The sequence below is a fragment of the Corynebacterium glucuronolyticum DSM 44120 genome (genome assembly GCF_030440595.1).
In the GTDB taxonomy this organism is placed as follows: domain Bacteria; phylum Actinomycetota; class Actinomycetes; order Mycobacteriales; family Mycobacteriaceae; genus Corynebacterium; species Corynebacterium glucuronolyticum.
Genome location: NZ_CP047452.1, coordinates 1,557,131 through 1,614,801, shown reverse-complemented (window position 1 = coordinate 1,614,801; position 57,671 = coordinate 1,557,131). Strand labels below are relative to the sequence as shown.

45 protein-coding genes and 5 tRNA genes (1 of these 50 cut by a window edge) are annotated in these 57,671 nt (G+C 56.8%); 37 read left to right on the top strand and 13 right to left on the bottom strand.

Features of this window, described 5'->3' with window-relative positions; genetic code table 11:
- Positions 1-64: 64 nt before the first annotated feature.
- Together CGLUCO_RS07180 and CGLUCO_RS07175 are read right to left on the bottom strand one after the other, a co-directional pair.
- Positions 65-1,225, bottom strand: coding sequence for an HRDC domain-containing protein (locus CGLUCO_RS07180; protein ID WP_005389847.1), 1,161 nt, complete (start codon positions 1,223-1,225; stop codon positions 65-67).
- A 139-nt stretch (positions 1,226-1,364) separates the two neighbouring features.
- Positions 1,365-2,030 carry a DUF3000 domain-containing protein gene (locus CGLUCO_RS07175; RefSeq protein ID WP_005389849.1) on the bottom strand — a complete coding sequence of 222 codons (666 nt, stop codon included), beginning with the start codon at positions 2,028-2,030 and terminating at the stop codon, positions 1,365-1,367.
- Positions 2,031-2,133: 103 nt separating this feature from the next.
- Between CGLUCO_RS07175 and hemQ the strand changes: the two genes are divergently transcribed.
- Positions 2,134-2,841 (top strand): hydrogen peroxide-dependent heme synthase, encoded by a 708-nt coding sequence (gene hemQ, locus CGLUCO_RS07170; RefSeq protein ID WP_005389850.1) that lies wholly within the window; start codon positions 2,134-2,136, stop codon positions 2,839-2,841.
- Positions 2,842-3,006: 165 nt separating this feature from the next.
- Here hemQ and msrB read toward each other — a convergent pair whose 3' ends face one another.
- A complete protein-coding gene (gene msrB / locus CGLUCO_RS07165; protein WP_005389852.1) occupies positions 3,007-3,420 on the bottom strand; it encodes a peptide-methionine (R)-S-oxide reductase MsrB in 414 nt (137 codons plus the stop codon).
- 133 nt (positions 3,421-3,553) lie between these two features.
- Positions 3,554-4,813 (bottom strand): glycosyltransferase family 87 protein, encoded by a 1,260-nt coding sequence (locus tag CGLUCO_RS07160; RefSeq protein WP_196793930.1) that lies wholly within the window; start codon positions 4,811-4,813, stop codon positions 3,554-3,556.
- Positions 4,814-5,233: 420 nt separating this feature from the next.
- Between CGLUCO_RS07160 and CGLUCO_RS07155 the strand changes: the two genes are divergently transcribed.
- From CGLUCO_RS07155 to CGLUCO_RS07020, 28 genes are all read left to right on the top strand, one after another.
- A tRNA-Val gene (locus CGLUCO_RS07155) sits at positions 5,234-5,305 on the top strand.
- An 888-nt stretch (positions 5,306-6,193) separates the two neighbouring features.
- Positions 6,194-6,266, top strand: a tRNA-Gly gene (locus tag CGLUCO_RS07150).
- Positions 6,267-6,290: 24 nt separating this feature from the next.
- Positions 6,291-6,362 (top strand) — tRNA-Val (locus CGLUCO_RS07145).
- A gap of 20 nt (positions 6,363-6,382) precedes the next feature.
- Positions 6,383-6,455: transfer RNA gene (locus tag CGLUCO_RS07140), tRNA-Gly, on the top strand.
- Between the two features lie 56 nt (positions 6,456-6,511).
- A tRNA-Cys gene (locus CGLUCO_RS07135) sits at positions 6,512-6,585 on the top strand.
- A gap of 563 nt (positions 6,586-7,148) precedes the next feature.
- Positions 7,149-7,715: a copper resistance CopC family protein gene (locus CGLUCO_RS07130; protein WP_232621837.1), complete on the top strand. Its 567-nt coding sequence runs from the start codon at positions 7,149-7,151 to the stop codon at positions 7,713-7,715.
- Between the two features lie 139 nt (positions 7,716-7,854).
- Positions 7,855-8,511, top strand: a complete 657-nt coding sequence (locus CGLUCO_RS07125) for a copper chaperone PCu(A)C (protein ID WP_005389858.1) — start codon at positions 7,855-7,857, stop codon at positions 8,509-8,511.
- Positions 8,512-8,595: 84 nt separating this feature from the next.
- Positions 8,596-9,858 (top strand): Dyp-type peroxidase, encoded by a 1,263-nt coding sequence (locus CGLUCO_RS07120; RefSeq protein WP_005389860.1) that lies wholly within the window; start codon positions 8,596-8,598, stop codon positions 9,856-9,858.
- A 529-nt stretch (positions 9,859-10,387) separates the two neighbouring features.
- Positions 10,388-12,457, top strand: coding sequence for a threonine--tRNA ligase (gene thrS, locus CGLUCO_RS07115; protein ID WP_005389862.1), 2,070 nt, complete (start codon positions 10,388-10,390; stop codon positions 12,455-12,457).
- Positions 12,450-13,007, top strand: coding sequence for an HIT family protein (locus CGLUCO_RS07110; protein WP_198481412.1), 558 nt, complete (start codon positions 12,450-12,452; stop codon positions 13,005-13,007). The genes thrS and CGLUCO_RS07110 overlap by 8 nt, the downstream gene beginning before the upstream one ends.
- A 2-nt stretch (positions 13,008-13,009) precedes the next feature.
- Complete coding sequence (gene pgsA, locus CGLUCO_RS07105; protein WP_005389865.1) at positions 13,010-13,654, top strand: phosphatidylinositol phosphate synthase; 645 nt, start codon at positions 13,010-13,012, stop codon at positions 13,652-13,654.
- A 430-nt stretch (positions 13,655-14,084) separates the two neighbouring features.
- Positions 14,085-14,894 (top strand): phosphatidylinositol mannoside acyltransferase, encoded by an 810-nt coding sequence (locus CGLUCO_RS07100; protein ID WP_005394128.1) that lies wholly within the window; start codon positions 14,085-14,087, stop codon positions 14,892-14,894.
- A gap of 212 nt (positions 14,895-15,106) precedes the next feature.
- A complete protein-coding gene (locus tag CGLUCO_RS07095) occupies positions 15,107-16,258 on the top strand; it encodes a glycosyltransferase family 4 protein (RefSeq protein WP_005394127.1) in 1,152 nt (383 codons plus the stop codon).
- Complete coding sequence (locus tag CGLUCO_RS07090; RefSeq protein WP_005394126.1) at positions 16,255-16,953, top strand: hypothetical protein; 699 nt, start codon at positions 16,255-16,257, stop codon at positions 16,951-16,953. Before CGLUCO_RS07095 ends, CGLUCO_RS07090 begins: the two co-directional genes overlap by 4 nt.
- A gap of 259 nt (positions 16,954-17,212) precedes the next feature.
- Positions 17,213-18,139 carry a pyridoxal 5'-phosphate synthase lyase subunit PdxS gene (gene pdxS / locus CGLUCO_RS07085; protein ID WP_005389870.1) on the top strand — a complete coding sequence of 309 codons (927 nt, stop codon included), beginning with the start codon at positions 17,213-17,215 and terminating at the stop codon, positions 18,137-18,139.
- A 585-nt stretch (positions 18,140-18,724) separates the two neighbouring features.
- Complete coding sequence (locus tag CGLUCO_RS07080) at positions 18,725-19,444, top strand: pyroglutamyl-peptidase I family protein (RefSeq protein WP_231286052.1); 720 nt, start codon at positions 18,725-18,727, stop codon at positions 19,442-19,444.
- Positions 19,428-20,291: an acyl-CoA thioesterase gene (locus CGLUCO_RS07075; protein WP_005389875.1), complete on the top strand. Its 864-nt coding sequence runs from the start codon at positions 19,428-19,430 to the stop codon at positions 20,289-20,291. Before CGLUCO_RS07080 ends, CGLUCO_RS07075 begins: the two co-directional genes overlap by 17 nt.
- A gap of 4 nt (positions 20,292-20,295) precedes the next feature.
- Positions 20,296-20,931: a pyridoxal 5'-phosphate synthase glutaminase subunit PdxT gene (pdxT, locus tag CGLUCO_RS07070; RefSeq protein WP_005389876.1), complete on the top strand. Its 636-nt coding sequence runs from the start codon at positions 20,296-20,298 to the stop codon at positions 20,929-20,931.
- A 340-nt stretch (positions 20,932-21,271) separates the two neighbouring features.
- Positions 21,272-22,030, top strand: coding sequence for a YebC/PmpR family DNA-binding transcriptional regulator (locus CGLUCO_RS07065; RefSeq protein WP_005389877.1), 759 nt, complete (start codon positions 21,272-21,274; stop codon positions 22,028-22,030).
- A 480-nt stretch (positions 22,031-22,510) separates the two neighbouring features.
- Positions 22,511-23,179, top strand: coding sequence for a crossover junction endodeoxyribonuclease RuvC (ruvC, locus tag CGLUCO_RS07060; RefSeq protein ID WP_005394121.1), 669 nt, complete (start codon positions 22,511-22,513; stop codon positions 23,177-23,179).
- Positions 23,180-23,493: 314 nt separating this feature from the next.
- Positions 23,494-24,096: a Holliday junction branch migration protein RuvA gene (ruvA, locus tag CGLUCO_RS07055; RefSeq protein WP_084036301.1), complete on the top strand. Its 603-nt coding sequence runs from the start codon at positions 23,494-23,496 to the stop codon at positions 24,094-24,096.
- A 156-nt stretch (positions 24,097-24,252) separates the two neighbouring features.
- Positions 24,253-25,350, top strand: coding sequence for a Holliday junction branch migration DNA helicase RuvB (gene ruvB, locus CGLUCO_RS07050; RefSeq protein WP_005389880.1), 1,098 nt, complete (start codon positions 24,253-24,255; stop codon positions 25,348-25,350).
- A gap of 579 nt (positions 25,351-25,929) precedes the next feature.
- Entirely contained in the window at positions 25,930-26,334 is a 405-nt protein-coding gene (gene yajC / locus CGLUCO_RS07045) for a preprotein translocase subunit YajC (RefSeq protein WP_005394116.1), read from the top strand.
- Between the two features lie 589 nt (positions 26,335-26,923).
- Positions 26,924-29,041, top strand: coding sequence for a protein translocase subunit SecD (secD, locus tag CGLUCO_RS07040; protein WP_005389882.1), 2,118 nt, complete (start codon positions 26,924-26,926; stop codon positions 29,039-29,041).
- A gap of 2 nt (positions 29,042-29,043) precedes the next feature.
- Positions 29,044-30,282: a protein translocase subunit SecF gene (gene secF / locus CGLUCO_RS07035; RefSeq protein WP_084036302.1), complete on the top strand. Its 1,239-nt coding sequence runs from the start codon at positions 29,044-29,046 to the stop codon at positions 30,280-30,282.
- Positions 30,283-30,846: 564 nt separating this feature from the next.
- Positions 30,847-32,529, top strand: a complete 1,683-nt coding sequence (locus CGLUCO_RS07030; protein WP_084036303.1) for an ABC transporter substrate-binding protein — start codon at positions 30,847-30,849, stop codon at positions 32,527-32,529.
- Between the two features lie 7 nt (positions 32,530-32,536).
- The gene (locus tag CGLUCO_RS07025; protein WP_005389885.1) at positions 32,537-33,079 is read left to right on the top strand and encodes an adenine phosphoribosyltransferase; all 543 of its coding nucleotides are present in this window, start codon (positions 32,537-32,539) and stop codon (positions 33,077-33,079) included.
- 10 nt (positions 33,080-33,089) lie between these two features.
- Entirely contained in the window at positions 33,090-35,381 is a 2,292-nt protein-coding gene (locus tag CGLUCO_RS07020) for a RelA/SpoT family protein (RefSeq protein WP_005394105.1), read from the top strand.
- A gap of 292 nt (positions 35,382-35,673) precedes the next feature.
- On the opposite strand, the gene CGLUCO_RS07015 is transcribed toward CGLUCO_RS07020, so the two are convergent.
- From CGLUCO_RS07015 to CGLUCO_RS07005, 3 genes are all read right to left on the bottom strand, one after another.
- Complete coding sequence (locus CGLUCO_RS07015; RefSeq protein WP_084036304.1) at positions 35,674-36,081, bottom strand: hypothetical protein; 408 nt, start codon at positions 36,079-36,081, stop codon at positions 35,674-35,676.
- Between the two features lie 282 nt (positions 36,082-36,363).
- Positions 36,364-36,747, bottom strand: coding sequence for a hypothetical protein (locus CGLUCO_RS07010; protein ID WP_232621838.1), 384 nt, complete (start codon positions 36,745-36,747; stop codon positions 36,364-36,366).
- Between the two features lie 312 nt (positions 36,748-37,059).
- On the bottom strand, positions 37,060-37,947 hold the full coding sequence (locus CGLUCO_RS07005) for a peptidylprolyl isomerase (protein ID WP_084036305.1): 888 nt from the start codon (positions 37,945-37,947) through the stop codon (positions 37,060-37,062).
- A gap of 452 nt (positions 37,948-38,399) precedes the next feature.
- On the opposite strand from CGLUCO_RS07005, the gene CGLUCO_RS07000 reads away from it, so the two are divergent.
- Together CGLUCO_RS07000 and hisS are read left to right on the top strand one after the other, a co-directional pair.
- The gene (locus CGLUCO_RS07000) at positions 38,400-39,038 is read left to right on the top strand and encodes an MBL fold metallo-hydrolase (RefSeq protein ID WP_084036306.1); all 639 of its coding nucleotides are present in this window, start codon (positions 38,400-38,402) and stop codon (positions 39,036-39,038) included.
- 545 nt (positions 39,039-39,583) lie between these two features.
- Entirely contained in the window at positions 39,584-40,846 is a 1,263-nt protein-coding gene (hisS, locus tag CGLUCO_RS06995) for a histidine--tRNA ligase (RefSeq protein ID WP_084036307.1), read from the top strand.
- Between the two features lie 171 nt (positions 40,847-41,017).
- Here the strand turns inward: hisS and CGLUCO_RS06990 are convergent, their stop codons facing one another.
- From CGLUCO_RS06990 to CGLUCO_RS06965, 6 genes are all read right to left on the bottom strand, one after another.
- The gene (locus tag CGLUCO_RS06990; protein ID WP_005389892.1) at positions 41,018-42,418 is read right to left on the bottom strand and encodes an L-serine ammonia-lyase; all 1,401 of its coding nucleotides are present in this window, start codon (positions 42,416-42,418) and stop codon (positions 41,018-41,020) included.
- A gap of 536 nt (positions 42,419-42,954) precedes the next feature.
- Positions 42,955-43,605: an FMN reductase gene (locus CGLUCO_RS06985; RefSeq protein WP_005389893.1), complete on the bottom strand. Its 651-nt coding sequence runs from the start codon at positions 43,603-43,605 to the stop codon at positions 42,955-42,957.
- A gap of 3 nt (positions 43,606-43,608) precedes the next feature.
- On the bottom strand, positions 43,609-44,721 hold the full coding sequence (locus CGLUCO_RS06980) for an LLM class flavin-dependent oxidoreductase (RefSeq protein ID WP_084036308.1): 1,113 nt from the start codon (positions 44,719-44,721) through the stop codon (positions 43,609-43,611).
- A 298-nt stretch (positions 44,722-45,019) separates the two neighbouring features.
- Positions 45,020-45,754 carry a CBS domain-containing protein gene (locus CGLUCO_RS06975; RefSeq protein WP_084036309.1) on the bottom strand — a complete coding sequence of 245 codons (735 nt, stop codon included), beginning with the start codon at positions 45,752-45,754 and terminating at the stop codon, positions 45,020-45,022.
- Positions 45,755-46,445: 691 nt separating this feature from the next.
- The gene (gene ypfJ, locus CGLUCO_RS06970) at positions 46,446-47,342 is read right to left on the bottom strand and encodes a KPN_02809 family neutral zinc metallopeptidase (protein ID WP_005389897.1); all 897 of its coding nucleotides are present in this window, start codon (positions 47,340-47,342) and stop codon (positions 46,446-46,448) included.
- Between the two features lie 75 nt (positions 47,343-47,417).
- Entirely contained in the window at positions 47,418-47,678 is a 261-nt protein-coding gene (locus CGLUCO_RS06965) for a hypothetical protein (RefSeq protein WP_141759610.1), read from the bottom strand.
- 318 nt (positions 47,679-47,996) lie between these two features.
- Between CGLUCO_RS06965 and aspS the strand changes: the two genes are divergently transcribed.
- The 6 genes from aspS to CGLUCO_RS06935 form a co-directional block, all read left to right on the top strand.
- Positions 47,997-49,805 carry an aspartate--tRNA ligase gene (aspS, locus tag CGLUCO_RS06960; RefSeq protein ID WP_040428819.1) on the top strand — a complete coding sequence of 603 codons (1,809 nt, stop codon included), beginning with the start codon at positions 47,997-47,999 and terminating at the stop codon, positions 49,803-49,805.
- A 375-nt stretch (positions 49,806-50,180) separates the two neighbouring features.
- Positions 50,181-51,416 (top strand): aminoglycoside phosphotransferase/choline kinase family protein, encoded by a 1,236-nt coding sequence (locus CGLUCO_RS06955; protein ID WP_005389900.1) that lies wholly within the window; start codon positions 50,181-50,183, stop codon positions 51,414-51,416.
- Between the two features lie 4 nt (positions 51,417-51,420).
- On the top strand, positions 51,421-53,145 hold the full coding sequence (locus CGLUCO_RS06950; protein WP_005394088.1) for an AAA family ATPase: 1,725 nt from the start codon (positions 51,421-51,423) through the stop codon (positions 53,143-53,145).
- A 136-nt stretch (positions 53,146-53,281) separates the two neighbouring features.
- Positions 53,282-55,951 carry an alanine--tRNA ligase gene (alaS, locus tag CGLUCO_RS06945; RefSeq protein ID WP_005389902.1) on the top strand — a complete coding sequence of 890 codons (2,670 nt, stop codon included), beginning with the start codon at positions 53,282-53,284 and terminating at the stop codon, positions 55,949-55,951.
- 192 nt (positions 55,952-56,143) lie between these two features.
- The gene (gene ruvX / locus CGLUCO_RS06940; RefSeq protein WP_005389904.1) at positions 56,144-56,713 is read left to right on the top strand and encodes a Holliday junction resolvase RuvX; all 570 of its coding nucleotides are present in this window, start codon (positions 56,144-56,146) and stop codon (positions 56,711-56,713) included.
- 754 nt (positions 56,714-57,467) lie between these two features.
- Positions 57,468-57,671: the beginning of an endolytic transglycosylase MltG gene (locus CGLUCO_RS06935; protein ID WP_005389906.1), read on the top strand. Its footprint extends 891 nt past the window's final position; the window shows 204 of its 1,095 coding nt (coding positions 1-204); the start codon lies at positions 57,468-57,470; its stop codon lies off the right edge, out of view.

Sequence of the window (57,671 nt, the reverse complement as noted above, 5' to 3'; positions counted from 1 at the left end):
CCGAGGGGGAGCATGACGGGGTGCGCAGGTCTCGGAACCCAGGTCGTGCGGATAGCTGACGCCGTTACGGCAGGAAATCTTCTATGATCTCGCCCACCTGGTCAATCTGCCAGTCGCGGGCACCACGATCGCGGAGGATTTCTGCCACAGGGGTCGAGTCTCCGTCAAAGACACGCTGCCAAACCGCATCTCGAACAAGGGCGGGGGAGACGAGGACGATAGGGTCCATCTGCAGATCTTGTGCGTGGTCTGCGATTGCTGCGGTCACATTGTGGAGAGCGTCCCACGCCTCAGGGGAGAGCCTTTTCCATGCGCTTTTTGCCGGAGTCCCATCCTCATGGGGAAGCGTTGTCCACTTCTCCCTCGGCAACGCAAGAGACCGACGGATAACATCGGCCCACATCGAGGGGTCGGAGCGGTGATGAAGAATGGTGTCAACGTCTTCCGCAGTTGTTGGGTATTTCTCGGCAAGGAGGCTGAGAAGCTTGTTGCTCAGTACCCGTCCGGGGGCAATCCCTTTACGGTATGCGATGAGCTCTCGCTTGTTAAACAGCGCGCGGGCGGCCTGTACCTGCGGGCCATGCATGCGACGGATCCCTTTGACATCGAGCCATGTCTTTTCGTGGTGGTGAGGCGGGCAGTCGATGATGTGTTGGAACTCGGCCTCAGCCCATGCAAGCTTTCCCTCGCGTTCGAGGAGTGCAGTGAGAGTGTCGGCCAGCTCAATGAGCAGTTCGACATCGAGGGCAGCATAAATGAGCCACGAGCGCGGAATGGGTCGTTTCGACCAGTTTTCAGCTGCGTGGCCTTTTTTGAGGTCGATACCGAGGATTCGGTTTGTCATCGCAGCGAGGTTGACCTTGTCAAAACCCAGGAAGCGACCGGCGACCTCGGTGTCGAATAGCGTAGGCGCGGTCATTCCTACGTCAGCTAAGCACGGGATGTCGCTGACGGCGGCGTGCAAGACCCACGGGCATGCGTTGACTGCTGGAGCGAGGACAGGGGGAAGATCATCGCGGAGTGCTTCGGCATCAATGAGAAACGTACCGATGCCCTCCTGTCGGAGTTGGATCAGGTAGGCACGATCGTCGTAGGTGTACCCAGAGGCTCGTTCGGTGTCGATAGCGATAGGAGCACCTGGAGAGAGTGTGGCTGCACAGTCAGCTAACTGAGAGGGATTGTCAACCAGTGGAGTTTTGCCGTCTCGTGGAGCTGTGAGAAGCATTGGTTACGTTCTACTCTTTCTAGCTATGACTACTGTCGCAGCAGGTTTCCTTTCCGACTCCATCAGTCGAAATTTTCGTGCAGCACCACAAAATTGACGCAGTTTAGTGGCGCGTGCGGAAATGATGCGTGCGTACGCCTTAGGAGCCAATGTTCGTTACGCCAACAGGTGGCAGCCCAGCGACGGCTGCGAGTACGTGCGCAAAACCTTCGACATGGGCGGCAAGATTGGCATCGGCTGCGGTCCAGGATGCTCGCAACTCCACTTGGTAGGCTCGTGGAGGACCACCGATCTCCCCGTAGCGGACGGAGGCGGTAGATGTGACTGTCCCACCCAGATTCGTGTACGTTGCGGAGGTTTTCCCCAATCCCTCTTTCAACCATTCCCATGCGACTTCTGGCAGAAGCGGGTCGCCTGCGACGGAACTATCTAAATCGGCCTGGATATAGGCAACGAGTCGCATGGGGGAATCCCATGCTTCTTCGGAACGGGGGTCGTAGAGAAGGATAAGCCGACCAAATGCGTCACCTTCAGAGTCGAGCGCGCTTACTTCCTCGTCTTCCGACTCGCGGTCAACCTCAAGCCCGATTGCGTGACTGAACTTGGCGATCTTTTGCGGGGGGCGAATCGTCCCCAAGACGATTTCTTTGCGCAGTTGTGCTGCATGCATGGATTCTACTGCGGCGGTGAACTCCTGTGGAGTCTCCGCTTCCTGGGCGCGAGCGTGGGAAAGCTCGTGCACGGCTCCGCTTGGCCGCTGTGAAGATAGCTGTTGGTCAGTCACGTTGTTCACGGTAACGCACATACCCCCGATAACTGTAGGAGCCACGCCGGTATTCCTAGTGGGGGACGCAAACAAGTATGATGTCCTAAGTGAAACTAAAGGTTGATGTAGAAAGGCATCAGTAATGGGTAAATTCAGTCATCCTGATTTCGCGGCTCTCAATGACGTTAAGCAGTATTCGCAGTTCCTCGTCTTCGATGTCATCCCCGGAGTTCTTCCCGATGACCGTTCCGAGGTCATCGAACAGCTCAAAAGCTTCCTCGCAGGGGTGAAGGACAAGGGCATTACCGTACGCGGTGTCTATAACGTCTCCGGAGTTCGTGCCGAAGGCGATTACATGATTTGGTGGCATGGCGAAAATCTGGAGGACCTCCAGGACGCCTACAATGCCTTCCGTCGCACGACCCTTATCGGTGCTGCCAGTGAGATCAACTGGATCGGAACGAGCATTCACCGCCCGGCGGAATTCAACAAGTCCCACCTTCCTGCCTTCATTATGGGGATGGAACCGGAGCGCTGGATCACCGTCTATCCGTTCGTTCGCTCGTACGATTGGTATCTTCTCGATCCTTCCGAACGTCGCAAGATTCTTGCTGATCACGGTCAGGCTGGGCGCAAGTTCGGAAATGTTCTGGCGAATACCATGAGCGCTTTTGCACTGGGGGACTACGAATGGATCCTGGCGTTCGAGGCTCCCGATATGGAGACTATTAACGAGCTCATGCACGCCATGCGGTACACCAAGGCACGTGAGCACGTGCGGGTGGAGATCCCGTTCTACTCCGGTCGCCGCGTAGATGACGTAGCCGAGATCATTAACGTTCTCCCCTAAGCACGTGCGGGAGTGGCTCCCAGGCGATTTCCCCGCTGGCACGCGCTTCGCACATGCGTGACCGTGCACGGGGCTATCGCGAAGGGCCCTGATAAATGAACATAAAGAGCCGTAGTGGGCAGGCAGCTCACTACGGCTCTTTCGGTATCGGTAAAAGTGGGTTGGCTACGCCTCAGTCTCGGTGGGCTCCAGAGTGAGGCACACGGAGTTTATGCAGTACCGCAGATCAGTCGGGGTGTCGTAGCCCTCGCCTTCAAAAACGTGCCCTAGGTGAGATTTACACCGTGCACAGAGTACTTCTACACGACGCATCCCGTGGGATAGATCCTCGCGCTCGATGATCCGGTCGCCAGCCAGCGGGGAGAAAAACGATGGCCAACCACAGTGCGAGTGAAACTTCTCCTGAGACCGGAAGAGCTCCGCACCGCACGCTTTGCAGGAATACACGCCCTCCGTTTCAGTGTCAGTGTATTCGCCCGAAAATGGTGGCTCTGTACCCCGTAGCCTAAGTACAGCAAATGATTGCGGATCGAGGCGTTCGCGCCACTGTTTCTCGGTGAAGTCTTCGAAATTCGTCATGCGTCAAGCCTACCGGGTTGGGGAGGCAGTGAGGCTGCGCTCGAGCCGTCGATTACGCGACCAGGTCCCGGTTATGAGCTGACGATAATTCGTGGGAAATGGCAGCGACAAGACACCTGCACGTCGTGTACACCTACACTGCGTGTGCTTCACTGCCCGCAGACGAGTTGGTAGTGGGGAGCGCCGGCCGGAATGATGCGGAATGCGCTCGAGCCACCGCGCCGACGGCGATGACAATGATCAGGATCGCCCAGCCAGTAGTGGGGAGGAAGTACTGTGCCCACATTCCCTCGGGCGGGAAGGTCGCGGACTTCCAACTGTCTGGGGTGAAGGTGCAGTAGGCGGCCAGCCACGCGAAGGGGTTACGGGCGAGGGAGCCGTTCTGAATCACAGCGATGAAGAAGGGGAAGAGGAACATCGAATAGTACATCTGGCCGAGCGAAGAGAGGAAGAAAACTCCCGCGAGGAGAAGCGTCGAGGAGGTGACGACCCACCACGTCCGATCTGAGTAGCGGAATTTCAGCGCTGCGAAGAATCCCACAGCAACAATGATGGCGAAGGTTATCCAAAGGGTTGCGGTAAGCCAGCCGGGAGCTCCGGACCACAGTGCCATCCCGCGCAAGGATGAGTTGGAGAAGTCACGGATTTGTGTGATGTACGGCATGGTTCGGGTGATGTAGTCGGTTGCTCCAGGAACCAACGGCCAGGCGATAAGGTTCATTGCAACGGGAACGCCAATTCCAACGGCCACAGTTTTCCAGTTGAGTTTGATCAAAGGCAAAACTAAAAGCGGGAGGAAAATCGGCTTGAATACGATAGCGAACCCGATCACGATACCCGCAAGCCACTGCCGCTCCTGCAAAAGGAAAAAGTAGAACAGTACAAGAAGGAGCAGCAGGATACCGTTGATGTTGGAGAAAATCAGGGTGTTCCTTACAGATTCCGTCAGCAAGGCTACAGCCGTAAACATGGGGAATAGGAAGCTCGTCGGTTTCTTCCTCAGAAGTGTGAGGAAAATCGCGATCGCCGCGACGACTGAGCCGGCGTTGAGGAGAATGAATCCCAACCGAGCGATGACGAGGCGGGCAAGGGAAAACGGGTACAACAGGATAGTTGCACCTGGTGACCACAGGTAGTGCGGATCGACGTACATGTAGTTTTCGTTATACACGGGGATTCCCTCGCGCATCCGGGCGATGGCCTCATAAACGGTGGTGAAGTCGTCTGTAATCGCTCCATCAATGGACAGGAGTGCGATCCTATGGATGAGGAGCATGACAACGAGTGGCCAGAAAACCCAATTCAACACGGCGTTCCAACCGGGGGTACCGTTCTTGGGTGCTGGCACGTCGGCCACCCATGTGTTTCGGAGCGATTCTGCGAGACTAGACACGCACTAACCCTAACTAATTTGGTTAGTAGGACACCACATCTGGTCCCAGCGTGTTGCTTGCGTCGGTCCTTGCGCGTCTCTAGGTTGTGGCTTTATTCAGGTCTCGAGGGGGCTATGGTTTCACGCTTGTCGACGCCCCTCAGCGCCCCGTTTCCGCGGGCTTTCGAGTTGTTCTCCTGCACCCGGTCGACAGGTCCGCGTTTGGTCTGCTTCTTGGAACGTAAACGTCGCTTTACTCACCCGCGCAGGAAGGAACTCAGTTGTCCGGGGGAATATCACAGAAGCAGTGAGAAGATAGGCGCGCGGTAGTGATGGGGCCAGTGCGAATCCTGTTCATCTGATCCTGTACTCCGCTTCGCAAAGCCATGTGACCAGGCGATTAGTGAGAGTCGGGGGAACCGTGTAACCTAGTCTCTCGTTGGTCCCATGGCTCAGTGGAAGAGCGTTCCGTTCACACCGGAAAGGTCGCTGGTTCGATCCCAGCTGGGACCACTGACAGCCCGCCTAGTGCGGGCTCTTTCATTGTCGGGGGCAGGGAGCGATATCGCCTCCTCTGGGATCAGTGGATCAAAGCGTAAGAGTCGGGCAAAGAGGGCAACAGTAGGTGCATTTTACGTTTGGGGCTTGTGTCGTAGCTTGACGTGCACGTTCTACGGGCTCTAAACGTGCTCATTTGTGTGGATTCAATCGGTACTTAGGGGTCGGGGATATGGTGTCGGTACTGTGCGTCTAGTGCGCTCTCTTTATGGTCGTGGGCTGTGTGATTCGCCTCGACGATCGGTGCCCAACCTAGATCTCCGGAGGCCGCGATGATTGTGGTTGCGGTGACGTTCCCAACGCGATGGCAATCCGTATCGAAGTGTGCGGGAGTAGCCGTATGTGCGGGGTGCTCATCGGATTCAAATCACGCTCTGCAGCCACCTGGGGCTGTGTATCCACGATTTTGTGGATGATGGGACAACTCTGGACGTGTGATGAGAGGGCAGGGGTGGGGAAGAGGAGGCTTGGAAGTAGTGGGAGAGAAGAGAAGAAAAGGGGAGGAAAGAGAAGAAATGTGAGGAAAGAAGAGAGTCGAGGGAAAGGCGGGCGCGCGCGCAGTGGTGGTGCTGGTCCCTATTATCGTTGCCTCACTTCTTTAGGGGAACGGGGAGAGGCCAAGGGGAAAGAGCATCTGGAAAAACAAGGAGGAGAGCCCATGTGGCGGATCAGGGAATTCGCGACGGTTCCAATCGGTCAGCCTCAAGGCCTCCTAATGCCAATCGTGTGATTCAAAAGCGTTTTTCAAAACAGCTTGTTACCAGGGGATTTGTAACATCTTTGAGTTAACGCTATTGTTTTGGGAGCAAGCAACGCACAGCACAAAGCGCAGTTGGTTGTTACGCGGATGTAGCGCAGTTGGTAGCGCATCACCTTGCCAAGGTGAGGGTCGCGAGTTCGAATCTCGTCATCCGCTCGGTGAAACTAGTTTTCACTTTTAGCGCGATTAGCTCAGCGGGAGAGCGCTTCCCTGACACGGAAGAGGTCACTGGTTCAATCCCAGTATCGTGCACTGAGAGTTCAATGCTCTTTGCGGATGTAGCGCAGTTGGTAGCGCATCACCTTGCCAAGGTGAGGGTCGCGAGTTCGAATCTCGTCATCCGCTCTCCAGGCCCCATCTCGTAAGAGTTGGGGCTCATCATTTACAATGGGATATGACTTGGTGGAATGGCCGAGTGGTGAGGCAACGGTCTGCAAAACCGTGCACACGGGTTCGATTCCCGTTTCCACCTCCAACCAGAGGTTCCTGCGCTCCTGCGGGAACCTCTTTTGTTTTCTCGATTGCTAGCGAATGTGGAGCTTAAGGGGTTAAGGGAAAAACGTGCGTCGTTACGACGTGTCGTTGTTAAGGGAAGTTTCGTGTGTCTGGGGGTCTAGCTTCTGCCTGCCCATCCAGATCCTCGGAAGGGTTAGGAATCGGAGTGTGGGGGATCTTGGTGGAATCGATGGCGCGGATCAGGAGTGAGGTCTGGAGCCTTCCTCGTTAGGTGGAGAGGGTAGATGGGGATGGGTAGTGCATCTTCTATACGTTTTGAATTTCAGATATGTTGGGCCTTACTTGTGAAAGGTGAGGCGGGTTCTCTAGGCTGGTGTTTGGTTGGTATAACCAATACATAGGCAAGACTGTTTATCTCGGAATAAGTGATTGGTTGGAGTGAAAAATACGCGGTGCGATTGACCCCAAAAGGGGGTCATTGGAACTTAGCTGGATATTTCTTCGACTAATTGGGGTGACTGGAAAGTGACCCCAATCACTGGATTCGGGCCTTCCGGTCGATGAGAAAGGATGTACATACACGTGGCTTTGGTTCAGGACGCTTTCCTGCGGCTCGGTGCAATTGCAGTGGCGACACCACTGATGCTCGGTGGATTCGCTCCACTCGCGGCAGCTCATGATGTCGTCATGCACGCAACGCCCGAGGATAAGTCTGTAGTCGAAGAGTTCCCACACGAGATCGTGCTGGAATTCTCTGGCATCCCAAAGCCGAACTTCAATACCGTTGCAATTTCGAACTCCGACACAAAGGAAGTACTGTTCACTGGTCAACCTGACCTGGACAAACAATATGTATCTCTGAAGATTCCGGAGGATATTGACCCCGGTCCGGGTAACTATCTCGTTGGCTACCAGATCACCTCGTCGGATGGTCACGCCACCCGTGGCGGTACGACTTTTTCGGTTGGTGATCCCAATGCGGCAGCAAGCGAGACATCCGATGACCCAGCTGGCGGTGCCACAACTGTGGCGACCGCTAACACGGAATCCACTGACAACGGTGGCATCCCCGTGTGGGCGTGGGGACTCGGTGCAGTACTTGTTCTCGTCATCGTGGGAGGTGTGGGCTTCGCCCTCACTCGAAAATAGCGGACTCGCTGTGGACAGCAGGCGGGCAAAAGCAGCGCTTTCTCGTCAGTTGAGTAGCGAATTGATGTTTAACCCACATGTGCGCGTGTGCGTGTGTGTCACGTGTTGATAGGCCTTAAGGCGAAAGGAAAATAATTACATGAAGATTCAGGTTTCTCTCGTTGCAGTGGCTATGGCAGGAGCCATGGCACTCGCAGGTTGCTCCTCCACCGGCGAGAGCGCAAGCACCACCGCAGCTGACAACACGACGGCAGCAACCTCGACGGCTGTGAAGGCTAGCGACGAGAAATCCGCAGATGCTCTTTCATTCGAGGAGGCATTTGTGAAAGCTAAGCCTGAAGGCAAGGATATGACCGGCATCTTCGGTCACCTCGTGAACTCCTCCGACAAGGACATCCACATTGTCAAGGTGTCCGGGTCAGTCGATGCCAAGATGTGGCAGCTGCATGAGATGCAAGGTACCACCATGGTTGAGATGGAAGACGGCTTCGTCGTTCCTGCCGGTGGATCCTACGAGCTGAAGCCCGGTGGCAGCCATGCCATGATCATGGGCTACAGCCCGGAGATTGCCGCTGGCGACTCTCTCGATGTCACCTTCGAGGATGCCGACGGTAACAGCTACGAGTTCAAGGACATCCCGGTGCGTGACATCCAGTCCGGCATCGAGAACTACGGTCCGGATGGACAGGCTCAGGTGGATAACGGCATGGAAGACATGCACATGAATCACGAGGGTGGAGACATGGGCCACGGTGAGCACATGGAGCATGGCGACCACGCCGATTCCGCAAAGTAACGTTCACAATTTTTCCCATCAATCCAAACGGTCTCGCTGTACGAGCGTCGCGTGGCTGTTTATGAAGAGAGTGAGTAAGTAACAATGGCGCATGAGGACACTCATCATTCGCTTAGTCGACGCGGCTTCCTTGTCGGGTCTTCGGCACTCGCTGGTTCAGCACTGGCTGCTCCCGCATTTGCCAAGGATTCCTTGGACAAGAAAGCCAAAGAACAGGACATCACCGGGGACGGCCCAAATTCTGACATGCCTCTGAAGAACACAGAGGTGGAATTCGAAGGCGAGCACCAGGCGGGTATTTCCACCCCGCCCCAAGCGTTTGCCAACGTCTTAGGGTTCAATCTGTACCGTGATGTCAAGCGTGATGATGCTAAGCGTCTCTTGCGTCTGTGGACAGAGGATGCTCGACGGTTGACCACCGGCAAAACGCCGGTGGGTGACCTCGAGCCTGAACTCGCATGGACCCCCGCGAACCTCACGATGACGTGCGGGCTGGGGGAGCCATTCTTTGACAAGCTTGGACTAACAGATCAGAAGCCGAGCTGGCTGCATGACATCGACGCGTTTTCCAAGGATAAGCTGGAAGATGAATGGGGGCAGACCGATATCTGTGTGCAGATTTGTGCAGATGATCCGATTACCCTGGCCCATGCAACCCGACACTTCATCCGCTCTTCCGTTCGCTATGCCGAGGTGAAGTGGCTGCAGCACGGCTTCCTCCACGCCTCCGGAAGCGTCGAGAAGGGGGCAACGGGCCGTAACCTGTTCGGCTTTAAGGACGGTACGGTGAATCCCTCCTCCGATGAGGAATACGCTGACCAGGTCTGGATTGACGAAGGGCCGGATTGGGCGAAGGACGGGACGTGTCTCGTCGTTCGCCGTATTGCCTACAACATGGATGAGTGGGAGAAGCTCGACCGTGCTTCCCGCGAGATGGTCTTCGGGCGCACAATGACTGAAGGCGCTCCGCTGTCCGGCGGCGACGAGTTCACGCCGGCTGACTACAAGAAGACCGATGAGCTTGGACTTCCGGTCATTGATCCGATGAGCCATATGGCGCGGGCGGTCAATCCAGATGACAAGCCGAACCAGAAGTTGAAACGCCGGGCGTACAACTATGATCTGCCACCGGTTCCCGGAGACATTGATCGATCGAATTCCGGTCTTATCTTTATCTGCTTCCAAAAGAACCCTGAGGAGCAGTTCACGGCCATCCAAAAGAGGCTTGACCAGGCTGATCGACTCAATCAGTGGACTACGCATATCGGCTCTTCCGTGTACTTCTGCCCGCCAGGTGTGGGTGAAGGCCGCGACACGTACTGGGCTGAGGGACTACTTGAGTCATAAGCCTTCGAAGGCGATGAGTTGATGAGGTGCATCGATGTGTAAAGCATATCGGTGCACCTCGGTCTGTGTGGGGTCGACCAACGTCCGCTTGCCAGAAGCAACGCGCAGAGGTGGCACGTCGTCGTGCCTCTACGGGACAGTCCATGCTCATGTTGTGTCATGTCTAGGGCATTGACTTATGCTGATCTGTGGGGATCTATGCGGCCCTTTGAGGACCTATGGGGGCGGAGATCCGCTGTGGGGCGGAGCCATTGCGATGCGAGGCGATGCAGTGGGGGGATGCACCGACCGGCGGGCATACTCGTGCGCTGTCGGCCCCGAATAATCATCTCTTTATAAGGCCGGTACAGCGTTGTCCACGGTTGGGGAGTACGATGACACCAGCTCTGCTTTCAAACGTCGACAAGCAACCACGAGGAAAGCGCACGTTGCGTAACTACCGTGCCAGCGTGGCGTCGGAAAGCCTGGGCGACCTTCCTATTACCAGGGGAGGGGAAACAGAAAATGCGGGTGACGTTGCCGGCCAGGTATGTCGGTGCGCACCCCCAACATGAAAGTGGAATCCACTGTGACTGAATTTTTGGTGCCCGCTGGCGTCCCCGCCGGCAAGGCTATGCGCGAACTGGATCTCCCATCCAAGGGACCTGACGCCGTCGTTTGCGTCAAGACCGCGGAGGGTGACCTCAAAGACCTGTCCTTCACCCCGGAGGTAGACACGACGATGACCACAGTCATCGCCGCATCCGATGAGGGGCGCGGAGTCATTCGTCACTCCGCCACACACGTAATGGCGCAAGCCGTCCAGGCCGAATTCCCCGGCACGAAGCTCGGAATCGGCCCGGCTGTAGAGAACGGTTTTTACTACGATTTCGGCACCGAGCGCTCCTTTACCCCTGAAGATCTGAAGAAGATCGAGAAGCGGATGAAGAAGATCATCAAGACCGGCCAGCGTTTCGAGCGCTTCGCCTGGGAATCACTTGATGAGGCACGCACCGCAATGGCGGAGGAGCCGTACAAGCTGGAGCTCATTGAGGATAAGTCCAAGGGGACCGTCCTCGATGAGGCTGCCGATGTGGACGCTCACGGTGAACTCACAGGCTACCGCAACGTCAACCCGCGGACGAACGAAACCGAGTGGTTCGACCTCTGCCGCGGTCCGGCACACGTCCCCACCACCCGCTACATTCCAGCGTTCAAACTTCTGCGTTCGTCCGCTGCATATTGGAAAGGTGACCAGTCCCGCGACGGCATGCAGCGCATCTACGGCACCGCCTGGGAGTCTAAGGAGGCTCTCGACGATTACCTCACCATGCTGGAAGAGGCAGAAAAGCGTGACCACCGCCGTCTTGGCCAGGAGCTGGATCTGTTTAGCTTCCCTGACGAGATCGGCTCAGGTTTCCCGGTATTCCACCCGGACGGAGGAATCATCCGCCTGGAGATGGAGGAACACTCCCGTCGCCGGCACCTGGAGAATGGCTACTCCTTTGTGAACACGCCTCACATCACCAAGGGCGACCTCTTCCAAAAGTCCGGTCACTTGGACTTCTACGCGGACGGAATGTTCCCGCCCATGCAATTGGATGGCGAGTACGACGAGGACGGCAACTGCACCAAGCAGCCGCAGGACTACTACGCCAAGCCGATGAACTGCCCGATGCACAACCTTATTTATGCTTCCCGTGGCCGTTCCTACCGTGAGCTGCCGCTTCGCCTGTTCGAGTTCGGCACCGTGTACCGCTACGAGAAGTCCGGCGTGGTGCACGGCCTCACCCGTGCCCGCGGCTTCACACAGGATGATGCTCACATCTACTGCACCGAGGAGCAGCTCGAGGACGAGCTGACCGGCGTATTGAACTTCATTTTGAGCCTGCTCAAAGACTATGGCCTCAATGACTTCTACCTAGAACTCTCCACGAAGGATCCGAACAAGTTCGTGGGATCTGACGAAATCTGGGAGAAGTCCACGGCGATCCTCGAGCGCGTAGCCAAGGCCTCCGGGCTTGAGCTTGTTCCGGATCCCGCCGGCGCAGCTTTCTATGGACCGAAGATCTCCGTTCAGGCTCGTGACGCCATCGGTCGTACGTGGCAGATGTCCACGGTGCAGTTGGACTTCAACCTGCCCGAGCGTTTCGAGTTGGAGTACACCGCCTCTGACGGCTCCAAGAAGCGCCCGATCATGATCCACCGCGCACTGTTTGGCTCCATTGAGCGTTTCTTCGGTGTGCTTCTCGAGCACTACGCCGGTGCGTTCCCGGCTTGGCTCGCCCCGCACCAGGTCACCGGTATCCCGGTTGCCGACGAGTTTGTCGATTACCTGGAAGGTGTCATCGGCAAGCTGAAGGCGCAGGGAATCCGCGCCGAGGTGGACACCTCGGATGACCGGATGCAGAAGAAGATCCGCAACCACACGACGGGCAAGGTCCCGTTCATGTTGCTGGCTGGTGCTCGCGACCAGGAGGCCGGGGCTGTCAGCTTCCGCTTCCTTGATGGTTCCCAGGTAAACGGTGTTCCTGCGGACAAGGCTGTAGAAATCATCACGTCGTGGGTCCGTTCCCGCAAGAACGAGCAGCCCAGTAAGGACACCATCAACCTTGACTAGTGGTGAAGAAGCGAGTCGTTCTGACCGGTTGGAGCGCCTGTGGGCGCCCTACCGGCAGAGCTACATCGTCAATGATGATCGCAAGAAGGTGAGTGATCCTTTCGTGGTTATCCCGGAGATGGAGGACCGCGAAGGCCTCATCGTCGCTCGTGGCACAACCTGCTACGCGGTGATGAACAAGTTTCCGTACAACGCCGGTCACCTCCTCATCGTCCCTTTCCGCAAGGTGGCGGAATTGGAGGAGCTAACTGAGGATGAGTACCGGGAGATTATGGATTGGGCGCGCGTCGCTGTCCGCGTGATCAAAGAGGTCAGCTCACCCGATGCGATGAACGTTGGTTTCAACCTTGGTCGCGCATCTGGCGGTTCCGTCGGTGAGCATCTCCACCTGCACATCGTGCCACGGTGGTCGGGTGACTCGAACTTCATGACGATCATCGACGCAACCAAGGTTCTTCCGCAAACTCTCCAGCAGACCCGTGATCTGCTCGCGCGCGCGTGGCACGACGCGGAGTGGGCTCCCGGTGACGTGGTGTTGGGGGAGGAGTAGCTGTGCTCAGCGTTCATGGACGAAAGCCTGCGCGCGTCATAGTTGAGCCCGTTGCTGACCTTGCTCTCAGGGCGGGACTGACCCCCAACACGGTGACCGTCGTTGGGGCGGTATTGACCACGTTGGCGGCTGTTGTCCTCATTCCTACTGGGCACCTTGTGGCAGCAGCGGTCGTGTCTGGTTTGTTTTCTGCCTTCGACATGATCGATGGCACCATGGCCAGGCGCAGCGGTGGCGGTACGCGGTTCGGTTCAACGCTTGATGCTTCATGCGATCGGATCACCGACGGCGCACTCTTTTCCGCCATCATCTGGTGGGAGGTGTTCGTCGCCGGGACGGATCGGGCGACTGTTGCCGCCACCTTTGTGGCCCTGATTGGTTCCCAGGTGACGAGCTACGTCAAGGCGCGTGGTGAGGCAAGCGGTTTCCGGATGGTCGGTGGACTCATTGAGCGCCCGGAGCGGCTAATTATCGGCTACCTCGGCATCGCGCTAGCTGGTTTCGGTGTCCCTTGGGGCTTCGAGGTCGCAATGTGGGTCTTGGCTGTTGGCTCTGTGTGGACTGTCATTCAGCGACTCATCATGGCGTCCCGCGATCCGCTGGCCGGCAAGATGAGTGCCCCTCCGGCCGGTGCCGAGGATCAATAATCTCGAACCGCTGGAGACCTCAGGTTGAGCCCTCCCACTCTGCTGAGTGGGAGGGTTTTCGTTTTCTGAGGGTTCAGGCTTGTCGACGATTACGTGATCGGTGGCGTCTGCTTAGTCACGCGCCTTGTAGCTTGTACGCCTGACTCCGATCCACATCACTGTTGCCGTCGGGATAGGAACCCTGTGGGCACCGTCGGGGATAGGAACCCTGTGGGCGCCGTCGGGGATAGGAACCCTGTGGGCGCCGTTGGGGCAGTTGTGCGTATGGGGCCTCGTTCCAGCTTCAGTGCACGCGCTGATTGCAAGGCTCTCAAGGGAAAAGCGATCTCTAATTACCAGAACAGAATCGGGCGGAAACACAAGCTGATAGGTTGGTAGGGTGAACTCCAATGGAAGAAAAACCAGTCTAATTCCGTTGTTTTGGCGGTTAGTGAAAAAACACGAGTGGACGGCGGCTGGTTACGTTCTCGGTTGGTCCGTTGTCTGCCTGCTGCCAGAATCGTGGGGCCGGGCACTCTTTCGGTTCGCTGCGCGCCGCGTGGGCGGTAATGCACAGTTGGAGAAGAACCTGACTCGCGTGCTAGGCCGTCCCGCCTCTAGAGAAGAAGTACGACGCGGACTGGAGTCGTATGCCCGTTACTGGTACGAAGCCTTCGCTCTCCACAAGATCGTTCCAGATACCCTCACCATCGAGGGGATAAACAACCTCGACCGTGATCGCGGTGCCATCATCACGCTTACCCACAGTGGAAATTGGGATTTGGCCGGTGTAGCCCTCGTGCTCGAAGTAGGTGGCTTCTCCACCGTTGCCGAGCATCTTCAGCCCGAAGAGCTCTACCAGGCCTTTGTCTCCTACAGAGAGGAGTTGGGCTTCACGGTGTATCCGCACGATTCTCACCCGCTCACGAATCTTGAAAAGGATGTATCGAGAGGCTCTGTCGTGGCCATGATGGGGGAACGAGATCTCAAAGGCCGCGGTGTAGCCGTTTCATTTTTTGGGGAGGCAGCGACCTTCCCGGCAGGGCCTGCTGTGCTCGCTCAGCGCACAGGGGCACCGCTGCATGTTGCAGATGTCTACTTCACAGGCTCCGGCTGGGGCCTCTCGTTGCGGCCGGCGATTCCTGTGACGACAGTTGAAGAGACCACGCAGCGCATTGCCGATGAATTTGAAGAAACGCTATCCGCTCACCCCACCGATTGGCATATGCTACAACCCGTGTGGCTTGCGGACAGGACATAGCCGGATAGGCACGGGACGGATAGGGGAAGCCCGACGAACCTTGCCGAAGCTCGCTGCAGCCCACTGAAGCTTATCGATTCCAACGAAGCCTACCGAAGCTGGCTGCAGCACACTGAAGCCAGCCGAAGTCCCGCAGGTCAGGTGATAGGTGGTGGTATTACGGATGGTGGCGCGCCGAAACCTCAGGTTTTGTGACTAGAGTTAGTTCAATCATGCGTGTCGGAATTGTCTGCCCCTATTCTTTTGACGAACCAGGTGGCGTCCAAAACCACGTGCTCGAGCTGGCGAACACCCTCATCGCCTCCGGGCACGATGTTCGTGTACTCGGACCGTGTTCTCCCTCCACACCACACGTTCCCTCGTTTGTGACCCGTGGTGGAGCAGCAATCGGGGTTCCCTACAACGGATCAGTAGCCCGCATCGCCATTGGACCCCATGTCACGAGAATAACGAGGCGTTTCATCGAAGATGGGGGGTTCGATGTGCTCCATATTCACGAGCCCAATTCACCCAGCTTCTCGATGGAAGCACTACGGCTTGCCCACGGACCAATCGTCGCCACCTACCACGCATCTGCAGAAAAATCTTTCCTGCTCAAAGTCGCGCAGGCGACTTTCCTCACTCCGATGCTGGAAAAGATCGGGGGCGGAATTGCCGTTTCGGACATGGCCCGGCAATGGCAGGTTCAGCAGCTCGGAGGTGACCCTGTAGCCATCCCCAACGGAATCCATGTCCAAACTTTTGCAGAACAGACGCACCGTACGCAGCCTCGCCGTCTTGCGTTCGTAGGGAGGCTCGATGAGCCTCGGAAAGGCCTCGACATTCTCCTCGGTGCCCTGGAACAGATCAATAATCAGGACGGATGCGAGTATCACCTTGACGTAATCGGGGGCGGAAAACCCCGACAGTCCACTCCTCGGATTACCTATCACGGCCGGGTTACCGATGAGGAGAAGGCGCGACTTTTGGGTGAAGCGAGCATCTTCATCGCACCGAATACTGGTGGCGAGAGTTTTGGTATCATCTTGGTTGAAGCGATGGCCGCTGGGTGCGCCGTCGTTGCCTCGGACATTCCCGCTTTCCGTGCAGTACTCGGAGATGCCGGGCTCACCTTTGCCAATGGGAATAGTGGCGCATTGGCCCGAGTCCTTCAGAGGCTGTTGCACGATCCAGATCTGGTAGCTGACCTTCGTGGACGAGGGGAGAAACAGGCTGTGCAGTACGACTGGTCTGTTGTGGCCAAGAAGGTGCTGCAGGTGTACGAGACGGTGGCGGATGGTCACCCCGTGACATGCAAGCCACTGCGACGTTATCGTCCGAGCTTCCTGCGACAGCTGCAGCCCGGGAAGGGGAACCGAGCATGAGTCACGCAGGTGTTCTTCTTCTCGGAGTCATCCTCACCGCCGTTTTCTTGTGGTGCTACTTCACCGCCCAGCGCCTCAATCGCTTGCATATTCGCATGGATAGAGCCCGCGACTCGCTGGAGGGTGCACTCAACCGGCGGGCAGCTGTCATCGGGGCGCTGTATCCGTCACTGACCGCGCAAGCGACGGCACTCGAGGATATTCCGCTCACGTACGAGAATTTTTCTGATCGTAGAGCCGCTGAAAATGAGCTCCTGCGGCGACTCCCCGCTTCGGTTTCAGGTGACGGGTTCCTCGTAACTGATAGCAACGAGGCATCCATGGTTAAGGAGGAAACAACGACAGGGGAGGAGCCCCCGACTAAGGAGACCGCCCCGCCAAAGGAGACCACCCCGCCTAAAGAGACCACCCCATCGGGGGAGGGCACCTCGATAGGGGAAGAGACAGTCGAAAACGACGTGGCTGCGGTGAGAAAAGTACGCACAGACACAGTGCTCAATGCAGAGTCTGCTGTGACCGCAGAGGCGGACGAGGGGGCGAGAGCACTAGTGGCTCTGTCGGATGCGAACGTTCGCGTTCATCTCGCCACGCGGTTCTATAACCAGGCAGTGACAGATACGCGCCATGTGAGGCACCGCCCGCTGGTTAAACTCCTTCACCTTGCTGGAAATGCACCCAACCCCGCCTATTTCTAACCGTGGCAGCGCGCCTCACCGTTGAGCTCCTCCTTTCCCCAGTCGACTGTGCCGGCTACCGTGCCTAGCTACGTGAAGGTGAGACGGAGCGTCGACAAGCCCCGGTCTTGTCCGCCGGAAACCGTGTGCTTTCGGGCACTTCAACTGGTGAAAAGCCTGCATCCATCTTCAGTTCAATTTTCTCGTCGGAATTGGTTTTCTAAAAGTTAACCTGGGATTCATGCAGCCGCTATGATTGGTGGGGGATTCCGGTCTCAAGATGACTACGAAAGAAGGAGATCTAGTGTCTGATAATCAGGCTCAAACCGAACACGGTACCGCTCGCGTGAAGCGCGGCTTGGCTGAAATGCTCAAGGGCGGCGTCATTATGGACGTTGTCAACCCGGAGCAGGCCAAGATTGCTGAGGATGCCGGCGCTACTGCCGTGATGGCTCTCGAGCGTGTTCCTGCCGATATTCGCGCCGAGGGTGGCGTGTCCCGCATGAGTGACCCGGACATGATCGATGGGATTATTGACGCGGTCTCTATTCCGGTGATGGCGAAGGCTCGTATTGGCCACTTCGTTGAGGCACAGGTTCTCCAGTCCCTGGGCGTTGACTTCATTGATGAGTCTGAGGTGTTGACCCCTGCGGATTACAAGAACCACATCGATAAGTTCCAGTTCACCGTGCCGTTCGTATGCGGTGCAACCAACCTTGGTGAGGCACTGCGTCGCATCAACGAGGGTGCTGCGATGATCCGTTCTAAGGGTGAAGCAGGCACGGGCGATGTGTCCAACGCTGTCACCCACATGCGCACCATCCGCGCGGAGATCAACCGCCTGTCCTCTATGGCTGAAGATGAGCTTTATGTTGCGGCTAAGGAGCTCGGTGCACCGTATGCTCTTGTCCGCGAGGTAGCTGAAAACGGCAAGCTCCCCGTCGTGCTCTTTACGGCTGGCGGTATCGCAACGCCTGCCGATGCTGCGATGATGATGCAGCTGGGCGCCGAGGGCGTATTCGTCGGTTCCGGCATTTTCAAGTCGGGCGATCCGGAGAAGCGCGCAAAGGCTATCGTCCAGGCCACGCAGAACTACGATGATCCGGACACCATCGCTCAGGTGTCCCGCTCGCTGGGTGAGGCCATGGTGGGCATCAACGTCGATGACCTGCCTAAGGATCACCGCCTGGCTGACCGCGGCTGGTAGTGAGCGCCATCTAACAACCAAGCCCATCCGGTTTGATTTTGCCCCTTATGGGGGCAAATCCGGGTGGGCATTTTGCTGGGCAGGGTGCCTCGTTTCGGGCTGATCACATTCTAAAGTACGTAGTTGTTCCCATGCTGTGGGCAGACCAAGGAGCCTGCACAGCTCGTTTCGCGTCGGGGACGAGAAACACAAAGAGGAAACAACAGGTCATAGCCACGTTTACGCTAGTGGCGCCAGGCGCTCTGGTGGTGCCAGCTACGATGCAGACCGCTGTGGCGGTGGCTCAGGTAGCAGTGCGGGCAGACTCAATTGGTGAGAGCAATGGGCGTAGGAATCCAGGCTGGGATTTACATGGGTACACGTAGTGCTGAGGCACAATAGGGGGTAACCGCAGCGGAGAGGGCTACCATCAGATGGGGTGCCCCTGTTCCATTAGTGAAATGGATGGTGCGGGACGCGTGAATCCATAGTATGGAGCGGCGCGGTTAGAGAATCGCTTGAATGAGCACCGCGTAAATTAATTCGGCACCGCTCACAAGCTCGCTGCCGCATCGCAGTCAGATCTGCGGATTAGAAGGATGAAAAGTGGCCATAATTACCGGTTTCGAACCATTTGGTGGACGGACAGAAAACGCCTCGTGGCGCGTGGCGGAACGCGTTGCGGGAACCTTCGCGGAGGAGGGGTTTGACATCCAAGCGAAACAGGTACCCGTGGAGTTTGATGCGATTGGCCCCTTTCTTGCGCATCACAGGCGCGAGACCATCATCAGCATTGGCGAGGCTGCTGTTGCAGATCGTGCCCGCCTGGAGATAGCGGGGCGCCTGTGGCAGCATGGCACAGACAATACCGGAAAGTACTTTAACCGCCCGCTGGCCTCCATCCTCCTTTCGCGGACCCACGAATCTCTAGTTGCTCGTGTGCAGGCAAACACGACGGGGAGTGAAACATCTCTCCCACAGCGTGAAACCAATGACGGAGCTCGGCGCCGATCCGGGGTACGGGTTCTCTACGACGGCCCTCGTCCACCGGCCGCAGTGATCGGCGAAAACGGACTCGAGTATGCGGTACGAGCACCTGAAAATGTAGTAAATCTTGCGCGTAAAGCCGGATTGGCCATTTCAAGCGACGCGGGGCTGTACATTTGTAACACAACGACGGCTCTCGGCTACGCGTTTTTGAATACGTTTGCGTTTCTTCACGTTCCTGCAGTTGAACCGTCAGAGAAAACACTCACTGCGGTCAGCGCGTTTGTCCGCTCCCTACTCGTACACGCACACGGAGGTGACCATGAAGTCCAAGATTGAGAAAACACTGAGCCTGGAGCGCATTGATACCGATATCTTCGTCGGTCCGATCGTCGAATCGCACTTCATCCGCACATTTGGTGGACAAATCGCTGCACAGACCCTTGTCGCGGCGACACAAACAGTGGACTCCGATCACACCGTCCACTCGCTTCACGGTTATTTCATCAGGCCCGGTAGGGCAGAGCTGCAAACAGTATTCCTTGTGGAGCGAATTCGCGACGGCCGCAGTTTCGTGTCCCGCCAGGTTAAGGCTGTCCAGGAGGGCAAACCGATCTTCATCATGCAGGCCAGCTTCCACCGACGGGGAGACACAGGCATTGAGCACGCGGACCGAATGCGTGATGTGCCCTCTGCGGACGAGCTCCCGGAGGGGCCACTCGAATCCATGAACGCCACATATCGCGCACTGCTCGAAGAATGGAGTGATTGGGACATTCGTGTCGTACCGCCGGATCGTTACCAGCACAACCCCTATACGCCATCTCAGCAGGTGGTGTGGTTCCGTGCGAAGGACAAGCTTCCCGACGATGAAACCTTCCATATCTGTACTCTGACCTACATGTCGGATATGACGCTGCTCCAGTCTGCTCTTGTCCCGCATCCGCACATTGATGTCCAGGAAGCCTCTTTGGATCACGCTATGTGGTTCTTGCGTCCCTTCCGTGCCGACGAATGGCTTCTTTATGACCAGGTATCGCCGAGTGCAGCAAATGGGCGAGCGTTGACGCAGGGTAAAATTTTCGATTCAGCGGGAAACCTCGTAGCTGTAGCCACGCAAGAGGGACTCACCCGCACGCTTAAAGATGGAACTTCGCCGGTTCCCATGACGAACTTGAAGGGATAACCCTATGAAAATTGGCATCCTCGCTGTACAAGGCGGAGTAGCAGAACACGAGCGTACGCTCCGGCAGGTGGCGGAGAAGTATCGGGATAACTCTGATTCGTCGTGGGGCAACCTCGAGATTGTGCTCGTTCGGCGGGCGGAGCATCTCGAGGGGATCAACGGTCTCATCCTCCCTGGTGGTGAATCGACAACGATGTCTCGTCTGCTTACCCTGTCTGGCATGGATACTCTCCTCAAAGAGGCGTTGGATGCGGGGCTGCCCGCCTACGGAACATGTGCAGGCATGATTTTGTTGGCTTCCAATGTTTTGGATACCCGCCCGGATGCAATCTGGCTCAGTGCCCTCGACATTACGGTCCGTCGCAACGCTTTTGGCCGACAGCGGGATTCCTTCGAGGCCGACCTTACGTTCACCGGAATCGACGAACCGGTTCACGCGACTTTCATCCGTGCCCCCATTGTCGAGGATGTTTCTGACAAGGTCGAAGTGCTGTGTCGCGAGCCAGAGGGACGCATTGTCGGTGTGCGTCAGGGGCGCGTTTTAGCTACGTCCTTCCATCCGGAAGTCAGCGGTATCACGGATGTCCACGAGTATTTCCTATCGATGTGTGAGGACGCGAATTTCACCTATACCGCCTAGAATGTGACCGCTGTCAGCCACGGTTGTTGCTGCCGAGGAAGGGCAACCGGCGCCGGGGCACTCCGAGGCCGCAAAAGGGGTATTAGGATTCACTAACCGTTTTTTCGTCGGCCTTCCACCAGTGAGCGGGGGAATGAAGGTAGGATGGTGGCGATCACCGCCCCCGCCCTGCGGATCTAAAAGAGCCGCGAATGGAGGACAGCGCTGCGGAGCGTCGTGCCCTGGATCGTGTTCCTCCACCGGTTGATCGGTAACCTGTGGGGTGGGGTGTACGAACGAGTGCAGAAGGCACTCGTATAATAACTACGTTCAGTTAAAGCAACGGAAAGGATCCTGGTCTATGTCGGGTCACTCAAAATGGGCAACCACGAAGCACAAGAAGGCCGCCAACGATGCTAAGCGTGGCAAGGAATTTGCCAAGCTCATCAAGAACATCGAGGTAGCTGCCCGTACAGGTGGCGGGGACCCCGCTGCAAACCCGACCCTGGATGACATGATCCGCAAGGCCAAGAAGGCCTCCGTCCCGAACGACAACATCGAGCGCGCCCGCAAGCGTGGCTCCGGCGAAGAAGCCGGTGGCGCTGACTGGCAGACGGTCATGTACGAGGGTTACGGCCCCAACGGTGTCGCTATGCTCATCGAGTGCCTCACCGATAACCGCAACCGCGCAGCAACTGAGGTGCGCACGCGTATGACCAAGAACGGTGGCAACATGGCCGACAGCGGTGCCGTGAGCTACATGTTCTCCCGCAAGGGTGTAAGCACCGTGAAGAAGGGTGAGCTCACCGAGGACGATGTTCTCCTCGCCGTCCTTGACGCTGGCGCAGAGCAGGTTAACGATCTCGGTGAGATGTTCGAGGTTGTCTCCGATGCCTCCGACACTACCGCTGTGAAGGACGCACTTCAGGCCGCTGACATTGAGGTCGAGGACACCGATTCCGAGTTCCGTGCCTCCGTCGAGAACCCTGCGGATCTCGCAACGGCGAAGAAGATCCTCAAGCTCATCGATATTCTCGAGGAGTCCGACGATGTTCAGAACGTGTACACGAACATGGACATTCCTGAGGACGTTGCAGCCCAGCTTGAGGACGAAGATTAATCTCGCTTTCTGCTCCTGGTAACCGATGTCAGGTCCAGGCAGATGGGTATAGTAGGTCACCGTATATTCAGTGGCGGTGGCCTGCTTTCGTCATTGTTGGGTAACCCGTCGCCATGAATGTTCCTGGTGCGAATTCCGCTGGAGCATCTTTTGTTGCTATGGGGGATTGGTGCTTGTCGACGCTCCGCTGCCTAGGTTCTTGGTCTTGGTGCCGTCCCCGTTGGTTCTTGAGGGATAGCACGGTGCTGCCCCTAGCTCCACGCGACGGTGTGCAGACAAAGACTTAAGCACGCGGAATGCACACCCGCGAACACCGAATGCGGGCCCACGAACATGGGATACTGACCCCGCGAACATGGGATACTGACCCGCGAACACCGGATGATGCGTTGTGTAGCAGTTGCAACGACATTGAGTGGCTCTCGTGTGCTACCTTATATTGGAACGTAAATTCGAATACACGGGAAAGAGTTTGTCAGGATGGAATCAACAGTGGGGCTCAGGGTTCTGGGCATAGACCCAGGTCTGACACGCTGTGGTTTATCCATTGTGCAGGCAGGGAAAGGCAGAACGGTCATTCCCGTCGCGGTCGGTGTGGCGCGGACACCATATAAATCATCCATGGGTGACCGCTTGAAGGAACTGTATGAGGCGATCACGGATTGGATTGCGGAGTACAAACCGGATGTCGTTGCAATGGAACGTCTCTTCGAGCGTGGGGAGGTTTCGACCGTTTTGCATACAGCGCATGCTGTAGGAGTGCTTATACTCGCGGCTTCGCAGGCGAATCTCGACGTGCACGAATACACTCCTTCGCAGGTTAAAAAGGCGATTACTGGTAACGGTCGAGCCGACAAGAAGCAAATGACTGCCATGGTGACGCGGATTCTGGGTCTTGAGAACCCGCCAAAGCCCGCAGACGCGGCCGACGCACTGGCTATCGCGATCACTCACTGCTGGCGTGCACCCCAAATTCTCCGTGAGGAAAAAGCGAAGGAGCAGCTTCGCAAAATGGGTATCGACCCAGATCGTGCAGCCGGACCGAAGGGCATGAACACGACGTACCACCCGCGCGTCGTGCCAACGCCTCAAGTGACTGGAGAATCTCTACGCGACCTCGGAGGGGCGCAGTCATGGGTGAGGCGTTGATCGATCTAATAAGACGTAGATCGGTGGCACCTGTAACCTGCGATGCCGGTGGTCATGTGTGGTATGCCGCGCTCGACGGCAGTATCAACCAAACTGCGGCACTGGTTAGGACGGGTGTGATCAGAGGTCAGCAGCAGACGTTGCGCCGATACGAGTCGCATCCAATATGTACAGATATCTAGCACAATGATGCACTTTGAATGCACAGTGACGTGCCAACTCTCCGCTGTGGTCGGGGCGTGGCGGAGTTCATAGAATAGTAAAAGTGAAAGTGGAGACGCGCGCTGCATGCGCGTCGAATAAAGGAGTAGTAGATGATTGCGTCCCTTCACGGTGAGGTTGTTGCCAAGTCGCTTACTGGCGGTGTCATCGAATGCGGTGGTGTCGGTTACGAGTTCCTCGCCACCGCGGCGACCCTTGCAGAATTACCGCTGGGGGAGGATGGTCGGGTTCTAACCACCATGGTGATCGGGGAGAAGTTCGTAACTCTCTACGGCTTCGCCCATGATTCGGAGCGCACGATGTTCTCGCAGCTGCAAGGCGTCCAAGGCCTCGGGCCGAAGCTGGCGCTTGCATGTTTGAACACGTATTCCCCATCGGAGATCGCAGTGGCTGTAGCCAACGACGATAAGAAAACACTGCAGGCTATCCCCGGAGTTGGCGCGCGCATGGCCGCGAAAATGACAGCTGTTCTCGACGGAAAGCTAAACGAGTTCATTGATTCGAGCGCCGCTACTTCGTCCGCCGCTGAACCAGTAACCGGTGGATCGGAAACCGTAGTTGCTGCCCTTGTTCAGCTCGGGTTCGATGAGGATTCCGCCAATCACGCTGCAGCCTGGTCAGAAGAGTCCAACCCAGGTGGCGACACGGGAACAAACCTTCGCCATGCTCTGCAGTACCTGGGTAAAAAGAAATAGCAGCAAGCGTGGTACTGACCGAATCGGTCGAGTGTAACTCGTGTTTTTACCGAATTTTTGTCTAGTCGGTGGACCGGAGGTACACGCTAGGCCGGAGATTCAAGATACGAAGATTCAAGATAGCTGTAAGGTCGAATAAGAAAGGGGGCTCATGCCATGGCCAATGTAGAAAAGACGGAGTTCGTATTACCTGGAGATGACAACGCTCCAGGCAATAACGTCGGTATCGGACGAAACCCAGAGTCGGCTGCCGTCAGCCCTGAGAAGCAGGAGACTGATCACGATTTAGAGGTGAGCCTTCGCCCGAAGTCTATCGATGAATTCATTGGCCAAGATAAGGTCCGTAAGCAGCTCCGCTTGGTGTTGGAAGGTGCCAAGAAGCGTGGGTCGGCACCGGACCACGTCCTGCTTTCTGGTCCGCCTGGTCTAGGCAAGACGACTATGGCCATGATTATTGCGCAAGAGCTCGGCACCTCGCTCCGCATGACGTCCGGGCCGGCTCTTGAACGCGCTGGTGACCTCGCAGCCATGCTGTCCAACCTCATGGAAGGCGATGTGCTTTTCATCGATGAGATTCACCGCATTGCGCGCCCTGCAGAAGAGATGCTGTACATGGCGATGGAGGATTTCCGCATCGATGTGATCGTCGGTAAGGGCCCCGGTGCTACTTCTATTCCGCTGGAATTGGCACCCTTCACACTCGTCGGTGCGACTACGCGGTCAGGGATGCTCACGGGCCCGTTGCGGGATAGGTTCGGTTTTACAGCGCACATGGAGTTCTATTCGCCCAAGGACCTGACCGCAGTGGTCCTTCGCGCAGCGAAGATCCTCGGAGTCAATATCGATAAAGAGGCCGCTGCTGAGATTGCCGGCCGTTCGCGGGGAACGCCACGTATCGCTAACCGTCTCCTGCGTCGTGTACGTGATTACGCTGAAGTCCATTCAGATGGCCACATCGACGTGGATGCCGCAAAGACAGCGCTTGTCGTGTTTGACGTGGATGAAAAAGGGTTGGATCGGTTGGATAGGGCTGTGCTCAACGCGCTTATCAAGGGGCATGGCGGTGGCCCGGTTGGCGTTTCCACTTTGGCCATCGCGGTCGGAGAAGAACCGTCGACAGTTGAGGAGGTGTGCGAGCCGTACCTCGTCCGCGCTGGGCTTATTTCTCGTACTGGGCGTGGACGTGTGGCAACGGCCGCAGCCTGGCAGCACTTGGGCCTGACTCCACCGGATGGTGCTCTCGGACTTTTCTGACACGTCTGGATCGAGGTCTCTTTTCGCTCCCTTTGGCTCGTGTTTCCTGTCTCAGGCTACAGTTCCTAGGTTCCATTTTCAGCTCTCATGTAACGTACTGTGGCTGATCGCCGGTCCTGTCTCTAAACTCGCCGGTTCTGCCAAAGTGACGGTGCAGGCCTCACACGGCAGAGCCTGAATACGGAGGCTGACGTTGGGGAGTCTATTTCTGCGTCGAAGGGCATTTCTTGCTTGAGTTTTAATTCTCTACTGCCGCTTTCGTTAGCTAAGCCCCAGATCGCATTGGTAAACGGAAGGAAGATGAGATTCCGTAACACCGGGGGAGATGTGTCCAAGTTCTTACGTGAAGCTGCTGCTTTTTGTGCGCTGCTGCTCTTCGTAGGCTGTTGTTCTTTGTGAGCTGCTGTTATTCGCCTAGAAGTCCCGCGAGAGAAAACTAGTTGGAGCAGTCAGTGCCACGTTGGTCCAGTACGTAACAGGGATGATAGTGGTGAATCTGGCGATATCTCCTCGTAGAAACTCTGGTCCGCGGGTGCCCTACGTTTCTCTTGCCGGCCGTTTTCTGGAACAATTCAGTTCATGGATCTCATTATTCTTCTCGTCATTCTTGTCATCTTTGCTGCCCCCATGTTCTTGATGCAGCGTAAGCAAAAGAAGCAGATGGAACAGCTCCGGAGCATGCAGGGGCAACTGCTTCCCGGCGATCACGTCGTGACCACCGCTGGCCTCCATGCTCTCGTTCATCTGGTGGACGAGGATGAGGTGGACCTCGAAATCGCCCCTGGTGTCATTACCCGCTGGGAGAAGATCGCCATTGTGAAGAAGATTGAGGACTCTACCGAAGCCGCAAATAATGCCTTCATCGAGTCTCCCAAGACCGAGACGGAGGCCGCTGGTGGTGCAACGGAGCACACCGATGGATACGAGCGCCCACAGAGTTTTGGGTCCGATGCAGGTCGACCCGACGATGGCGACGCGCGCTAACCTCCGAATGGTAACCCCACCATCCCGTCTTGCACGAGCAGGTCTAGTCGGCTCATAGAAATCCGCGTCCGCTTTTAGGAGTCCGCTATTAGGAGCCCGCTAGGACGACCCCGCCTGTAGGGTCCGGTACGTGGGTCCGCTCATCCGGCCCGTTCTACTTGCGCGAGTAGGACGGGTCCTTTATTTATGGTGGAGATTTATGGTGGAGGTATGTGCGGTGGAGGAAAATTGCTTCTCAGCGAGCGTGCAACCGTCTCTCCGGCAGCGAGGCCGGTGTGCTACCCCCGGCGTGACAGTGAGCGTTGCAGCGAGAGAGCCAGCACAAGCGGTGCAGATGACGTCTCTCCGTGTGATGACTGGAAAGGGCTACTACCGGGCGTCGAAAAGCCAGGAAGACAGGGGTGGTGCGTGCGCTTTAGCAGCGCATGTCGTAACATAGACCCGTTGTGCACCCTTCTCTATGAAGGGTAAAACAGTACTACTTGCTAAACGTGGCGCTCACAAGCGTCAGAGATGATAAGTTGACTGGCCATGATACCGGCAACCAGTTCGGTTGCCACAGGTGCACGCCACACCGGGCGCGCTGCTCATGGCTTGTCGTGGAGGATTTACATTGGCGTCACAATCTGAACGCAAGGCCGAACCTAAGGCTCGGCGCACCACGGATTTCGTAGGTCGCTACCCGTGGGGTGCCCTGGGTATCTTCGGAATCATTCTCATTCTGGTGTACTCGCTCCTATTTTTTACACCCGGCGCAAACACGCCGAAGCTAGGCATTGACCTGCAAGGTGGTACACGCGTTACGCTGGTGCCGCAGGGGGGCGAACCTACCCCCCAGCAGCTGGACCAGGCTCGCACGATTCTTGAGAACCGCGTGAATGGCATGGGCGTGTCTGGTGCCGAGGTGGTAACCGACGGCAACACGCTCGTCATCACTGTGCCTGGCGAGGACACAGCACAGGCCCGTAACCTTGGCCAGACCTCGCAGCTGGTTTTCCGCACAGTATCGCAGCCAGCTGCTCCGCAGGTGGATCAGATCATGCCCACCCTGACGGATATGGCTAACCGTTGGGTTTCCTACGGGCTTGTTACGCCGGAAAAGGCCAACGAAGTACTCAAGCAGTACCACGACCTGCTTAACCAGCAGGCTGCTCAAAATGGTGGGGAAGAGGCTGCTCCCGCAACCGGCGAGGCGCCGACCGTAACTGCCGAGCCGTTGCCAGAACCGAAGAACTCCATCGAGGAGCAGAAGCGGCGCGATGAGGTCTTCGACATGATGTTGAAGGATCGTCAGTCCACTGAAGGTGCTACCCAGATGGCCGCAGCAGCCCTCATGGAATGCTCCGAGGAAAACACCCACGACCCGATCGCTGGTGGCGACGACCTGTCCAAGCCACTCGTCGCTTGCTACCCGGAGATGGGGCAGCCACTGCTTCTCGGCCCCTCTCCGCTGTTGGTGGGTGAGCCTGAAGACGGACGTCGCCTGACTGGTAACGAGATTGATACCAACCGCCCGATTAACGGTGGCATCAACCCGCAGACCGCACAGAACGAGGTCGTTTTCACCTTCAAGTCTGACAATGGGGAGACCGGTTCTGAGACGTGGGCCAAGCTGACGCAGGAGTACCTGAACAAGCAGGTCGCTGTCACCTTGGACTCGCAGATTATTTCGGCACCGCAGGTGCAATCGGCCACGCCGGTTGGATCCTCCACCATGATTACCGGTATGAAGAATGAGGAAGAGGCCAAGACGCTGGCTAACAACCTCCAGTACGGTGCCCTTCCGCTGAGCTTCGTCGGTGAGAATGGTGAGCGTGGCGGCACGACGACAGTGATCCCGCCGACACTCGGTGCAGCTTCGCTTCGCGCCGGCCTCATTGCAGGCCTGATCGGTCTCCTCGCCGTCGCCGTTTTCTCCTTGGTCAACTACCGCCTTTACGGCCTGCTGGCAATGTTCACCCTCGTGGCATCGGGCACGCTCGTCTACGGCTCCCTCGTCCTTCTCGGCCGATGGATCGGATATTCGCTCGACCTCGCAGGCGTTGCAGGTTTGATCATCGGTATCGGTACGACGGCCGACTCCTTTGTCGTTCTCTACGAGCGCATTAAGGACGAGATACGTGACGGCAGAACATTCAGGTCAGCAGTTCCGCGTGGTTGGGATCGCGCCCGCAAGACGATTATCTCCGGTAACTTCGTCTCCGTCATCGCCGCGGTGGTTCTCTACATCCTCGCCGTTGGCGACGTGAAGGGCTTCGCCTTTACCCTCGGACTGACGACGGTGTTCGACCTTGCGGTGACCTTCTTCGTCACCGCACCGCTGGTTATCCTCGCCTCCCGGAAGAAGTTCTTTGCTAAGGCGAGCGTCAACGGCCTAGGCAAGGTGTACGAGCTCGTTGAACAGCGCCGTGCAGCCGGCGAGCAGCTGGCCGCCGATACCGGCTGGTACAACCAGCGGATGCTTGCCAAGCGGAATGCGGGTGCCACGGATGGCGAATCCGTCTCCGACGAGGACGGCAACATAGAATCAACTGCCACAAGCGAAGCACCGGAATCGAATATGATTGCCGACGACCGTCCATCATCACTTATCACCCTTGAGGAATCCATCGCCAACGAGCCAAAAGTGCCCGAACACCTGCGAGCTCCGCTCCTTGATGATGGCAGCCCAGATGGTTCCCATATCGTGAACCAGGAGGAGAAGTAACAATGACTACTCAGGTACGGGTCGACAACGACGTAACCCCAGAAACCAACCACTCCTTCTTAACGCGGCTGTACACCGGCGAGGGTGGCATCGACTTCGTCGGGCGTCGCAAGCTGTGGTACATCATTACCCTGGTCGTGCTTGCGGTCTGTGCCCTTGGCATCATCTTCCGGGGCTTCACCCTGGGGATTGATTTCCAGGGTGGCACAAAGATGACGATGCCTGCTGCAAACCTGGATACTGCAGCGGTGTCCCGCACATTTGAGGAAGCCACGGGTGTCACCCCAGAAGGCGTGCAGATCGTGGGTGCACAGGATTCACGCATCCTTGAGATCGCGTCCGAGCGGCTTTCCGACGAGCAAATCATGTCTGCTCGGGAGGCTCTGTACACCGAGTTCCAGCCCAAGGACGCGTCGGGCGAAGTCACTCCCGATGCCGTCGGCGATTCTACGGTGTCAGAGTCGTGGGGTTCCACGATCACCAACCGAATGATTGTTGCCTTCGGCGCATTCCTGCTGTTGATCTTCATATACATTGCCATCCGCTTTGAGCGTGACATGTCCGTTGCCGCAATTGCGGCGCTGGGCGTCGACGGTGTCTTCATCGCCGGCTGCTATGCGCTGGTTGGCATGGAGGTCACGCCTGCCGTGGTCATCGGTCTCCTCACGGTCTTGGCCTTCTCCCTCTACGACACTGTGGTCGTGTTTGACAAGGTGCAGGAGAACACCGAGGGATTCGAGCACACCACGCGGAAGACGTATGCTGAGTTGGCTAACCTGGCTGTGAACCAGACCGTCATGCGTTCAATCTCCACGACGGTTATCTCCGCCCTACCGATCATCGCTCTGATGATTGTGGCGGTGTGGCTCATGGGTGTTGGTACTTTGAAGGATCTGGCCGTGGTTCAGCTAATTGGCGTTATTGAGGGCACCTTCTCGTCCGTGTTCCTCGCAACACCCCTTTTGGTCAGTATGAAGAATCGCCAGAAGAAGTTCAAGAAGCACAACCTGCAGGTTGCAGCCGTTCGCGGGACTGACGTTGATGGGGCAACCTACCAAGAGGCCGTTGAGGCTGGACTGGTGAATGAAGATGGTACGGCCGCTGTAGATGAGCATGACGAGGTTGTGGGAGCGAATGGCCTTCGTCCCACAGGAGTCAACTCTGAGGATGCCGAGCGGTTTAACACCCCAGATGGTGAGACTTCGTTGGGCGCTAGCTGGCGACCAACGCGTCGTTACTAGTAGCGCTCCTTCGATCGCACGGCGAGGCAGATCACCGAAAACCCTCGTGCTGGCGCAACAACTTGGTCGGAGGCAGACCACTCAAAAGTCATAATTCGATTTAGACCCCGCGCGGGAGTCCGGTTTTACGAACTCCCTCGCGGGGTCTTGTCATCGCTGATCACGGTGCCGCCTGTTGCGCATCGTGAGCGCCCATAGAACGCCTGTGCTTATGAGACGCGCGTCAATCGCTGTCGCGTGAGTCTTGTGGTTGGCATTGGAAGGGCAGCAGAGCTGCAATGCGTGCCTAGGTGAGAAAAAGGTTTCGCGACTGTGCGAGATCATTCTGCGTGATTTTCCTTCGTTTCCTCCAGCGACAGCAGCGATGGTCGGGAGAGAGGTGAGCGGAGCATTAGCCAACAGCCTGAAATGATGGGACAGATGTTATCTAGCGTTAATCAAGTCAACGGCATAGAATAGTCAGGTACGCCTCGCCTACGTTCAGGCGGTGCTTGTAAAGCGGGGTGGGTTTGGGTCTTAGGGTGCGACGCAGCTCGTCGCACGAGGTGAGTGAAGGAGATTTACGTGACAGTACGCAGAGCTATCCGAGCACTCGTAGCAGCGGTGTGCTCGGTAGGGCTTCTCGCATCCTGCTCATCCGGTGGGAAAGATGGAAATGATGAGAAAATCTTTTCCTACTTTGTCCCCGGGGACGTCGTGACAACGAACTCAGCAAGCTATATCGGTTTCCTCACCGATTCCGCACTTGTCAGTCCGCGCCTTTTCCCCGGTGTTTTCGTGCACGGCCCAGCCGGTCAAATGATTCCGAACCGGGATGTAGCGACAGCACAGCTGCTTCCCGGGGCCAAGCGCCAGGTCGTGTACACCATTTCGGATACAGCCACCTTTTCCGATGGGGTACCTCTGACATGCGATGACTTCGCCCTCGCAGTGCAGGCCGGAAAATTCCCGGAAGTTTTTGACTCCCACCTGCCACTTATGGAGCAGATCGAGGGAGTTAAGTGCCAACCTGGAGCGAAAGAATTCACGGTCGTGTTCCATGAGGGACAAGGGCAGCGTTGGAGGAACCTGTTCCGCTCAGGCACCGTTATGCCAGCCCACGTTCTTGCCACGAAATTTGGTCTCACGGAGGCGGATTTCCTTGCACGTGTGCAAAGTGGCGACGTCGCACAGATGCAGGAGATCGGTGATGCATGGGCACAGGACTTCCGCGTTGATAACTTTGACCCAGCCGTACAAGTTAGCTTCGGCCCGTATCGTATCGAGCGCGTGACTGAGGGCGGCGGGCTCGTGCTGGTCGCGAACGAACACTACAACGGTGATGCCCCCGCGATCTCCCCACTTGTGATTCGTCCACATGGCGGATCCACGGGTGAGTTCCACGAGTCGGGGGGAGTCATCGGTATCGCTGACGTTCCGCGTGTGGCTGATGCGTCATGGACGGATAAGAAAAGCGGGTACGCCGTTGAGCCAACGAGCGGGAAACTGATAGACCAACTTGTGCTCTCGAAGACCGGAATTTTTACTGCGCCTGAGGATCGGCAGGCGTTCGCGGCCTGTATTAACCAGGAGGCAGTTGCACAGCAGTCAACCAGCGTATCTGGGGTCCCCGTGACCCCTCTTGGAACCCGGTTGTCCTCTGCCGAAACCCCTACAGCGATCGCTACTCAAGATATAGGTGCGGCACATATGGCCGTTGACCTCCCGCTGGCAGAGCGGCTTCGCGGTAAAACAATTCGCGTTGCATACGTGGGTCCGAATGAGCGATATGCCACGATGGTGGAGGCGATTCGTCAATCCTGTGAGCCGGCAGGAATTACCGTCGTCGATGTATCAGCGGATTTCGACCCACAAGCCGCGACTATTGAGCCCCCAACTGTCGGTGATGCTGCAGCGGCGTACCCCACCGATGCAGGGATTGTCCCGGAGCAACCCGTCGAGCCACCGCTGACCACGTACGCGGCGGGAAATTACGCTACAGCATCTGGCGCTGTCGTTCCGCCGATGGCGGATGCCTTGCTTATAGCAGTGGAGCCGGCGTTTGAATACGGTCACGTTGCGGCATCGACGGAGGATCAGGAGGAAGTGAGGAAGGCAGAAGAGATGCTGTGGCAGGAAGTGCCGACCATTCCACTGTCCTCTCAACCCCGAGTATTTATTATGGATACGACAGTAGACAATGTAGTGATCGGAACGACCCGTTCCGGGATCGGCTGGAACATGGACCGCTGGGCCAAAAGGAGCTAAATAACTCATGACATTCAACACCGCGCGCGAGGCTCTCGACGAGCTAACACGGCATGTACCGGGTTTTCCTGAAGAAGGAGTCGTTTTCGAGGATCTGACACCTGTCTTTGCCAACGCTAAGGCATTTACGCTCGTCATCGATGAGCTCGCATCGTTTTCTCAGAAGCTCGGCGGGGAGGTTGTTGCGGGACTGGATGCGCGAGGCTTCCTTGTTGGCTCTGCCGTTGCCTACAAGCTCGGACAGGGGTGTCTCGCCGTGCGGAAGAAAGGCAAGCTTCCGCCACCGGTCATCACTGAGGAATACACTCTGGAATACGGAACGGCAGCGCTGGAAATCCCGGCGGAGGGCATTGACATCCAGGGTAAGAAGATTGTGCTTATCGACGATGTTCTGGCAACCGGTGGGACTCTCATGGCCGCCACCGAGCTTGTTCAGCAGGCTGGTGGGGAAGTTGTCGGTTACGTAGTCATTCTTGAAGTGGACGGTCTCGGTGGCCGCGAAAAGCTCGGAAATGCTCCACTTCTGGTACTTTCCGTAGACGGCGAGTAAATTTTAATAAATGGCAGGTGAATCAAACAAGCAGCGTCCGCGACGGAGTATGTCCGCCCGCCTGGCAAAAAGTCTCACGGGAGGGTGGTCGAGGGTCGACCCGGCTATTGAGCCACTGCTATCTATTCACCGGAAGTTTTACCCAAAGGCTGATGCCGATACCATCGAGCGCGCCTACCATACCGCCGAGCGCCTTCACGAGGGTGTCCAGCGGAAGTCCGGAGATCCGTATATTACGCATCCGCTGGCCGTAGCAACCATCTCTGCAGAGATGGGCATGGACACGACAACCGTTGTCGCCTCCCTCCTTCATGACACCGTGGAGGACACAGAGTACACCCTCGAGGACCTCACTCGAGATTTCGGGGCTGAGGTTGCCAAGCTTGTCGACGGTGTCACGAAGATCGATAAGGTCGCCCTCGGTGCGGCTGCGGAGGCTGAGACAATCCGCAAGATGGTCGTCGCCATGGCTGATGACCCGCGCGTGCTTGTGATTAAGGTTTCGGACCGACTTCATAACATGCGTACGATGCGCTTCCTGCCTCCAGAGAAACAGGCCAAGAAGGCGCGCCAGACGCTGGAAGTCATTGCTCCACTCGCGCACAGGCTCGGGCTGGCGAGCGTCAAATGGGAGCTTGAGGATCTATCTTTTGCCATCTTGTACCCCAAGAAGTACGACGAGATCGTTCGCCTTGTTGCAGAGAGAGCTCCTGCGCGTGACCGCCAGCTCAAGGAAATTATCAGCGCCGTAAAGAAGGAACTGAAAGCCAACCACATTATCGCTGAGGTTGTCGGTAGGCCGAAGCACTACTGGTCTATTTACAAGAAGATGACCGATCGTGGCCATGACTTTAACGAGTTGTTTGACCTCGTGGGAATCCGGATCCTCGTGGATACGAAGGCGCTCTGCTACGAAGCCATTGGCGTCATGCATTCGCTGTACCCCGCGCTACCAGGACGCTTTAAGGACTATATCTCTAATCCCCGCTATGGCGTGTACGAGTCGCTCCACACGACGCTACTCGGCCCCAACGGTAAACCTCTCGAAGTGCAAGTGCGTACGCATGAAATGCACTATCAGGCGGAGTACGGCATCGCCGCGCACTGGCGTTACAAGGAGACTAAAGGAAAGCACACGGGTGGCCAGGCTGAGGTTGACCAGATGGCCTGGATGCGTCAACTGTTGGACTGGCAAAAAGAGGCGAGCGATCCGAACGAATTCCTCGATACCCTTCGCCATGACCTAACAGCTAAGCAGATTTTCGTCTTCACACCGAAATCTGACGTTGTGAATCTACCTGCAGGCTCGACCCCGATTGATTTCGCTTACCAGGTGCACACGGAAGTCGGACACCGCACTATCGGTGCCAAAGTAAATGGCCGGCTGGTAGCTCTGGAGACAAAGCTCAACAATGGCGACAGGGTAGAGGTGTTCACCTCTAAGGATCCCGACGCGGGTCCCTCCAAGGACTGGGAATCATTCGTCGCTTCGCCACGTGCGAAGACGAAGATCCGCCAGTGGTTTGCCCGCGAACGCCGCCAGGAAGCCCAGGAAACTGGCAAAGAAGAACTCACGGCTGCAATGCAGCGATCGGGATTCCCACTTTCCAAGGTCTTCACGGAAAAGACCGTCAAGACGGTTGCTGAGGACCTGCACTACAACGACGTTGCACCGATGTTTGCTGCAATCGGGACGGGGACAGAATCCGTCGCTCACGTGGCAAAGCGACTCATCGCACTTTTCGGCGATGAAGAAGAGCCGATCGATCAATCAAAGAGCGGTGAAGCCCTTGCGGAAGAGCTCATCGCTGCTGGCCCTCGCATCCACCCGACGGATAAGAAAGGCAATGATGCCGGGATCCTCGTTGAGGGCGACCCAGATATTGCTGCAAAGCTTGCCCGGTGCTGTATGCCCGTTCCTGGCGACGCGATCTTTGGGTTCATCACCCGTGGCGGTGGCGTTTCCGTTCACCGGACGGACTGCACGAATGCCGCTCAGTTGAGGAAAGAACCCGAGCGCTTAATCAACGTCACCTGGGCAAGCCAAGGACAGGGAGTTTTCTCCGCGACTCTGCAGGTGGAAGCTCTCGACCGCGACAACCTTTTGTTTGACTTGATGAAGGTGGTCAGTGATCAGAAGGTTTCGCTTCTAGCCACGTCTTCTCACTCCAGTGACGACAACGTTGCGTTCTGCCGGTTCTCCTTCCAGGTTTCGGATACCAAACAGCTTGGTGCCCTCATGTCTCAGCTGCGCAACGTGGAAGGCGTGTATGACGTGTATAGGCTCACTTCTGGGGGATAGGCCAAAACTAGTTCTTGAATTCCTAAAACGGGGCACCTGGCCCTTTAAATTGCCGGACCTTCAGGTGAGGAAATTCTGGAATGGCGTTTTGGCCTGAACTCTCGCGGAAGGAATGAAGGAAATAGGTGCGTTCGAAGCAGCAGATTTGAGGGATCTGTAAACCGTCGCAACTGAGGTTTTGTTGCCGGTCGATTCTCCCCGTTGCTACTAAAAGAGGAGAAGCTTTTTAAAGAAGAAAAGGCACCTGCCAATTAACAGGTGCCGAAGTTACTTTCTTAAAGCGCGAGAAAGGCTACTTGATGAACTTCTGAGCGGTGGTGTAGATAGCGAAGAGCGCGCCAATCGCCGCAGAGATAGCAGCAATGTAGGAGGAGATATCCTTGATGACATCGAGCGGCTTCTTGTAGTTGCACCTGGTGTTACCGGCGGTCCACATGAAGTCGGCCTTGCTGCTGGCGGTGTCGCAAACTACCTTGCCATCCTTGTCGTATACGATCTGCTGGGCGAGATCGCCATCCTTGTCAGGCTTCTGGTAAAGCTTGAAGACTTCCTGCGAAGAACCTTCACCCTGGGTGATATCGCCATGGTACTTGTAGCCCGACGGCGGGTTGATAGTAGTGGTGTTATCGTCGGCGAGTGCGGCGGTCGCACAGCTAAGTGCAACAGTGGAGGCTGTGGCAACGGCTAGAAATTTACGCATACGTCGATAATAAACGGACGGTGGGAGTTACGCAAGGCAAAACAGACAATTGGGGAGAATTTGAGGTGGTTGAAAATGTCAACGACTAGTTCGGTCGTGACGGTTTTGCTTGGTTTCAGGAAATTAGTGTTTCAGAGTTAGCGACGAGTCCTTAAGGTAGAAGGTGAACTGTCGTTAGGGAATTTTGTTGTTTTTGCTTTGCAAACGCAAATGATTGACCTGGTGTACATAAAAGGAAAGAGCACGCCGAAGCGTGCCCTTTTGGAGTCTTGAAACGTTTGACTACTTGATGAATCGGTTGGCGTTGTTCACGATCCCCATTACAGCGGAAATAACCGAAGAAATCGAAGTGATGTAGTTAGTAATTTCCTTGATCACTTCCAAAGGAGTGCGGTAGTGGCACCGACCGTTGCTTACAGTAAACATGAAGTCGTTGATACCGGGGTTCAGAGTATCGCAGACAACCTTATTGTCCGGGCCGGTAACTCGAGTTTCCTCAAGCTTCCAAGGCTTCTCGTCATTCCAGCCAAACTCATAGTCGTAGGCTTCATCGGAGGAACCGAGCGGAATAGTGGTGGGCTTTTCCCAGTCCAATGCAGATGCTGGAGAAACGAGGCCGAATGTGAGCATTGCAGCCGTCGCTGCGGCGAAGATAGATTTGCGCATATCAAAATTCCTTACGTGGAAGTCGAAAATATGTCTGGCTTGGGGCGAGCTGTTAGCCAGCTCTGATCTCTCAAAGGCTTCCGAGAAATCTTCTGGCTGAAAGTATAGACGATAATCCGCCCGCTGTGCAGTAGCAATGAACAAGTTTGTATCGCAACGGTCAAATTCGGTGGAGTCAGGTACCAAAACGAACGTTTGGTGCACACCTGAAATTCCCTGTGTAAAGTCTGAGCAATTGCAAAAGCGCCATTCTTCCCGAAAGCGGGGGAAGAATGGCGCGGGGAAAAGTGGTTCAGCAAGCGGCCTTTACAGCTAGTTCACCTGCGCGGTTTCAATACGAACCTCTTCAGCCGGGGCGCCGTCCGAGCCACCGGTCTTTGTGCCCTTCGCAGCGATGCCGTCGATTGTTGCGAGGCCTTCATCAGAAATCTTGCCGAAATAGGTGTACAGCGGGGGCAGCGGCGAATCCTTGTAGTTGAGGAAGAATTGGGATCCATTTGTGCCGATACCTGCGTTCGCCATCGCAATAGTGCCGCGCTGGTAGTTCACGGGCGAGGACTGATCTTCTGCTTCGTCGGTTGGGTACTCGTTGGCGAAGTTGAAGCCGGGGCCGCCGGCACCGTTACCAGTGGGGTCGCCACACTGCAGCACGTAAATGCCGTTTGTAGTGATGCGGTGGCAGACGGTGTCATCGTAGTAACCGTTAGACGCGAGATGGGTAATCGCATTTACTGTGCACGGGCTGACAGAGCGGTCAAGGGTCATCGGAATGTCACCCTGGTTGGTTTTGAGAGTGACGTTAACAGTTCCGGTAGCAGGGATATCCTGAGTATTCGGTGCGGAAACTTCCCGTGCAGCGCCGCCTTCTTCGGGGTACTCACAGGTGACAGTCTCCGGCAAAGCTTCCGAACGAGTGAGAGCCAGCGCAGGAGCGGTAACCTCTGGCTCCTCGGTAGCCGTGGTCATTGTAGTGGACTCGACAGTTGTCGTGCTGTCTTCGGCTTCGATCTTTTCACCATCGTCTTTCGTAGCGAAGAAGTAGATTCCCGCCACAACGAGAACGATGACGAGAGCAGAGGCGAGGATCGTGCCCAGCGGGCCGCGCTTCTCCTTGCGCTCTCGTGTTGCGAGATCCTTGCGCAGCTTCTCCAAAGATTCCTCGCGAATCTGCCTATTGTTTTGTGAGTCGGAATTAGACACTAAAAACTCCCTGTCGGCTCAACTGTTAATAAAACTGTATTTCGTGCGCATCTTATCTTAGCCCTTGCGTTACTACGTCCATTGCTTCTGCTGGCGGGGAGAAGAAAACACATGGCGGAGGGCCGCAGTAATCGGGAAAGCAAATGAGCGCACGGGAATAAGGGGGCCGATGGTTAAGTCAAGAGAACTTCCTAGGTCGGACTACCTCTTAGGCCGTTTTGCCTTTCATAGGCAATTTTTCCTTTCATAGGCAATGGCACTTTCCGCCCTTCTCCCAGTTCTCTTCTCGCTGCAACCTGGTCATCAGGCGAAAAGTTAAAGGAAGACCAAACCGAAATTAGGAAAGGAAAATGTGGCTCTGGGGCTCGTGGTGCTCACAGGGTATCTGCATTGACGGTGGGAATTCGCAAACGTACTTATTTCGACTCCTTTGTCTTGGTAGGCTAAAGCCCATGGAATGCAAGATCGCGGTAACTGGTCCTTTTCAGGCCAACACGTACGCTGTCATCGATAACGGTCATGCGACGGTCATTGATCCAGGTATGGGGGCTGCTCAGGTTCTAACGGAATTCTTTGAGAAGGAAAAACTCATTCTGGACTCGGTCGTGCTTACGCACGGCCACATCGATCATGTTCGCGATGCCGCCGCGCTTGCCAACCCTGCTGGGGTGCCCGTTTACTTGCATCCAGATGATTGGTTCATGATGGATGACCCAGCTGCTGGAGTCTCTCCTGAAGCTGCTCGCGCGTACCACGCGGAAGACATGGAAAAGGTAGACGATCTACGCGAGTTGACCGAGGACTCTGGAGCAATCATCGCCGGCCACCAATTCGAGGTCCGGCACTGCCCGGGGCATTCTCCGGGATGCGTCATCCTTGTAAGCGAAGAAGTTAAGTCCGTTTTCACAGGTGACGTTCTGTTCCGTGGATCCATGGGCCGGGTAGATCTTCCCGGTAGCTCACCGGCAGCTATGCGGGATTCCCTGCACAATAAAGTGAGGACACTACCCGAGGACTATACGTGTTTCCCCGGTCATGGACCCGGAACAACAATCGCTGCAGAACTAGAAAACAATCCATACTTGCGGTAGTCCATTGGATAGCCATGTGGCTAAAGATTCACGTGGGTACTCTGTCCTCCTAACGCGGAGGGTTTCATTCAACTACAGAATGATTGAGGTGCTCGAATAGTTATCACTAGCTTGCAGTTACCGGGTGTTATCTCCCCTTGTTTTTCTGCACGCAAGGTTGGTGTTCACAGCGCGTGGCGTTTTCCAGCCACCCTGAATATATAAAAGTGCTGCATGTCGAAGTCGACTTTTTGCGAGCAAAGCTCGCAGTGGGATGGAGGCGCAGGTGAATTCTTTTAGACCGGAGCCAGATCGGCTTGATCCAATTCTTCCGAGAGTAACGTCCGGTTTTCATTGGTGGGCAGAAGGTCGCGTGCCTTTCCAGTCATGCAGTCGGGCCTGTGTTCAGGCCAGTGCATTCCGGCTCAACTGAAATCATGAATGTGGTCGCGGCCGGGGCTAGTCCACAGAGCATAGCGACCAGTTTACGACAACTCGGCCATTTGTGGACTGATCTGCACAGGGGGCCGTCCTTCAGCTTCGGGTCTCGAGTAAGATGCTTAAATGTGACTGACGTATCATTTTCTGCTCCTAAAGGTGTACCCGACTACGTGCCCCCGGTTTCCCGCGAGTTTCTTGCGGTACGGGAGACGTTTACTCACGAGGCTCAGCGTGCCGGTTTCGAGCACATCGAGCTTCCTATTTTCGAGGACACCCACCTTTTTGCGCGTGGCGTGGGCGAGTCCACGGACGTTGTGACGAAGGAAATGTACACGTTTGAGGATCGTGGCGGTCGTTCTGTGACGCTTCGTCCTGAAGGCACAGCTGGCGTTATGCGTGCAGTGATTGAGCACAACCTTGATCGCGGACAACTACCGGTAAAGCTCGTGTACTCGGGCCCGTTCTTCCGGTACGAGCGACCGCAGGCGGGACGCTACAGGCAGCTGCAACAAGTAGGTGTGGAGGCAATCGGCGTAGACGATCCGGCGCTGGATGCCGAGATCATTGCACTCGCTGATCGATGCTACAAGTCTGTGGGCTTGACCGGGTACCGGTTGGATCTGTCAAGCCTTGGTGATGCCGAATGTCGCCCGGCTTACCGCGAAAAGCTTCAGGCTTTCCTCCGCAAACTTCCGCTGGATGAGGAGACCCAGCGTCGAGCTGAAATTAATCCCTTGCGCGTTCTGGACGACAAACGTCCAGAAGTGCAGGAGATGCTTGTCGACGCGCCACTTCTCCTGGATCATCTCTCAAACTCGTCTCGAGAGCACTTTGAGGTAGTAAAGGGGCTTCTCGACGACTTCGGTGTTTCCTACACCATCAACCCGAAGCTCGTGCGTGGCTTGGATTACTACACCAAGACCTGCTTCGAATTCGTCCACGAAGGGCTTGGCGCTCAGTCCGGGATCGGTGGCGGTGGCCGCTACGACGGTCTCATGGCTCAGCTCGGAGGACAGGAGCTTTCCGGAATCGGCTTCGGTCTCGGTGTTGATCGCACTTTGCTTGCACTGGAGGCAGAAGGTGTATCCGCAGGCAGCCCCAGGCGGGTGGACGTGTACGGCGTCCCACTCGGTAGCGAGGCAAAGCGAGTTCTCGCAGGTGTGGTCAATAATCTCCGAGCTGCGGGAGTCAGTACCGATATGAGCTATGGTGACCGTGGGCTGAAGGGGGTTATGAAAGGTGCGTCCCGCTCCGGCGCACGCTACTGCCTCGTCCTCGGCGAGCAGGAGCTCGCAGACGGAAATGTCGCCGTCCGTGATATGAATAACCATGAGCAGGAAACCGTCTCACTGAGCGCGGTGCAGGCATTCCTGGAGGAACGACTCTAGAAAACGCTGCTACTGACAGACAAGAACCGGCCCGGGCGAGTGCGTAGGCCGGTTTTTGTTCGCAGTCCACGAGTACTGGGCGAGCATCGAATGGTTCAGTGTGAGCATCTCAAAAAGCGTGGACCTGTGTGTGCAGGTCCACGCTTTTAGCTGCTGATTTTTACAGAATGCTTAGCACTCGGTGATAGTGACCGGGAGTCCGATGTTGACCGCCAGGCCACCCTTTGAGGTCTCCTTGTACTTACTCATCATGTCCAGGCCAGTTTCCTTCATCGTGACAACCGCATCGTCGAGAGAAACATGGTGACTGCCTGTACCCATGCGTGCGAGCCGGGCGGCATTAATGGATTTCACTGCACCGATCGCATTGCGCTCGATGCACGGAATCTGAACCAGGCCACCGACCGGGTCGCAGGTGAGGCCAAGGTTGTGCTCGAGAGCAACCTCAGCGGCGTTTTCTACCTGGGCGGGGGTGGAATCGTAGAGCTCTGCCAGGCCTGCGGCGGCCATTGCGCACGCAGAGCCGACCTCTCCCTGACAGCCGACCTCAGCACCGGAAATCGAAGCGTTTGTTTTGATGACGATGCCGATGGCAGCAGCGGTGAGGAGGAAGCGTCGAGAAGCCTCGCGGTCGAAGTTGGGCAGGTACGTCTTGGCGTAGTACATCACGGCGGGGATGACTCCGGCAGCCCCGTTGGTCGGTGCAGTGACGACGCGACCACCGGCAGCGTTCTCTTCATTGACAGCCATGGCATAGAGGTTGACCCATTCCATAGCCGTCAGCTGGCCGGCACGCTCAGCGTTTTCGTGCCGGAGAAGCTTCTGATGCAGCGCATAACAGCGGCGCTGAACGCCGAGGCCACCGGGAAGGATGCCACGACCGCGCATGCCCTTTTCGACACACTCAACCATCGTGTCCCAGACAAGATCGAGGTGGTTGTTGACGAACTCCTCGGAACCATGGAGTGCAACCTCATTTTCCATCATGATCTCCGAGATGGACATGCCGGAGCGCTCACACCGGTCGAGCATCTCTGCGCCGTTGGTAAACGGCCACGGGACCTTCACGTCTTGGTCCTGGGTTGCGACACCGCCGGACGTTTCTCCCGGTGCGTCCTGAGCTGCCTTGAGCTCCGAGGCTGACTGGATGAAGCCACCGCCGACCGAGAAGTACGTCTCAGTTTGGTCGGTCGGCTCGTCGTTCTCGTCGAGCACGGTGAAGATCATGCCATTGGGGTGTTCGGGGAGAGCGACATCGTTGAAAATGATGTGGAAGGAAATTTCCTTCCCGTCGATGCTCGTGATCGAACCATGGGTGGGGACGGCTGCGCCCGGCTTAGGGTCGATGTCCAAGGGAACAGTGACCGGCTCATAACCTGCCAGTCCGAGTACGGAAGCACGGTCAGTTCCATGCCCATGGCCGGTGGAGGAGAGAGACCCCCGAAGCTCGATTCTCACGTTGGTGGGGTGGAACTCCTCAGCAAATCGTTTGGCGGCTCGCATCGGGCCGACCGTGTGTGACGACGACGGTCCAATGCCGATGCTAAAAATGTCAACAGCGCTGATGGTCATGATCCCTACTCTAACGGAAAACTATGACACCTCGTTAAATCGAAAAGGTGCCTTATACAGCCTGATGTATAAAAATTCACGTCCCTCGGTCGCGCTGTGAGAAAGTGCCCCGTTAATTAGGTTTCGTTCGGAATCTAGAGAGACAATAATCACATACCGTTATGCGTGCGATGTGGTAGACACCATCCGCTAGTGGGGGCGCTGAATGCTGGACTTGAGCAGAAAATGGTACGGCGTGGCAACACCTCCACGATGTCCGTTGGTAACTGTCGCTTTCTTTCTCTGTGTCGATTCAGTTCTGAGAGCGTGCGGGCTGAGAATTACAGCAACCGTGGTGAACCGGAAGCAACCAGGGGACGATGGGGCCAACAAGATGGGTGATGCAGGAAGGCTCAAGCTGTCAGGACGAGCAAATGGCTTACTAGCACTTACTAGCACAGGTGGCAATGGCTGGGCAGAGTGTCCGTTGATTGCTGCCTAGCGTAGCGAGCACCGGGGACGCCAGGTGACACCGAGCTGGTGCCGGAGAGCTTTGGTTACTCTCCTGTGTGCTTGCGGAGAAGGGACGTGAAACTTTTCGGGTTGGATTCAGTTAACGGGGCAGTTGGCCCGTCTGACAACGGTCCTCCAAGGCCACCTGCGTGATCTCGCTCAGTGACAATTTCGCGTGCGAGTTGTCCGGCGGCGCGGGCAATACGGTGATCGATCGCCTCCGAATGCTCGCCTGCAAAATCTTCCGTCGCGACAAAGACTGCCGTCGGAACAATACGTGCGCGGAGGAAGGAGAACAGCGGTCGCATTGCGTGCTCGAGCATGAGGGAATGCCTGGGGGTACCTGCCGTGGCCGCTAGAAGAACGGGCTTGTCCGTCAGTAGATCTTTGTCCATGACGTCGAAGAACATCTTAAAGAGGCTGGAGTAGCTCGCTGAAAACGTGGGGGACACTGCGACGATGCCGTCTGCGTTTCCGAGAGCTTCGTAGGCGGATGCTAAATCAGCCGACTGCGCACCCGATACGAGGGCTTTAGCCAAATCGACGGCAAGATCGCGTAACTCGATCGTGGTTATGTTGGCCTCCTCTCCGCGAGCACCAACAGCTGCGTTTACTGAGTCGGCAATTCTTTGTGCGACAGAGGAAGTTGTCGAGGGCTGAGAAAGGCCCGCTGTTACGACAACGATGGTGCGCATTGATTAATCATCCTTTCCAGGCAGGACAGCAAAGTGGGGAGAGTCTCTGTGTGCGTCGAGGTACGCGTGAGTGGGTGGGTCGCTGGGAACGTGGTCAGGTCGACGCTCCTCGAATTTTTCCCTCAACACTGGCACTACGTCACGGCCTAAGCGCTCAATCTGATCCAAAACGACATCGAGGGGGAGGCCAGCATGGTCAATGAGGAATAGCTGGCGTTGGTAATCGCCGACCCACTGCGCAAATTGGAGCGTACGGTCAATAACCTGTTCAGCTGTCCCAACGGTCAGTGGGGTAAGTTCCGTGAACTCTTCCAATCTCGGTCCGTGTCCATAGACGGGTGCGTTATCGAAGTATGGCCGGAAGAAGTCTTTGGCTTCTTTCTCTGTATCTGCGATAAATACCTGGCCCCCCAGACCGACGATCGCTTGATCCGCACGACCGTGGCCAAAATGCTCGTATCGCTGCCGGTAAATCTGGACCATGCGAGCTGTATGCTCCTTGTTCCAGAAAATGTTGTTATGGAAAAATCCATCGCCGTAAAATGCTGCCTGTTCAGCGATCTCTGTAGAGCGGATGGATCCGTGCCAGACGAATGGTGGAATTCCGTCGAGGGGGCGTGGAGTTGACGTAAAACGGTTGAGAGGCGTGCGAAATTCGCCTCTCCAGTTAACAATATCTTCGCGCCAGAGCCTGCGCAGCAGATGGTAGTTTTCCACAGCAAGCGGGATGCCCTTGCGGATATCCTTGCCAAACCACGGGTAGACCGGGCCTGTGTTGCCACGCCCCATCATGAGATCGACTCGCCCACCGGCCAGATGCTGAAGGAATACGTAATCCTCTGCAATCTTTACAGGATCGTTTGTTGTGATCAGGGTCGTAGAAGTAGACAGGATAATATTTTTCGTCTGTGCCGCGATGAATGCTAAGTGGGTCGTGGGAGAGGAAGGAACGAACGGCGGATTGTGGTGTTCACCAGTTGCGAAGACATCAAGCCCAACTTCTTCGGCCTTTAGGGCGATGCGGGTCATAGCCTCAATTCGTTCGGCCTCTGTGGGCGTGCTCCCTGTGGTCGGGTCTGGGGTGACATCGCCAATAGTGAAAATTCCAAACTGCATTGTTCTCCTCGTCTCGTCTGGTGTTCACACACATACGTATGCTCACACACATACGTATACAGCGTGCGTGGTGCGGATTCCGGGGCAAGGCATGTAGGCAGACCACGTGACGCGAAATCGCTTCGCCCACGGTGCTATGCGCATCGCGGAGAGTGCGAGCTTCCAGGTTAGGTCAACCTACGTTGCTCTAGGAGATTCAACGCTCGACAGGCGAAGTTATTCCGCCCACGGCGCTACAGTTTCGTGTCTGATAGTTGAACCCGCTCGCTGAAATAAACGAACGGGCCAGTTAAGACACTTAATCGGCAAAAACGTCAAGGGAATCCAAGAGAAGCGCAACGTCTGCTTCTGAGACGACCCGGAGGGGGCGCTCGTCCTTCTTCCCGTGCTCAGTAATGAGAATAATCCGTGGGGGGCGTTGTTTCTTTCCTGCGCGCATAAGAGTCTCAGCTACGTTGTAGGACGTGGCGGTGCGCGGGAGGAAGGCCACACGCTGTGAGTCTCGTGCACGGTCGAGGACATCTTGAACAGATATGGCACTGAGCTCGCCGTCATCGAGGATATCCTCAGCCAGCCACTTGGCAATTGAGTTGGCGGTGAGCACACCAATGAAGGTCCGGCCTTCGTAAATAGGAAACTGGGAAAACCTCGTGCTCCGCAGTTTTGCCAAAACATTGCGCACAGACGTGTCCGGGGCGAATGTGACAACGTCTTTCTGGGGGAGGACCGATAGCGCCAACGGGGGATCGGTGAGGAATGCGTAGATTGCAGAGATATCGTTGATGATGTCTTCGCGTGGATCTGCTACCGGTTCGCCGTGCAGGTACGAGCCGTGGGTGATGGAGTTGCGTAAGTTTGCTGCTGCTTGCAGCGTGTCGGACTGCGCGGGGGTGATGATGCGCTTCTTTTCGCACAACCGAACCATCCACGTGAGTGAATCCGACGGTTTGGCATCAAGCAGGCGACGTATCGTTGCCTCGATATTGTTGAATACCGTCAGAAACACGAGAGCCGGATCCTCGTTTTGTGCCATGGGATGTGGTTCCTCCTTGCCGTCGCGTCGGCGATGTCCGTTGATAGCGACACCAGTAGGAAAAGGGTCCTGTGGTAGTGCACCTTTGGATGGTTAGGGCGAGGCTATCTTTTGCAGACGCCGATCTCGTTAATACTTCAGTTACCTCAGTCTATGCTGAGGTGGCCTGGTATGCAGAGATATCTGCAAGATCAGCGGCGTGTACCCGCTAGATCAGGCTGGCGTTGTTCCTATGTCTCAGTGGGGTAATACCTCTGGAAGTGGTTTCCATAACCCCTGGATCAGGTTGCTTCAATAACCGACACTTTCCATGGTGACTACTGCCGGTCCTCGAGCGAGAGACGGCCTATCCAAGGGGTGCGAGTCCAAAATGGGCGAGTTAGCGAACGAGAAATGGGGATACGCAGCCAGATAAGGATCGGTGCCGTTGGCACACATCGTTGCCTCCGCGCGGAGAAATATCGCCAACTGGTGAACCTTAATACACCGGTAGCGATCGTGGGATGGTGCACCGCACGGTCACTGCAGAGGAGGATGTGAAGGGCACCATAGAGAATGTTCCGCTCAAGAAAAATGCCCCGCTCAATGAACCGTGCCCTTTCAGCTGGAATCGGGTTCTTCCGTCCAACTGTCGGGGCACGTCTCGAGCCAGGGCAGATGAAGTCGGACCGAAAGGTCCGGAACTATGCAATTACTGCTGATATACCCCGCGTTCGAGGAAATCACAGCTAGCCATTGAACCAGTTTCATAGCCAGTCAGGAAAGCCTGTGTACGCTGCTCAGAAGAGCCGTGGGTCCATTGGTCTGGGCGAACTTGGCCGCCGGAACGCTTCTGGATATTGTCATCGCCCACTGCCTTGGTCGACTGAATTGCCGAAGCAACCTGTTCGTTGGTGATCGGCTCGAGGAAAGCATCCTCGCCCTGTGCAGCGTGGTGAGCCCAAATCCCGCCATAGCAGTCTGCTTGCAGCTCAATTTTCACAGCGTTGGAGTCCGCGCCGGGGTTTTCGTAATCGCTGAGGCCCAGCGTTCCCTCCAGCTGTTGGATGGAGTGGCCAAACTCGTGGGCAACGATGTACTCCTGAGCAAATGGATCGCTTGACCCGCCGAGCTGCTCAAGAAGACTAAAGAAACTGGCGTCGAAATAAGCAGTGCGGTCAGCTGGGCAGAAGAACGGGCCTGTGTTAGAAGAGGCCTGGCCACATGCGGTGCTTACCGTCTGGTTGAAGAGGTGGAGACCAGGAGCCTCGTATTCAATACCGGCCTGCTTGGGCAACTGCTCGGTCCAGACCTGGTCGAGGGACTTGGCGGTCCACTCCAGGCGACATTCTGTGTTTGTGTTGGCATCCTCTGCAGTTTTGCAGATGACCTCGCCGTCCGTCGAGGGGGCCGGCGCTTCCTGGGTGTCATAGGTTGATCCGCCACCAGTGAGGCCGCCAAGCAGACCCGGATCGATGCCGAAGAAGAGAGCTACGAGGACGATGAGGAGGCCGCCGATACCGCCTCCAGCGATCATGCCGCCACGTCCGCCACCGCCACCGCGGGATGCTCGGTTGGAACTAGAAGTTAAGCCTTCACGGAATGTCATGCGACTATTCTTTCATGCCTGGTGATTTCAGGCGCGGGTTACCCGTCGCTGTGTGCAGATTTGGGGGTAGCTTTCTTAGTACTGCAAAAGATCGCGGGAGCATTCAAAAAGGGAACCGAGAGAATAGAATCCGACGGTGAGGGGATGCGTCGACAAGCAGTGGGGGATGCGCTGGCGGAAGCTGAAGATGAGAAGAAACCGCACAGGGTCTAGAGGGGTCCACTCCACAGGTGGACCCAGTGCCGTGGCCTCGGCTTGGGAAGAGGCACTGCGAGCGTGCTCCAAGCCCGCATCGTGCCGGCCACAGAAGGGCTCGTGCCCCGTTAATGCCTTCATATAGAGACTGACCTCCACCGTGAGAAAAGGATGCGGGCAGCTCGCAGTCTCTGTTGTGGGTGATACTTATCTGTTGCGCATGCCTGAAACGTCTTGGGGCTCTTCCGTGGCTAGAAGGAATGGGAGCGTTGTAGTGAACGACGTGGGGTTCGTGACTGGGTGCACGGGGCGCGGTGGTGGCGAGTAAACTACCATTCAATGTGTGCCCACCGGCACGAAAGCGTCGATGGCACATGAAAATGTAGTGAATTTATCTTCAGGCGTCGCCGGAACACGGTACGTCAGAACATACATATGGACGAAAGGAAGGCACGACAGGTGCTTCGCACTCATCTAGCAGGCGAATTACGCAAAGAGAACGCCGGCGATACTGTCACCCTGACCGGCTGGGTAGCTCGGCGGAGGGATCACGGTGGTGTGATCTTCATCGATTTGCGTGATAGGAGCGGTCTTGCACAGGTTGTCTTCCGCGAGTCGGAAGTTGCTGAGCAGGCCCACCATCTCCGCAGCGAGTTTTGTATCAAGGTTACGGGCGTAGTTGAGGCTCGCCCGGAAGGGTCCTCGAACCCGAACCTTCCTTCCGGCGACATCGAAGTTAACGTCAGTGAGCTGGAGATCCTCAACGAGTCCGCAGCTCTCCCGTTCCAGATCGACGACCCCTCTTCTTCCGGTGAGGTAGGCGAAGAAACACGCCTCAAGTACCGCTACCTCGATCTGCGCCGTGAGCGCCAGGCCGATGCCCTGCGTCTGCGCTCCAAGGCTAACCGCGCCGCTCGTGCTGTGTTGGACAAGCACGATTTCACCGAAATCGAGACCCCGACGCTTACCCGCTCCACTCCGGAAGGTGCGCGTGACTTCCTCGTCCCTGCTCGCCTGAAGCCGGGCACCTGGTACGCGCTGCCGCAGTCCCCGCAGCTGTTTAAGCAGCTGCTCATGGTCGCAGGTATGGAGCGGTACTACCAGATCGCTCGTTGCTACCGTGACGAAGACTTCCGCGCGGACCGCCAGCCTGAGTTCACACAGCTGGATGTGGAAATGAGCTTCGTTGACCAGGACGATGTTATCGTTTTGGCCGAAGAGATCCTCACCGCTCTGTGGGGCCTGATCGGGTACGAAATTAAGACCCCGATTCCGCGTATGACCTACAAGGAAGCGATGGAGAAGTACGGCTCCGACAAGCCGGATCTCCGCTTTGACATCCAGATCGTGGAGTGCACGGAGTTCTTCAAGGACACCACCTTCCGCGTGTTCCAGAACCCATACGTCGGTGCCGTCGTCATGGACGGTGGCGCATCCCAGCCGCGTCGTCAGCTCGATGCCTGGCAGGACTGGGCCAAGCAGCGTGGTGCCAAAGGACTTGCCTACATCCTCGTTGGCGAGGACGGCACCCTCAGCGGCCCTGTCGCCAAGAACATCACCGACGCCGAGCGCGAGGGTATCGCAGCTCACGTCGGCGCCAAGCCCGGTGACTGCATCTTCTTCGCAGCCGGCGACGCAAAGAACTCCCGCGCTCTTCTCGGTGCCGCACGTGGCGAAATCGCCAACAAGCTTGGCCTCATCAAGGAAGGCGACTGGGCATTCACCTGGGTTGTCGATGCTCCTCTGTTCGAGCCGTCTGCAGATGCAACCGCTTCCGGAGATGTGGCCCTTGGCCACTCCTCCTGGACGGCTGTTCACCACGCCTTCACCTCCCCGAAGCCGGAGTCGATGGATACCTTCGACACCGACCCGGGCAGTGCGCTCGCATACGCCTACGACATCGTGTGCAACGGCAACGAGATCGGTGGTGGCTCCATTCGTATCCACCGTCGTGATGTCCAGGAGCGCGTGTTCAAGGTCATGGGGATCACTGAGGAGGAGGCCCGTGAGAAGTTCGGGTTCCTCCTCGATGCCTTCGCCTTCGGCGCACCGCCACACGGCGGTATCGCCTTCGGCTGGGACCGTATCGTGTCTCTGCTCGGCGGCTTTGACTCCATCCGCGACGTTATCGCTTTCCCCAAGTCCGGTGGCGGAATCGACCCGCTGACCGATGCTCCGGCAGCCATCACGCCCGAGCAGCGTAAGGAAGCTGGCATCGACTTCAAGCCAAAGAAGAAGCAGGATGATACGGCGAAGGAAGCAAAGTAGGACTGCTATAGCTTTATCTAACGCATAGCTTTACTTCGCATGAGAACAGGTGAGCCGGGATCCACGTACGGATCCCGGCTTTCCTTGCGCTCTAGTCACAATCGGTGATCGGGACGCATAGGGAAAGTTCCCATGCTCAGGGGAGCCGGACGATGCAACGTTCCAGCTGCTGTCTGGGAAGCCTGCGGGGGAGGGGATTGTTGTCTTCATTCTCTGCTGGTGCGGAGCTGAGATGCAGGGAAATAAGCGACGGGGTTAGACGGTGACCGGCCATCACACGTCAACCTCCACTCCAATCAGCAGCTGTGCGGTACCCGATATGCAGCTGATTCTCCTCGCTTCGGGGGCGCGTGGCCGCGCGAATGTAAGGTATACATGAAAGAAAGGATAGGGATGCAACCTCCGGACTCGCAGACAAATAGCAGTGCGCAGTACCAGACGCTCGTCGAGAAGGCGGAAGCGCTGTTGTCGCGTCGCTTTGGTGGCCAACAAAAACTCACGGTTGTGGACGACATGTCCAACTCACCAGGGACGACAGTTGTGCGTGTCAGAGTTGCCCCTAATCCGTTCGTTGAGCAGCGCACCCTTGTGGTCAAACAGACGGAGGTTCGGGATCACCCGTACCACCGGTACACCTTCGAGTGTCAGCTTGTTGCCTACCAGTTCTTGACTGCGTTGCCCGAAGATGTACGGCCTGGGCCGATACTGCTCGGCAGCGATGTAGACAGCAGAATTCTTATCATTTCGGATACCGGGGATGCCGACACGTACGCTGATCTCCTCGTTAGCGACGATGAGGATCTTCGTCTTTCCGTGATCCGCAGGCTGGGGGCGACCCTTGGCCGCATGCATGCAGGTACTGCCGGTCACGAAAAGCACTTCAACACCCTTGTCCAACGGATGGCGCACCTGGATCACTCGATCGAGCAGTACAAGTCGCTGCACACCGATTCCCTTCGCGCGGCGGTGGAAGAAGGGACGCGCCTGTTGGGAGAAACAGGGCTCGATGTTCCCTCTCAAGCCACCGAGCTAGCCAAAGATGCGGTTCGACGTCTAAACCAGTCCAATTTTAAGGCTTTTACCCCCTTCAATCTCGCGCCCGACAACATCATCCACGGTGACCGCACGAGCTTCTTGGACTACGAGTGGTGCGCGTACCGTGACGTAGCATTCGACATTGCATGTGTAGCCACGGGGTTCCCACAATATGTGTCCACCAACCCGCTCACTGCAGAGGAAGTTGATGCATTTATTTCCAGCTGGACCGCCGAAATCACGGATGTGTGGCCTTCGCTGGCAGATCCGGAACGGTTGCAATCACGGATTGTGACGGCGATGGTTGGTTGGGCTTTCGGCTCTCTGGCTTATATCCACCACGGCTCGCTCAGTAAGATTATCGAGATCAGCGGCACAGAGGTTCCTCCAGTTCCGGATAGCGGTTTTGCCGTCTTGCGCGCTGATGACGCAGAAATCCAGCGTTTGGTTGAGCTCGGTCGGCAGGATCTGACAGAGACGTTTGCTGCACTCGCCACGTATTCGGGCAAGAGCGACAGGTTCACTGATGTGAGCCGGTTTGCCAATGATTTTGTTTCCTGGTTGCAGGAGCGGTGAGACAGTGGCGCAGGATTCACTTTTTGGGCCTCAAGACACGAAGAACGATTCGGCTCAGCGGTACTTCCATCCTGGCGGACACGCCCCGCTTGCTGTGCGGATGCGTCCACGGAGTCTTGATGAAGTTGTCGGCCAGCAACACCTCCTCGCACCGGGGAAGCCCCTACGCAGGCTCATCGAGGGCGACGGTGAGGCATCCGTTATCCTTTACGGGCCTCCCGGAACTGGGAAGACGACGATCGCTTCGCTCATCTCCGTCGCTACTGGCAACAGGTTTGTGGGCTTGTCGGCACTTGATTCCGGGGTGAAGGAAGTACGTGCAGTCATCGATACTGCGCGAAAGAAGCTCATTGAGGGAACGCGCACTGTCCTGTTCATCGACGAGGTTCACCGTTTCTCCAAAACGCAGCAGGATGCGTTACTGGCGGCGGTAGAGAATCGAATCGTGCTGCTCGTTGCCGCAACCACCGAAAACCCCAGCTTTGCGGTGAATGCGCCGCTACTCTCGCGGTCTCTCCTTCTCCAGTTGGAGAGCTTGGGACCAGAAGATCTGAAAACGGTTGTACTCCGTGCATTGGAAGATGAGCGGGGGTTTGGGGGCGAGGTAGGTATCACCGACGATGCCCTGGATCAACTGGTAACGCTTGCAGGTGGAGATGCCCGCCGCGCATTGACCTACGTGGAAGCCGCAGCTGAAGGTGCACGCAGCATCGACGCAGAACGGGGCTCTGCCGGCGATGGGAATTCCCCATCCGCTGAGGAACGCTCCGGTCAGCGGCGAGAATCCGTCGCTGGTTCGGATCAACCCTCTGAAGCCACCGAAGCCACTAATGCCGCTGGACCCACGGGGATCGATGCACATAACGACGAGGCGGAGGTCACCCCAAGTGGAAAAAGCTCCGCACAACGCGTTCCCACTCCGCCTGGAGCAAACGCGGACATCGCGGATCCTGAAAGTAGCGCGCATCCCGGAGGTAGCGCGCATCCTGAAGGTAGCGCGCTTCCCGGAGGTAACGCGCACACTGAAGGAAGCGGGGACTTTTTGTCTGTCGATGGTGGGGATCCCGAAGACGGTGCGCAGTCACCGACGCGGATAATCACGCTGGAGACTCTCGAAGAGACAATCAACAAAGCGGTGGTGCGCTACGATCGCGACGGTGATCAGCATTACGACATCATTAGCGCATTTATTAAATCTGTGCGCGGCTCGGACGTGGATGCAGCCCTGCACTACTTGGCGCGGATGATAGAGGGTGGAGAGGATCCGCGGTTTATCGCACGCCGGCTCATCATACTGGCCAGCGAAGATATCGGGATGGCTGATCCGACTGCGCTGTCCACTGCAGTGGCGGCAGCACAGGCCGTCGCGCTCATCGGTATGCCAGAGGGGCGCCTCAGCCTTGCACAGGCAACGGTGCATCTCGCGCTTGCGCCAAAGTCGAATTCGATCATTACTGCCATCGATAACGCGCTGGCCGATGTGCGGAAAGGGAAGAGCGGGCCGGTCCCTCGCCATCTCCGCGATGGACACTATGAAGGCGCGAAACGTGTTGGTGCAGCTATCGGGTACACGTATCCGCACGATGACCCCCGCGGGATTGTCACACAGCGCTACATGCCTGAAACGTTGGACGGTGCAACGTACTATCAGCCAACATCCCACGGCAGAGAAGCGAACATACAGGGGTTTGCAGCCAATTTGAGGTCCATCGTGCGCGGTGGGAAATAGGACGGTCACCGTTTTGTTGTGACTCACCCCGTGCGGACGTTGGCATGTGGTGGGGGTGAGACACGAGGGCAAGCACAGTGGTGGGGTAACATATCCCAAGTTAAAAATATTTTTCGCGTGAGAAAGGCCATCAGGCATGCAGACCCATGAGATTAGGGAACGTTTTACCAAGCACTTTGTGGATGCGGGCCACACCCCGGTACCCAGTGCGTCCCTGATCCTCGATGATCCCACCCTGCTGTTTGTCAACGCAGGCATGGTGCCCTTTAAGCCGTACTTCCTGGGGCAACAGAACCCGCCCTTTGAGAATGGCACGGCAACAAGCATCCAGAAGTGCGTGCGTACCCTCGACATCGAAGAAGTAGGCATCACCACCCGTCACAACACGTTTTTCCAGATGGCTGGTAACTTCTCGTTTGGCCAGTACTTTAAGGAAGGGGCAATCACTCACGCGTGGACGCTTTTGACCGGTTCGCAGGACGAAGGTGGCTACGGCCTTGACCCTGAGCGCCTGTGGGTAACGGTCTACCTCGACGATGACGAGGCAGCAGAGATCTGGCGGGACAAAATCGGCGTTCCCGAAGAGCGTATTCAGCGCCTTGGCATGGCGGACAACTACTGGTCCATGGGTATTCCTGGCCCGTGTGGTCCGTGCTCTGAGATCTACTACGATCGCGGTCCGGAATACGGCAAGGACGGCGGCCCGGTCGCCGATGACAACCGTTATCTCGAGGTGTGGAACCTCGTGTTCATGCAGAACGAGCGCGGTGAGGGTACCGGCAAGGACAACTTCGAAATCCTCGGCCCGTTGCCGAAGAAGAACATCGATACCGGCATGGGTGTCGAGCGTATCGCCTGTATCCTCCAGGGCGTGGACAATGTGTACGAGACAGATTTGTTGCGTCCCGTCATCGATGCTGCGGAACGCTTGACTGGCTCGACCTACGGTGAGGGTTCTCACGAGGATGACATCCGCTTCCGTGTGATTGCGGATCACTCCCGCACCGCGATGATGATCATCCTTGACGGCGTTACCCCCGGCAACGAGGGGCGCGGCTACATCCTGCGGCGTCTTCTCCGTCGCATCATCCGTTCTGCTCGCCTCCTTGGTGCTAAGGGCAACACGATGGAGACGTTCATCACCACGATTATGGATACGATGACGCCCTCCTACCCGGAGATCGAGAAGGCCCGCGAGCGCATCCTCACCGTGGCTGTGAATGAGGAGAAGGCTTTCCTTCGCACCCTCGAGTCCGGCACGGAGCTGTTTGAGCAGGAAGTGTCCGCAGTTAAGGGTGCCGGCAAGACGGAAATCTCCGGCGAGAAAGCGTTCACGCTGCATGACACATACGGTTTCCCCATCGACCTGACACTGGAGATGGCCCGCGAACAGGGCCTGACTGTCGATGAGGAAGGCTTCCACTCCTTCATGGCGGAGCAGAAGGCCCGCGCTAAGGCTGACAACCAGGCCAAGAAGCACGGTGCTGCGGATCTGACCGTTTACCGTGAGTTTGTGGATAACCATCCGACGGAGTTCATCGGCTACGATCAGCTGGAGGGCGAGAGCCCAGTGATCGGCCTTGTCGCCGGTGGAGAGAAGATTCATTCGGCCAAGGAAGGGGACGAGGTCGAGGTCATCGTCGAGGCCACCCCGATGTACGCGGAGGCAGGCGGTCAGCTCGGTGATCGCGGCACGATGACGATCGGCGATGCCACTCTGAACGTCAATGACGTTCAGAAAATTGGTAAGAAGCTGTGGTTGCACAAGTCCACCGTCACCGCCGGCGGATTCGAGGTCGGGGATACTGCTGCTTTGCATGTGGATGAGCAGTGGCGTCACGCTGCTCGCCAGGCACACTCCGCTACACACCTCATCCATGCCGCACTTCGACAGACTCTTGGGCCGACAGCAGTTCAGGCCGGCTCCATGAACAAACCGGGTTACCTCCGCTTCGACTTCAACTATGCTCAGGCTCTTACTCCGAAGCAGCTTGAGGAGATCGAGCGCATCACGAACGAAGCGGTGGATACGGATTGGACTGTGAACACCAATGAGATGCCGCTTGAGGAAGCCAAGGCGATGGGTGCGATGGCACTGTTCGGCGAAAACTACGGTGACATTGTCCGAGTTGTCGAGATCGGTGGACCGTTCTCGATGGAGCTGTGTGGTGGTACCCACGTGGCCCGTTCTGCGCAGATCGGGCCAGTGGCCGTGCTCGGCGAATCCTCTGTTGGTTCTGGTGTCCGCCGAATCGAGGCCTACTCCGGTCTCAACTCTTTCAGCTACCTGTCTAAGGAGCGCAGCCTGGCGGAAGGACTCGCTACGGCTCTCAAAACCCCGAGTGACGACCTACCGGAGCGTATTGCACAGCTGACGGAGAAACTGAAGGCTGCCGAAAAGGAAATCGAGAATCTGCACGCGAAGGCGCTGGCTGATCGTGTGGGTGCACTCGTTGATTCCGCGAAGAAGGCCGGTTCTTTTGAACTCATCGCTGAGAACCTCGGTGAGACCGTTGGTGCCAAGGATCTTCGCGCCATGGCGCAGGATTTAGCCAACCGACTCGGGAGCTGTTCAGCGGTTGTCGTCCTTGGTGGATCGCAGGGCGGAAAGGCTCCGTTTGCCGTTGCCGCTACTGCTGCCGCTGTCGACGCAGGTATCAAGGCCGGAGATGTGGTCAAGGTGATTGGTGAACACGTTGGCGGTAAGGGCGGTGGCAAGCCGAATTTGGCTCAGGGCTCGGGATCGAACCCTGCTGGATTCACCGCAGCTTTCGACGCGGTTACCCGCGATTTGGCTGCTCGCTAACTGATGGGGAAGAACAGGCGCACGGGCAATGGCGGTGGACGCTCCTCGCAGCAGCGAAGGGGCGGACGCGGTAACCGCCAGTGGCATCGGGCAACCGGTGGTCATAGAGGCAACCGGCCCAGTAGGCAAGGGGAGTCACGTGCCCCTGAAAAGGGAATTGACCCCCGTCTCGGTGTCGAAGCCTTGCGCTTGATGGGGCTTGAGGATATCGAACCTTCCGTAGCGGGGGTCGACGATCCTGGGGATGGTCGCCGACTAGCGCTAGATGTGGGGACTGTCCGAATCGGCATCGCTTCATCCGATCGCGATGCCCGAATGGCCATGCCCGTGGAGACTGTTCCCAGATCTCATAAGCGCGTCGGGAGCGAAATTCCAGACGGCGAGGATATTCGTCGAATTATGCAGATCGTGCGCGAATACGAACCTGTCGAGGTCATCATCGGATTGCCACGGGACCTGAAGGGCAACGGTTCGGCATCAGTTGTCCATGCTCGCGATATCGGTCAGCGCCTGGAACGCGTTCTGGCTGGGGCCGGGCAAGCAATTCCGGTTCGGTTCGCTGATGAGCGCCTGACCACCGTCATCGCCACGCAGGCTCTTCATGCCTCTGGCCTGACGGAACGCGCGGGGCGTAAGGTGGTCGACCAGGCGGCCGCTGTGGAGATTTTGCAGACCTGGCTCGATGCTCGGCGGAGTTATTTAGCTACCTCGCAAGACAAGACACAGGACGAAGACGGCGAGGCGGATGCCAACGGGGTGTGAACGGGTCTCTGCCCCCGCTTTACCGCAGTTATCGTCTACGCATTTTGTCGTGGTCCTAGTGGTAGTCCTCGTACCTACATGACTGTCCTCGCTGCGAACACCCCACGGATCGATACTTCTGTCGCGTTCCTGTGCTCTTTTTGGGCGCGGGCGTTTTTTGGGTGCGGGTGTTTTGGGCACGGGCACTGCTTTCTGCATCTGCCGGTTCGGTAATGCACAGCTCGCAATGCAGGGGAGGGACATAGAGTCCCGAATGCTTCTGTCCTGACATCTCGCAGCCGGTAGGCTTTCCCGGTTGGTGGTTACCTCTCGCCGGTGTGTGGGCCTAGCTGGCGATTGGTTCGAGGTAGCTCTTTCTTTTCCGCCTCGAGGTTCACCACTCCAGCTGAGGATTCTGGTGCAATACAGTCCCCATTGCAGCAACCTCTCCACGGCAACGATGAGAGGTCGAAGGTTCATGTGGCTTGTCGACGCCAGGTAGCTGGTCGCTTCGGTGTCTTCGAATAGTCACCGTCTGTGCGCAAGGAAAGTGGTGAGAGGTAAATTTTTTATTAATTCCTAACCGATATTGCCGGGTCGTTGCACACGGTTTGGTAACAATAGGATAAAATTTCTGATTATGGCACGTAGATCACCAGCTCTCGGAGGCTCAGAACCAACGTCAGACTCGGCGTTTCGCAATGGTTACTGCGGTGCGCATGGCTCGCATGCCGGCAGCAGTGGTACTGGAGATGGACGTGGCCGGCGGATCGGCGTGCTTATCGGCCTGATCCTCACACTCATCGCTGCAATTGCTTTCATCGGAGTCAAGGCCCAAAGTGGTGGGGATTTTCGCGGAGATGGTAACGGACAAATTGTGCTAGCAGAAATCAAGCCAGGGTCAACGCTTTCAGAACTGGGACCGACGCTGGTGGAGACGGGAGTTGTTTCGAGCAACGAGGCTTTCCAATCAGCAGCG

Coding starts and splice junctions, on each gene's coding strand:
- CGLUCO_RS07000 (WP_084036306.1), top strand. CDS start 38,400: ATGGAATGCAAGATCGCGGTAACTGGTCCTTTTCAGGCCAACACGTAC.
- CGLUCO_RS07175 (WP_005389849.1), bottom strand. CDS start 2,030: ATGTGCGTTACCGTGAACAACGTGACTGACCAACAGCTATCTTCACAG.
- pdxS (WP_005389870.1), top strand. CDS start 17,213: ATGACTACGAAAGAAGGAGATCTAGTGTCTGATAATCAGGCTCAAACC.
- hemQ (WP_005389850.1), top strand. CDS start 2,134: ATGGGTAAATTCAGTCATCCTGATTTCGCGGCTCTCAATGACGTTAAG.
- CGLUCO_RS06975 (WP_084036309.1), bottom strand. CDS start 45,754: ATGGCACAAAACGAGGATCCGGCTCTCGTGTTTCTGACGGTATTCAAC.
- CGLUCO_RS06990 (WP_005389892.1), bottom strand. CDS start 42,418: ATGACCATCAGCGCTGTTGACATTTTTAGCATCGGCATTGGACCGTCG.
- yajC (WP_005394116.1), top strand. CDS start 25,930: ATGGATCTCATTATTCTTCTCGTCATTCTTGTCATCTTTGCTGCCCCC.
- CGLUCO_RS06985 (WP_005389893.1), bottom strand. CDS start 43,605: ATGCGCACCATCGTTGTCGTAACAGCGGGCCTTTCTCAGCCCTCGACA.
- secF (WP_084036302.1), top strand. CDS start 29,044: ATGACTACTCAGGTACGGGTCGACAACGACGTAACCCCAGAAACCAAC.
- CGLUCO_RS07180 (WP_005389847.1), bottom strand. CDS start 1,225: ATGCTTCTCACAGCTCCACGAGACGGCAAAACTCCACTGGTTGACAAT.
- CGLUCO_RS07075 (WP_005389875.1), top strand. CDS start 19,428: ATGAAGTCCAAGATTGAGAAAACACTGAGCCTGGAGCGCATTGATACC.
- CGLUCO_RS07025 (WP_005389885.1), top strand. CDS start 32,537: ATGACATTCAACACCGCGCGCGAGGCTCTCGACGAGCTAACACGGCAT.
- ypfJ (WP_005389897.1), bottom strand. CDS start 47,342: ATGACATTCCGTGAAGGCTTAACTTCTAGTTCCAACCGAGCATCCCGC.
- CGLUCO_RS07125 (WP_005389858.1), top strand. CDS start 7,855: ATGAAGATTCAGGTTTCTCTCGTTGCAGTGGCTATGGCAGGAGCCATG.
- CGLUCO_RS06955 (WP_005389900.1), top strand. CDS start 50,181: ATGAAAGAAAGGATAGGGATGCAACCTCCGGACTCGCAGACAAATAGC.
- CGLUCO_RS07065 (WP_005389877.1), top strand. CDS start 21,272: ATGTCGGGTCACTCAAAATGGGCAACCACGAAGCACAAGAAGGCCGCC.
- ruvB (WP_005389880.1), top strand. CDS start 24,253: ATGGCCAATGTAGAAAAGACGGAGTTCGTATTACCTGGAGATGACAAC.
- CGLUCO_RS06965 (WP_141759610.1), bottom strand. CDS start 47,678: ATGAAGGCATTAACGGGGCACGAGCCCTTCTGTGGCCGGCACGATGCG.
- CGLUCO_RS06980 (WP_084036308.1), bottom strand. CDS start 44,721: ATGCAGTTTGGAATTTTCACTATTGGCGATGTCACCCCAGACCCGACC.
- secD (WP_005389882.1), top strand. CDS start 26,924: ATGGCTTGTCGTGGAGGATTTACATTGGCGTCACAATCTGAACGCAAG.
- CGLUCO_RS07020 (WP_005394105.1), top strand. CDS start 33,090: ATGGCAGGTGAATCAAACAAGCAGCGTCCGCGACGGAGTATGTCCGCC.
- CGLUCO_RS07120 (WP_005389860.1), top strand. CDS start 8,596: ATGGCGCATGAGGACACTCATCATTCGCTTAGTCGACGCGGCTTCCTT.
- CGLUCO_RS07090 (WP_005394126.1), top strand. CDS start 16,255: ATGAGTCACGCAGGTGTTCTTCTTCTCGGAGTCATCCTCACCGCCGTT.
- CGLUCO_RS07015 (WP_084036304.1), bottom strand. CDS start 36,081: ATGCGTAAATTTCTAGCCGTTGCCACAGCCTCCACTGTTGCACTTAGC.
- CGLUCO_RS07010 (WP_232621838.1), bottom strand. CDS start 36,747: ATGCGCAAATCTATCTTCGCCGCAGCGACGGCTGCAATGCTCACATTC.
- alaS (WP_005389902.1), top strand. CDS start 53,282: ATGCAGACCCATGAGATTAGGGAACGTTTTACCAAGCACTTTGTGGAT.
- thrS (WP_005389862.1), top strand. CDS start 10,388: ATGTCGGTGCGCACCCCCAACATGAAAGTGGAATCCACTGTGACTGAA.
- ruvC (WP_005394121.1), top strand. CDS start 22,511: ATGGAATCAACAGTGGGGCTCAGGGTTCTGGGCATAGACCCAGGTCTG.
- ruvA (WP_084036301.1), top strand. CDS start 23,494: ATGATTGCGTCCCTTCACGGTGAGGTTGTTGCCAAGTCGCTTACTGGC.
- msrB (WP_005389852.1), bottom strand. CDS start 3,420: ATGACGAATTTCGAAGACTTCACCGAGAAACAGTGGCGCGAACGCCTC.
- ruvX (WP_005389904.1), top strand. CDS start 56,144: ATGGGGCTTGAGGATATCGAACCTTCCGTAGCGGGGGTCGACGATCCT.
- CGLUCO_RS07095 (WP_005394127.1), top strand. CDS start 15,107: ATGCGTGTCGGAATTGTCTGCCCCTATTCTTTTGACGAACCAGGTGGC.
- pdxT (WP_005389876.1), top strand. CDS start 20,296: ATGAAAATTGGCATCCTCGCTGTACAAGGCGGAGTAGCAGAACACGAG.